Annotated in this window: 46 protein-coding genes and 1 pseudogene; 46 read left to right on the top strand and 1 reads right to left on the bottom strand. The window is 37.5% G+C overall.

Annotation, left to right across the window (positions count from 1 at the left end):
- Positions 1–518: 518 nt before the first annotated feature.
- The 42 genes and pseudogenes from rpmH (at position 519) to RB214_RS16825 (ending at position 35,791) form a co-directional block, all read left to right on the top strand.
- On the top strand, positions 519–653 hold the full coding sequence (rpmH, locus tag RB214_RS17020) for a 50S ribosomal protein L34 (protein ID WP_004335215.1): 135 nt from the start codon (positions 519–521) through the stop codon (positions 651–653).
- A gap of 7 nt (positions 654–660) precedes the next feature.
- A complete protein-coding gene (rnpA, locus tag RB214_RS17015; protein ID WP_004335217.1) occupies positions 661–1,083 on the top strand; it encodes a ribonuclease P protein component in 423 nt (140 codons plus the stop codon).
- Positions 1,084–1,212: 129 nt separating this feature from the next.
- Positions 1,213–1,488, top strand: coding sequence for a membrane protein insertion efficiency factor YidD (yidD, locus tag RB214_RS17010; protein WP_004335219.1), 276 nt, complete (start codon positions 1,213–1,215; stop codon positions 1,486–1,488).
- An 8-nt stretch (positions 1,489–1,496) separates the two neighbouring features.
- Positions 1,497–3,134, top strand: coding sequence for a membrane protein insertase YidC (yidC, locus tag RB214_RS17005; RefSeq protein ID WP_309167882.1), 1,638 nt, complete (start codon positions 1,497–1,499; stop codon positions 3,132–3,134).
- Between the two features lie 395 nt (positions 3,135–3,529).
- Positions 3,530–4,894 (top strand): tRNA uridine-5-carboxymethylaminomethyl(34) synthesis GTPase MnmE, encoded by a 1,365-nt coding sequence (mnmE, locus tag RB214_RS17000; protein ID WP_007584209.1) that lies wholly within the window; start codon positions 3,530–3,532, stop codon positions 4,892–4,894.
- Positions 4,895–5,956: 1,062 nt separating this feature from the next.
- A complete protein-coding gene (gene mioC / locus RB214_RS16995; RefSeq protein WP_309167881.1) occupies positions 5,957–6,406 on the top strand; it encodes an FMN-binding protein MioC in 450 nt (149 codons plus the stop codon).
- Positions 6,407–6,834: 428 nt separating this feature from the next.
- A complete protein-coding gene (mnmG, locus tag RB214_RS16990) occupies positions 6,835–8,724 on the top strand; it encodes a tRNA uridine-5-carboxymethylaminomethyl(34) synthesis enzyme MnmG (RefSeq protein ID WP_004335230.1) in 1,890 nt (629 codons plus the stop codon).
- A 15-nt stretch (positions 8,725–8,739) separates the two neighbouring features.
- Entirely contained in the window at positions 8,740–9,360 is a 621-nt protein-coding gene (gene rsmG, locus RB214_RS16985) for a 16S rRNA (guanine(527)-N(7))-methyltransferase RsmG (RefSeq protein WP_309167880.1), read from the top strand.
- 14 nt (positions 9,361–9,374) lie between these two features.
- A complete protein-coding gene (locus RB214_RS16980) occupies positions 9,375–10,160 on the top strand; it encodes a ParA family protein (RefSeq protein ID WP_004335235.1) in 786 nt (261 codons plus the stop codon).
- Positions 10,161–10,180: 20 nt separating this feature from the next.
- Positions 10,181–11,107, top strand: coding sequence for a ParB/RepB/Spo0J family partition protein (locus RB214_RS16975; RefSeq protein ID WP_309167879.1), 927 nt, complete (start codon positions 10,181–10,183; stop codon positions 11,105–11,107).
- Positions 11,108–11,249: 142 nt separating this feature from the next.
- Positions 11,250–11,630 (top strand): ATP synthase subunit I, encoded by a 381-nt coding sequence (locus tag RB214_RS16970; protein ID WP_149594800.1) that lies wholly within the window; start codon positions 11,250–11,252, stop codon positions 11,628–11,630.
- 14 nt (positions 11,631–11,644) lie between these two features.
- Positions 11,645–12,502: a F0F1 ATP synthase subunit A gene (atpB, locus tag RB214_RS16965; RefSeq protein ID WP_004335244.1), complete on the top strand. Its 858-nt coding sequence runs from the start codon at positions 11,645–11,647 to the stop codon at positions 12,500–12,502.
- A gap of 56 nt (positions 12,503–12,558) precedes the next feature.
- Positions 12,559–12,792, top strand: a complete 234-nt coding sequence (atpE, locus tag RB214_RS16960; RefSeq protein ID WP_004335261.1) for a F0F1 ATP synthase subunit C — start codon at positions 12,559–12,561, stop codon at positions 12,790–12,792.
- A gap of 41 nt (positions 12,793–12,833) precedes the next feature.
- Entirely contained in the window at positions 12,834–13,304 is a 471-nt protein-coding gene (gene atpF / locus RB214_RS16955; protein ID WP_004335264.1) for a F0F1 ATP synthase subunit B, read from the top strand.
- A gap of 16 nt (positions 13,305–13,320) precedes the next feature.
- Positions 13,321–13,854, top strand: a complete 534-nt coding sequence (gene atpH, locus RB214_RS16950) for a F0F1 ATP synthase subunit delta (protein WP_008134949.1) — start codon at positions 13,321–13,323, stop codon at positions 13,852–13,854.
- Between the two features lie 14 nt (positions 13,855–13,868).
- A complete protein-coding gene (gene atpA / locus RB214_RS16945) occupies positions 13,869–15,410 on the top strand; it encodes a F0F1 ATP synthase subunit alpha (RefSeq protein WP_004335270.1) in 1,542 nt (513 codons plus the stop codon).
- A 60-nt stretch (positions 15,411–15,470) separates the two neighbouring features.
- Positions 15,471–16,331 carry a F0F1 ATP synthase subunit gamma gene (gene atpG, locus RB214_RS16940; RefSeq protein WP_024597176.1) on the top strand — a complete coding sequence of 287 codons (861 nt, stop codon included), beginning with the start codon at positions 15,471–15,473 and terminating at the stop codon, positions 16,329–16,331.
- A gap of 33 nt (positions 16,332–16,364) precedes the next feature.
- Entirely contained in the window at positions 16,365–17,750 is a 1,386-nt protein-coding gene (gene atpD / locus RB214_RS16935; RefSeq protein ID WP_004335274.1) for a F0F1 ATP synthase subunit beta, read from the top strand.
- Between the two features lie 13 nt (positions 17,751–17,763).
- Positions 17,764–18,186, top strand: a complete 423-nt coding sequence (locus RB214_RS16930; RefSeq protein WP_004335277.1) for a F0F1 ATP synthase subunit epsilon — start codon at positions 17,764–17,766, stop codon at positions 18,184–18,186.
- 165 nt (positions 18,187–18,351) lie between these two features.
- The gene (locus RB214_RS16925; RefSeq protein ID WP_309167878.1) at positions 18,352–20,487 is read left to right on the top strand and encodes a winged helix-turn-helix domain-containing protein; all 2,136 of its coding nucleotides are present in this window, start codon (positions 18,352–18,354) and stop codon (positions 20,485–20,487) included.
- Between the two features lie 423 nt (positions 20,488–20,910).
- Positions 20,911–21,129, top strand: a pseudogene (locus RB214_RS16920) (IS3 family transposase); the annotation flags it as partial.
- Positions 21,130–21,634: 505 nt separating this feature from the next.
- Entirely contained in the window at positions 21,635–21,838 is a 204-nt protein-coding gene (locus RB214_RS16915) for a hypothetical protein (RefSeq protein ID WP_309167877.1), read from the top strand.
- An 8-nt stretch (positions 21,839–21,846) separates the two neighbouring features.
- Positions 21,847–22,347, top strand: a complete 501-nt coding sequence (locus RB214_RS16910) for a hypothetical protein (RefSeq protein ID WP_309167876.1) — start codon at positions 21,847–21,849, stop codon at positions 22,345–22,347.
- Between the two features lie 1,258 nt (positions 22,348–23,605).
- Positions 23,606–23,947 (top strand): hypothetical protein, encoded by a 342-nt coding sequence (locus tag RB214_RS16905; protein ID WP_166379278.1) that lies wholly within the window; start codon positions 23,606–23,608, stop codon positions 23,945–23,947.
- Between the two features lie 2 nt (positions 23,948–23,949).
- Positions 23,950–25,194, top strand: a complete 1,245-nt coding sequence (locus tag RB214_RS16900; RefSeq protein ID WP_309167875.1) for an HlyD family efflux transporter periplasmic adaptor subunit — start codon at positions 23,950–23,952, stop codon at positions 25,192–25,194.
- Complete coding sequence (locus RB214_RS16895; protein WP_309169044.1) at positions 25,194–27,407, top strand: peptidase domain-containing ABC transporter; 2,214 nt, start codon at positions 25,194–25,196, stop codon at positions 27,405–27,407. Before RB214_RS16900 ends, RB214_RS16895 begins: the two co-directional genes overlap by 1 nt.
- Positions 27,408–28,013: 606 nt before the next feature.
- Positions 28,014–28,124, top strand: coding sequence for a class IIb bacteriocin, lactobin A/cerein 7B family (locus tag RB214_RS16890; protein ID WP_309167874.1), 111 nt, complete (start codon positions 28,014–28,016; stop codon positions 28,122–28,124).
- Between the two features lie 277 nt (positions 28,125–28,401).
- The gene (locus RB214_RS16885; RefSeq protein WP_309167873.1) at positions 28,402–28,518 is read left to right on the top strand and encodes a class IIb bacteriocin, lactobin A/cerein 7B family; all 117 of its coding nucleotides are present in this window, start codon (positions 28,402–28,404) and stop codon (positions 28,516–28,518) included.
- Between the two features lie 144 nt (positions 28,519–28,662).
- Positions 28,663–28,776, top strand: a complete 114-nt coding sequence (locus tag RB214_RS16880) for a class IIb bacteriocin, lactobin A/cerein 7B family (protein ID WP_309167872.1) — start codon at positions 28,663–28,665, stop codon at positions 28,774–28,776.
- Positions 28,777–28,789: 13 nt separating this feature from the next.
- The gene (locus tag RB214_RS20495; RefSeq protein ID WP_375144331.1) at positions 28,790–28,900 is read left to right on the top strand and encodes a class IIb bacteriocin, lactobin A/cerein 7B family; all 111 of its coding nucleotides are present in this window, start codon (positions 28,790–28,792) and stop codon (positions 28,898–28,900) included.
- Positions 28,901–28,919: 19 nt separating this feature from the next.
- Positions 28,920–29,033 (top strand): class IIb bacteriocin, lactobin A/cerein 7B family, encoded by a 114-nt coding sequence (locus RB214_RS16875; protein WP_309167871.1) that lies wholly within the window; start codon positions 28,920–28,922, stop codon positions 29,031–29,033.
- A gap of 13 nt (positions 29,034–29,046) precedes the next feature.
- Complete coding sequence (locus tag RB214_RS20490; RefSeq protein WP_375144331.1) at positions 29,047–29,157, top strand: class IIb bacteriocin, lactobin A/cerein 7B family; 111 nt, start codon at positions 29,047–29,049, stop codon at positions 29,155–29,157.
- Positions 29,158–29,176: 19 nt separating this feature from the next.
- Complete coding sequence (locus tag RB214_RS16870; protein ID WP_138609695.1) at positions 29,177–29,290, top strand: class IIb bacteriocin, lactobin A/cerein 7B family; 114 nt, start codon at positions 29,177–29,179, stop codon at positions 29,288–29,290.
- 1,102 nt (positions 29,291–30,392) lie between these two features.
- Positions 30,393–31,667 carry a group II intron reverse transcriptase/maturase gene (ltrA, locus tag RB214_RS16865; protein WP_294118655.1) on the top strand — a complete coding sequence of 425 codons (1,275 nt, stop codon included), beginning with the start codon at positions 30,393–30,395 and terminating at the stop codon, positions 31,665–31,667.
- Positions 31,668–32,797: 1,130 nt separating this feature from the next.
- The gene (locus tag RB214_RS16860) at positions 32,798–32,971 is read left to right on the top strand and encodes a hypothetical protein (protein WP_171039663.1); all 174 of its coding nucleotides are present in this window, start codon (positions 32,798–32,800) and stop codon (positions 32,969–32,971) included.
- Between the two features lie 12 nt (positions 32,972–32,983).
- Positions 32,984–33,901, top strand: coding sequence for a hypothetical protein (locus tag RB214_RS16855; RefSeq protein ID WP_309167870.1), 918 nt, complete (start codon positions 32,984–32,986; stop codon positions 33,899–33,901).
- A gap of 252 nt (positions 33,902–34,153) precedes the next feature.
- Positions 34,154–34,339: a hypothetical protein gene (locus RB214_RS16850; RefSeq protein WP_309167869.1), complete on the top strand. Its 186-nt coding sequence runs from the start codon at positions 34,154–34,156 to the stop codon at positions 34,337–34,339.
- Between the two features lie 113 nt (positions 34,340–34,452).
- Positions 34,453–34,626: a hypothetical protein gene (locus RB214_RS16845; RefSeq protein ID WP_309167868.1), complete on the top strand. Its 174-nt coding sequence runs from the start codon at positions 34,453–34,455 to the stop codon at positions 34,624–34,626.
- Positions 34,627–34,738: 112 nt separating this feature from the next.
- Positions 34,739–34,912 carry a hypothetical protein gene (locus RB214_RS16840; RefSeq protein ID WP_171039665.1) on the top strand — a complete coding sequence of 58 codons (174 nt, stop codon included), beginning with the start codon at positions 34,739–34,741 and terminating at the stop codon, positions 34,910–34,912.
- Positions 34,913–34,995: 83 nt separating this feature from the next.
- Entirely contained in the window at positions 34,996–35,118 is a 123-nt protein-coding gene (locus RB214_RS16835; RefSeq protein WP_283235055.1) for a hypothetical protein, read from the top strand.
- A gap of 271 nt (positions 35,119–35,389) precedes the next feature.
- Positions 35,390–35,602 carry a Blp family class II bacteriocin gene (locus tag RB214_RS16830; RefSeq protein ID WP_309167867.1) on the top strand — a complete coding sequence of 71 codons (213 nt, stop codon included), beginning with the start codon at positions 35,390–35,392 and terminating at the stop codon, positions 35,600–35,602.
- A gap of 21 nt (positions 35,603–35,623) precedes the next feature.
- Positions 35,624–35,791, top strand: coding sequence for a hypothetical protein (locus RB214_RS16825; RefSeq protein ID WP_309167866.1), 168 nt, complete (start codon positions 35,624–35,626; stop codon positions 35,789–35,791).
- An 822-nt stretch (positions 35,792–36,613) separates the two neighbouring features.
- Here the strand turns inward: RB214_RS16825 and RB214_RS16820 are convergent.
- Positions 36,614–36,793, bottom strand: coding sequence for a hypothetical protein (locus tag RB214_RS16820; RefSeq protein WP_309167865.1), 180 nt, complete (start codon positions 36,791–36,793; stop codon positions 36,614–36,616).
- Positions 36,794–37,078: 285 nt separating this feature from the next.
- On the opposite strand from RB214_RS16820, the gene RB214_RS16815 reads away from it, so the two are divergent.
- From RB214_RS16815 to RB214_RS16800, 4 genes are all read left to right on the top strand, one after another.
- Positions 37,079–40,222: a lantibiotic dehydratase gene (locus tag RB214_RS16815; RefSeq protein ID WP_309167864.1), complete on the top strand. Its 3,144-nt coding sequence runs from the start codon at positions 37,079–37,081 to the stop codon at positions 40,220–40,222.
- Positions 40,223–40,442: 220 nt separating this feature from the next.
- Positions 40,443–41,801, top strand: a complete 1,359-nt coding sequence (glmU, locus tag RB214_RS16810; protein WP_309167863.1) for a bifunctional UDP-N-acetylglucosamine diphosphorylase/glucosamine-1-phosphate N-acetyltransferase GlmU — start codon at positions 40,443–40,445, stop codon at positions 41,799–41,801.
- A 48-nt stretch (positions 41,802–41,849) separates the two neighbouring features.
- Complete coding sequence (locus RB214_RS16805; RefSeq protein ID WP_309167862.1) at positions 41,850–42,461, top strand: hypothetical protein; 612 nt, start codon at positions 41,850–41,852, stop codon at positions 42,459–42,461.
- Between the two features lie 83 nt (positions 42,462–42,544).
- Entirely contained in the window at positions 42,545–44,338 is a 1,794-nt protein-coding gene (locus tag RB214_RS16800) for a choice-of-anchor I family protein (protein ID WP_309167861.1), read from the top strand.
- The last annotated feature ends 275 nt before the right edge of the window (positions 44,339–44,613 follow it).

The raw sequence follows: 44,613 nt of genomic DNA, 5'->3' as shown, positions 1-44,613 counted from the left end.
AGTTAAACTCCCAGAGATATAATTTTTATTCCCGCACATCATTAATGATTATAAATCATACATTTATTGCGTTCAAATAGTCCAATAAGCGACCCAAGACCGCGTATTATGAAGGCACTTTATCCACAAGTAAAAGATTGATTTTTATAAAATTGTTGATATCGATGTATAAAATCACTAACAACCTGATTTAAAACAGTTTTTATTTTAGATCCGAAGAGGAGATCATAACAAAATAACACCAAGATCGCGAACCAAATTTACGATCCAATTTTCTTTTCCCCCGCTTTTATTCACTTTTTATACAGGGGCTGTGGAAAACTTCTTATTTATGATGATCCTATCAGATCGCTCTACATGATCTCTTTATGAACCATAAGTAGGCTCTATACTGCGAACGTAATTATGATTGACTTTACGTTACTTACTCTATAATATCTCGCGCTCGCAATGGCACCTATGCCAGGATCGCGACCTGTATAGGATGTTTTAACTTTAACCGATCGGATGAGATTGTTATGAAAAGAACTTTTCAACCTAGCGTTTTAAAACGCAAACGTGCACACGGCTTCCGTGCTCGCATGGCAACTGTAAATGGCCGTAAAGTATTAGCACGTCGCCGCGCTAAAGGCCGCAAAGTTCTTTCTGCTTAATTTATAAGTGGAAGACTTTAGCTTTGGCAGGGAGTTACGTCTGTTAACTCCCTCGCATTACTCTCGCATATTTAATGAACCCGCTCGGGCTGCAACTCCTTTCTTTACTCTATTAGCTAAACCAAATGACCAAGAAAAACCTCGGTTAGGTCTTACTGTTGCTAAAAAACGCGTAAAAAAGGCATGCCAACGAAACCGTATTAAACGTCTCGCTCGCGAAAGTTTTCGTTTAAATCAACACAGCATCGATAATATTGATATTGTGCTTATGGTGAAAAGTGGTATTGATGAACAGTCTAATGAAGAATTAACCAAACAACTTACTAAATTATGGCGAAAAATTAACGAACGCTGTAAACCAGGTGCACCTAAACCGCCACCTTTTAAGAAACGCCCAAACAAATCAGCTAAATCTAATAAACAAACCTAATTGCAATAGAATTGCAGGGTTAATTAATGTATCTTTAGCTCACCTTTTAATCATGCATTTAAAATTTCTAATTGAGTCTTTAAATACATGATATCTATCTCACTAAACTTAAGTAGGGGCATAAACATCATGAGGTTAATTAAACCACTTGTTGCTTTTCCTAAGATTTGTTTAGTGTTATTTATCCGCGGTTATCAAAAGTGGATTAGCCCGCTGTTAGGTCCGCATTGTCGTTTTAATCCAAGCTGCTCACATTATGCAATTCAAGCAATTAATTTGCATGGATTTATAAAAGGTAGTTGGTTAGCTTTAAAACGCATATTAAAATGCCATCCTTTACATTCAGGTGGAGACGACCCCGTACCTGAAAAATTAACCCATATTAACCACCAACACGAGAAATAAGAGCTGTTATGGAATCGCAACGCACGTTTTTATTAATTGGCCTAATGCTAGTGTCGTTTTTATTGTTCCAAGAATGGGATAATGATTACAACAAGCCTAAAGTCGATCCAAGTGCCACAACACAAACACTACAAGCAAATTCACCAGAGTCGGATGATTATATTCCTTCATCGTCAGATTCAGGTTTACCCGCTTCAGCAACTTTAGCTAAACGTTCAGTTATTGAAATCACAACTGACGTTTTTAAAGTTAAAATTGACACCAAAGGCGGTGACATTGTTGAAACAGACCTTCTTCAATACGAAGAAACTAAAGGAAGTGAAACACCTTATATGCTTCTTGGTCAGCTTGATAGTGGCAAACAATACTTTTCACAAAGTGGCTTAATTGGCTTAAATGGCCCTGACGCGTCAGCTAACGGTCGCCCTACTTATAGTACCGAACAAAAATCATATACCTTAACGGGTGATGAGCTTCGCGTTCCACTTCAGTTTACTGATAGTAATGGTGTTAGTTTTACTAAAACATATGTATTCAAAAAAGGTCAGTATGACGTAGGCTTAGAATACAAAATTAACAACACTACCAGCGCACCTCTTCAAGTACAGCTGTACACGCAAATTAAGCGTACCGTACAAGAAAAAGGTAGCATGGTTGATCAAAACTATTTAGGTGCTGCATACGGTACTGACGAAGAACCATACGAAAAGTATAGTTTTTCAGATATGGCTGATAAAAACCTAAACAAAAACACGCAAGGTGGTTATGTTGCATTTATACAACATTACTTTGTAAGTGCTTGGGTTCCAATGCAGGATCAAACAAATACAATTTATAGCTTAATTACAAAAAGTAATGCCGCTATTATTGGTGCTAAAGATCCCGCTGTAAATATTCAAGCTGGTAGTGAGCAAACACTAACTGCTACTTATTATATGGGTCCGAAAGAGTCAGATATTCTTGAAGCAATTCACCCAGACTTAGACTTAACTGTAGATTACGGTTGGTTATGGTTTATTTCGCAACCTTTATTTGTATTGCTAAAATGGCTACATAGCATTTTAGGTAACTGGGGGGTAGCAATTATTGCCATCACTATTATCGTTAAATCGTTAATGTACCCACTTACTAAAGCGCAATACACTTCAATGGCAAAAATGCGTGCCCTACAGCCTAAAATGGCAGCTCTTAAAGAAAAGTTTGGTGACGACCGTCAAAAGTTCGGCCAAGCAACTATGGAAATGTACAAAAAAGAAAAAGTTAACCCAATGGGTGGCTGTTTCCCTATTTTGCTACAAATGCCAATTTTCTTAGCCTTGTTCTACGTATTCTTAGAGTCTACTGAACTTCGCCATGCTGAATTTATTTTTTGGTTAACTGACCTTTCTGCACAAGACCCGTACTACGTATTACCAATCTTATTTGGTGCGAGTATGTTTGTGACGCAAAAACTTCAGCCTATGACGGTAACTGATCCAATGCAGCAAAAAATGATGACCTTTATGCCGGTTATCTTCTCTGTATTCTTCTTATGGTTCCCATCGGGTTTAGTTCTTTACTGGTTAGTGTCTAACCTTATTTCTATTGTCCAGATGTTAATCATCTACCGTGGCATGGAAAAGAAAGGAATTAAAGTAAGAGGCTAGCGCCTATACCCAAGCCACATCAAGATGCAAAATTCAGCGTTTCACAGGGGCTTAAGATCAAGGCGTTACTTTGCAAGAATGGCAGTCCCTTTTAAAAAGTAACAACGATGAAATTAAGTACCTGTGAAACGCCCAAAGGGTTGGTTTAAAAGCGATTTATACTGCGTTATTGATTTTAACAATAGAACCACTATTATTCTCAATCAATGCCTTGCCTAAATAGCTTTTAACTCCAACTGAAACTCGCATCTTGAGATGGCTTGGGTATATTACTTATATAAAGGCGACTTCGGTCGCCTTTTTTATTGCCTGTTTTTCACCAGAGTATTCGCGAGTGTTTATTTCATAGGTTACAATACCGCCATAAAGTTACTCATCGTTGGCAAATTAATAGCATGATCAATCAAGATACAATTGCAGCACAAGCAACTGCCCCCGGACGTGGTGGTGTTGGTATTATTCGCGTTTCAGGTAGCCTTGCTAAAAGTGTCGCCGAAAAAGTAGTAGGTAAAATTCCTAAAGTTCGCTACGCCGATTACGTGCCATTTAAAAGCCTAGCTGGCGAGCAACTTGACCAAGGTATTGCCATTTACTTTGCAGGTCCTAACTCATTTACTGGTGAAGACGTACTTGAATTACAAGGCCACGGCGGTCCTGTAGTACTTGATATGCTACTTAAAGAAATTAGTAAAATAGAGGGCGTTCGTTTAGCAAAGCCTGGTGAGTTTTCTGAGCGCGCATTTATGAATGACAAGCTTGATTTAACACAAGCAGAGGCCATCGCCGACTTAATTAATGCTACGAGCGAACAAGCTGCCAAAAGCGCCCTACAGTCTCTCCAAGGTGAATTTTCTAAACACATAGAAACGCTTGTAGAAAAAGTAATTCACTTACGTATGTATGTAGAAGCGGCAATAGATTTTCCAGATGAAGAAATTGATTTTTTATCAGACGGTAAAGTATCAGGCGACTTAGACGCCATTATTACCCAGCTTAATACCGTAACCAACCAAGCAAAACAAGGTAGCATCATGCGCGAAGGTATGCGTGTTGTTATTGCTGGTCGCCCAAATGCCGGTAAATCAAGCCTACTAAACGCCCTAGCCGGTCGTGAAGCTGCAATCGTAACAGAAATAGCCGGTACCACTCGCGACGTACTACGAGAGCATATACATATAGATGGTATGCCACTGCATATTATAGATACAGCAGGCCTACGTGAGAGCCCAGATAGAGTAGAACAAATAGGTATTGAACGGGCGTGGGATGAAATAAACCAAGCCGATCGCGTTTTATTTATGCTTGATGGCACTGACACTATAGATACTGACCCGCATAAAATTTGGCCTGAATTTATGGCCAAATTACCAGAAGGTATGGGGGTTACGGTCATCAGAAATAAAGCTGATTTATCGGGTGATATAGTCGGAATGGAGCAAGAGCAACAATACCCGGTCATCAGCTTAAGTGCTAAAAATGCTGACGGTATTGAACTTGTTCGCGAGCATTTAAAAGCCTGTATAGGCTTTCAAGGCGCAACAGAGGGTGGCTTTATGGCGCGCCGTCGTCATTTGGATGCACTAGAGAGTGCTGCGTACCATTTAGAAACAGGTAAAACACAATTAGAAATGCACATTGCTGGTGAAATATTGGCTGAAGAACTACGTTTAACACAGCAGTATTTAAACGAAATAACCGGTGAGTTTACCTCAGACGACTTACTTGGCAAGATATTTAGCTCATTTTGTATTGGTAAATAAGCACCTTATTACAGATATATTTTTATTATAAGAGCACTTAGGTGCTCTTTTTTTATGTAAAATATTCACTATAAAATATGTATTTATACCGTCAATCCCAGCCAGTTCTGCCAATAAAATCATACCCAAAGCGATAATTATTACCAGCCAGATTATGTAGATTAGACAGTGAAAAGAGCCTTTAAGTAAAGTATTAATAGCGCAAGTAGCACCCATTTTAAGGTCAAAACCGATACATATTTCAAACAAAAATACGTTTTAAAATAATTATCCTCCACACAAAAGTTAGTTATAAATAGCTTTTTTATAATTACCTAGCTCATAAAAACTGATGTTATTTGCTCAATTTAAGAGCTAAAACATGACGATCAGTACTCTAAAAAATCAACTTTATACAACATATGGACAGACGATCACTGCGGCTTTTTAATAAAAATGACTCGAGATTTGAGTGCATCAAACTTTTGATCTACCAATCCACCAGCAAAATACATAAAAAAAGCAGCTATAAATACGCATTAAATTAAATATATTGAGATCACTTATCCACAAAACCTAATTTTTAGCTCAAATAAATAGTAAATTGAGCCACCTCGCAGAGAAAAACCTAATGATCTACTAAAAATTATCTGTTTATAAGCTTATTTTTAATTAATTTCGTTAGATCAGCCCAATTAGATCATTTAATAAAATTATTTTCGATCTAAATTTAAGGTTATCAACAACCTTTATATCCACATTATGATCACATTGTGCTTTTTATGCCTAGATTTATAATTAAGTCTTTCACTAAATAGTAATATCAATAACTTAGCGATTATTAAACAACCTAAAAGGTGTGTTTAAACAGAGCTTTCCCCACCGTTATCAACAACTTGATCAGAAGATTACATTTAAAGATATTTTGTTAATTCTTATAATATCAACAACTTAAGGAGGCGCTTTCAAATAAGAGTAAAATTAGCACAAAAATAGTTATACAAAAAAGCACTCTTAACTTTACTGTTACTCACACTCAGTTATCATAGGCAGCAATTAAAACCAATGTGATCACTAATATTCATGAGTTCAGTAAATCTTATTGTTGGCAGCCAAATGGGATCAGCCGAGTATGTTGCAGAGCAACTAAGCGACGCGCTTAATAACCTTGGTATTACTACACAACTATATGATCAACCTGAATTTAGCGATATTGATCAGCAAAATACCATTTGGTTGATTTGCACATCTACTTATGGTGCAGGTGATTATCCTGAAAACTTTATTAGCTTTGTTGAAGATGTGACTCAAGCTAATGATTTATCAGAATTAAAATACTCAGTAATCGCTTTAGGTGATACCAGTTATGACACTTACAACCAAGCTGGACGTAATATAGATGCCTTATTATCTCAAAAAGGCGCTATAAAAGTAGCAGAACGCTTAGAGCTTAATATTCTCGATGAAGCACTACCAGAAGACACAGCATTATCATGGTTAGACTCTTGGATAACCAAAACAGGCTTAAAATAGATAGATCAAGTAAAAAGTTATATATAAAGTTACCCACAATTTACTAATAATTTAATAGATTTTGTGGATAAAGATTGAATAAACTGCTTTTTAAAGCATGCTTATCCATGGGATAAGATCCAACTGATTCAGCCCTGTGCATAAGGTGCCTTTTTGATCAGAGCTTATTTGCTGGATGATCCGATCATATTAACACCTTTAGATCTGATCTAATTTCATGTTTTAAATGAAGATCTAAACCTTATCAACAGAAAAGCTGATCAGTAGTAGTAATAGTAATAAAAGATCTCTTTAAAAGATCCTTTATATAATTAGAGATCACATACTTAGATCTTGCTCTTTGTTTAATCATTTATCTTCTGCCAATTTCTAGGTAGAATACGCTCCCTTTTGAAGTTTACCGGTTTGATTTAAGTAGGATCCCATTAATGATTTTTCACGAAAATTTTGACGTTATCGTAGTAGGTGGTGGACATGCTGGCACTGAAGCCGCATTAGCAGCTGCCCGTATGGGGATGAATACCCTGCTACTGACTCACAATATGGATACCCTTGGTCAAATGTCTTGTAACCCAGCGATTGGTGGGATTGGCAAAGGTCATTTGGTAAAAGAAATTGATGCGCTTGGCGGTGCAATGGCACAGGCCATTGACAAAGGCGGGATCCAATTTCGCACACTAAACTCTTCAAAAGGACCTGCTGTTCGTGCAACTCGAGCACAAGCAGATCGCGCTTTGTACAAAGCAGCTATTCAAACAACATTACAAAACCAAGATAACCTTAAGATTTTTCAACAATCATGTGATGATCTTATTGTTGAAAACGATCGTGTTACTGGCGTAGTAACTCAAATGGGTTTACGTTTTAGTGCTCCAAGTGTTGTTTTAACCGTGGGTACTTTTTTAGGTGGCCAAATACACATTGGTTTAGAAAATTACAAAGGCGGTCGTGCTGGTGATCCACCATCAATTGCATTGGCTGAACGTTTACGCGAACACCCTTTTAGAGTGGATCGCTTAAAAACAGGTACTCCGCCACGTATTGATGCACGTACTGTTGATTTTACAAAAATGGAAGCACAGCCTGGTGATATGCCAACACCTGTATTTTCATTTATGGGTAAACAATCAGATCACCCACAACAAATACCGTGTTACATCACTTACACCAACGAAAAAACACATGATGTTATTCGTAAAAACCTACATCGCTCACCTATGTACTCAGGTGTTATTGAAGGTATTGGTCCACGCTACTGCCCATCAATTGAAGATAAAATTGTACGTTTTGCGGATAAAGATAAGCACCAAATATTTGTTGAACCTGAAGGCTTAACATCATACGAATTATATCCAAATGGTATTTCTACTAGTTTACCGTTTGATGTACAACTTGAGATTGTGCAATCTATTTCTGGTTTTGAAAATGCACATATTTGTCGACCAGGCTATGCAATAGAATATGACTACTTTGATCCACGTGATTTAAAACAGTCTTTAGAAACAAAATTTATCGAAGGCTTATTTTTCGCGGGTCAAATTAACGGCACTACCGGTTATGAAGAAGCGGGTGCACAAGGCTTAATTGCAGGTATGAATGCTGCGTTAAAAGTGCAAGGTAAAGATTCTTGGACGCCACGTCGCGATGAAGCTTACGTGGGTGTATTAATCGACGACTTAGCAACACTGGGTACGAAAGAACCGTACCGCATGTTTACTAGCCGTGCCGAATACCGTTTACTACTTCGTGAAGATAATGCAGATATTCGCTTAACTGAAAAAGGCCGTGAGCTGGGTTTAGTTAATGACGAACGTTGGCAGGCATTTAACGAAAAAATGGAAGTAATTGAGAAAGAAAAACAACGCATTAAAGATACGTGGATTCATAAAGATCACGTCGTTGTTGATCAAGTAAATGCATTACTAAAAACACCATTAACTCGTGAAGCAAGTTTAGAAGAATTACTTCGTCGTCCAGAGATTCGTTATAACGATCTTATGGCTATTGACGGTTTAGGATCTGAATTTACAAACGTAGCAGCACTTGAACAAGTTGAGATCCATACTAAGTACGCAGGCTATATTGCGCGTCAACAGGATGAGATCAATAAGCAGCTTCGTCATGAGCAAACAATTTTACCAAAAGAGTTTGATTACAAAACTGTATCAGGTTTATCAAATGAGGTTGTTGCTAAGCTTATTGAGTCACGTCCAGACACTATTGGCCAAGCATCGCGTATTTCTGGTATCACCCCAGCGGCGATTTCGCTATTATTAGTGTATCTGAAGAAGCAAGGCTTATTACGCAAATCTGCGTAACGATAAGGGTACATAGTGTTACAGCAACAATTAACTACATTGTTAGCGCAAACTGATATTGCGCTAACACAAAAACAACAGCAACAGCTAGTTCGTTACGTCGAGTTATTAGATAAGTGGAATAAAGCTTATAATTTAACTTCGGTACGCTTACCTGAAGAAATGATGATTAAGCATATTATGGATAGTTTAGTTGTTGCACCTCACTTACCCGGTCATCATTATATTGATGTTGGCACAGGGCCTGGCCTTCCGGGCATTGTATTATCGATTGCATTACCTAACACACAATTTGTGTTACTAGATAGTCTAGGTAAACGCGTTCGCTTTTTAATGCATGTTAAACATGAGCTTGGCCTTGATAACGTAACACCTGTTCAGTCAAGAGTTGAAGAATATCAGCCAAGTGTTAAATTAGATGGCGTACTCAGTCGTGCATTTGCTTCATTACAAGATATGGTTGACTGGTGTTCACACTTAATTGATCATTCGGGTAAATTTATAGCGCTTAAAGGTGTGTTCCCTAGCGAAGAGCTAGAGTCATTACCTACTGGCGTTAAGTTTGAGCAAAAAATTGCATTAGAAGTACCTAAGTTAGATGCACAACGACATTTAATTATTCTTTCTAAAGACTAGGGATCAGAGACACCGTGGCAAAAGTCATCGCATTAGCAAATCAAAAAGGTGGAGTGGGTAAAACTACAACCGCTGTAAACCTCGCTGCGTCTATGGCTGCAACGAAACGTAAAGTGCTGTTAATTGATCTCGATCCGCAAGGCAATGCGACTATGGGAAGTGGCGTAGATAAGTACGGCGACGTACCAACTATTTACGACTTACTCATTGAAGATAAACCTATAGAAGACGTTATTATCAAAGAAACGTCTGGCGAATACCATATGATTGCTGCAAACGGTGATGTAACCGCTGCAGAAGTTAAATTGATGGAATTATTTGCCCGTGAAGTGCGTTTACGTAACGCACTTGAAAAAATTCAGGATCAGTACGAATTTATTTTTATCGACTGTCCACCCTCTTTAAATATGTTAACTGTTAACGCAATGGCCGCAGCTGATTCTATTTTAGTGCCAATGCAGTGTGAGTATTATGCACTTGAAGGTTTAACCGCATTAATGGATACGATTACGCAGCTTGCTAAGTTAGTAAACCCTAGCTTACAAATTGAAGGCATACTTCGTACTATGTACGATCCGCGTAACCGTTTAGCGAATGACGTATCAGAACAATTAAAACAACATTTTGGCGACAAAGTATACCGTACGGTGATCCCGCGTAATGTTCGTTTAGCAGAGGCACCTAGTTTTGGTACACCTGCTATGTATTATGACCGGGCATCAAGTGGCGCTAAAGCATATTTAGCACTCGCTGGTGAAATGTTACGTAGAAAAGAAAAAACAGCGTCCGTTGTCGCCTAACTTTGAGGTAAAAAAATAACATGTCTGCTAAAAAACGAGGTTTAGGCCGAGGACTCGATGCACTTTTAAGTTCGTCAAAGCCTACACCGAGCGCAAGCAAGGAACAAGACACATCAAACGTGACTGAAGCTGTAAAAAATGCGGCTGGGCCAAATAACAGTGAATTACAAAAACTCCCAATCGAGTTTTTACACTCTGGTAAATATCAACCTCGTAAAGACATGTCCGAAGAGGCACTAGAAGAGCTTGCTAGTTCTATTCGCTCACAAGGTATTATTCAACCTATAGTCGTGCGCCCTATTGCACAAAATAGTTTTGAAATTATCGCCGGTGAGCGTCGCTGGCGTGCAGCGCAAATAGCTAAGCTTGAAACAGTACCTTGTATTATTAAAGACGTACCAGATGAAGCTGCAGTTGCTATTGCGCTAATAGGAAATATTCAACGTGAAGATTTAAATGCTATGGAAGAAGCGGTTGCGTTAAATCGCTTACTTAATGAATTTGAACTAACACATCAACAAGTAGCAGATGCGGTTGGCAAATCACGCACTACAGTAACTAACTTACTTCGTTTAAATAATTTAAACAGTGATGTAAAAATTCTGTTAGAACATGGCGACATTGAAATGGGGCACGCTCGTTGTTTATTAGCCCTTGAGGGAGAAGCACAATCAGATGCTGCTCGTTTAGCTGTCGCTAAAGCACTAACTGTTCGTGAAACCGAAAAGTTAGTTCGTTCAATTTTAGAACCAGTGCCAGCTAAAGAAATAGCTGAAAAAGATCCAGATGTTAAACAGTTAGAGCAACAACTCGCTGAAAACCTAGGTGCCAAAGTAGAAATAAATTACAACAAAAAAGGCAAAGGTAAGCTTGTTATTTCTTATACTAATTTGGACGAACTTGACGGCATTTTAAATCGCATTAATCAAGACAATACCCACCATTAGTTTTCTACATGTCTAAAAAGGGACATTTGTAGCTATTTCGTGTTACAAAGCGTCTACTCAAGTTGCAAAACTGGCAGGATTAAGTATAATTTCGCCAGTTTTCACACCCTAACAATTAGAACGCAATAAAGGTTAACTAAACGTGACTGATAAGTTAGCGAGTCCATATCGACTTGCCGTATTAAAGTTAATTTGCCTTCAGGGTGTTGTAGCATTAGTTGCTGCTGTAATTATTTGTTTTAGTTCGGGAGTCAATGCCGCGCTTTCATCACTCGCTGGTGGAGTTGTCGCAGTACTTCCGCACTTTGTATTTGGTCTTTATGCATTCCGATATATGGGTGCAAGTCGAGCAAATCAAGCGTATGCCTCGTTGAAACGCGGCAACGGATTAAAATTTATGCTAACAATTGTATTGTTTGCGCTAGTACTGAAGCATTTTCCGGTAATTTTATTACCCTTTTTTAGTACTTATATACTGGCGCTCTTTACTGGATTGTTCGCACCCGTTTTTTTTAAACATTAACTTTGGGATATAACATGGCAGCAGAAGAAGTTACTCTATCTGGCCATATCCAGCACCATTTGACCAATGCTAAGATGTGTTCGACCGATACAGGTCTCGCCTTCAATAAAGCATGTACGGATAGTGGTTTCTGGACATGGCATATAGATACCCTCGCATGGTCTATCGGTTTAGGTCTTATATTTTTATGGATCTTTCGTAGTGCCGCTAAAAAATCAACACTAGGTGTACCTGGAAAATTTCAGTGTTTTATTGAAATAATCGTAGAATTTGTTGGCGACAACGTACGCGATACTTTCCATGGTAAAAGCAAACTTATTGCACCATTAGCCTTAACGATTTTCGTTTGGGTGTTCTTAATGAACTTAATGGATTTAATCCCAGTTGACTTTTTACCAGCATTTGCAGGTTTCGTTGGTGAAACAGCATTTGGTATGGATTCACATGATGTGTACATGAAAATTGTACCTACTACCGATATTAATATGACTTCAGCGCTAGCGCTGGGTGTATTTATACTAATGGTTGGCTTTTCAATCAAAATAAAAGGTATTGGCGGGTTTATTAAAGAGTTAACGCTTCATCCGTTCAGCTCAAATAACATGTTTGTTCAAATTATTTTGATACCATTTAACTTATTACTTGAACTGATTGCGCTGGTTTCTAAACCGTTTTCATTAGCACTACGTTTGTTTGGTAACTTATATGCTGGTGAGTTGATTTTCATCTTGATCGGCGCTATCGGTTTTATGCAACTACCGTTGCACTTTGTTTGGGCAGTATTCCATATTCTAGTTATTACATTACAAGCATTCTTATTCATGATGCTTACGATTGTATACCTAAGCATGGCAAGTTCAGATAATCACTAATTTTTACAACCTTTAATATTTAACTTTAATTTACAATTGAAACTTTGGAGAAAAAAATGGAACTAGTATTAGGTCTTAAGTATATCGCAGTAGCTTTACTAATCGGCTTTGGTGCAATCGGCACAGCAATCGGTTTTGGTAACATGGGCGGTAAATTCCTTGAAGCATGTGCGCGTCAACCTGAGCTTGCACCTTCGCTACAAGTTAAGATGTTTATTCTTGCTGGTCTAATCGATGCTGTAGCAATGATTGGTGTTGGTATCGCTATGGTATTGTTGTTCGTACTTTAATTTTATTTTTTGAACAGCTTACTATTTAAGGAGGAGCGGTTGTGAACTTAAACGCCACTCTTATCGGTGAATTGATTGCGTTTACGGTTTTCGTATTATTTTGTATGAAATACGTATGGCCACCACTAAACGGTGCAATTGAAGCTCGCCAGAAAAAAATCGAAGATGGTTTAGCTGCCTCTGATAGAGCCGAAAAAGACTTAGAACTTGCGCAAAAGAAAGCTGCTGAACAGCTTAAAGATGCAAAAGCTCAAGCGGCTGATATCATTGATCAAGCTAAAAAGCGTGCAGTGCTAATTGTTGACGAAGAAACACTTCGTGGTCAGCAAGAGCGTGAAAGTATCATTGCTCAAGGGCACTCTGAAGTTGAGTCTGAACGTAATCGCATAACAGAAGAGCTACGTAAGCAAGTAGCAACTCTGGCAGTGATTGGTGCAGAACGTATTTTAGAGCGTGAAATTAATCAAGCCGCACATAGTGACATCGTTGAAAAACTTGTCGCTGAGCTGTAATTAGGAGGGTATGAGCATGTCTAATTTGACTACTATCGCTCGCCCATACGCTAAAGCGGCTTTTGAACTTGCCGTTGAGAAAGGCACCCTAGAAAGCTGGAATGATATGTTGTTCTTTGCAGGCCACGTAGCCAGCAATGAACAAGCATCATCTGCTTTAGCAGGTATGCCTACAGCTACTGCACAAGCTGAATTATTTATTCAACTTTGTGCTGAGCAGCTCAACGAACAAGGTCAGAACCTAGTTAAGGTGATGGCTGAAAATGGACGTTTGACAGCTCTACCTGACGTTGCTGAGTTATTTGCTGAATTTAAAGCACAATACGATAAAGAAATCGAAGTAGATGTGATTTCTGCAACTCCTCTTGTTGCTGCGCAACAAGAGTCATTGGTAGCGGCACTTGAAAAACGTTTCGCACGCAAAGTTAAGCTGAATTGTAGTGAAGACGCGTCAGTGGTTGGTGGACTTATTATTAGGTCTGGCGACACTGTAATCGACGGTACTATTCGCGGTAAATTAAGCCGCTTAGCTACAACACTACAATCGTAATTGGGAAAAAGAGCATGCAACTTAATTCCACTGAAATTTCAGATCTGATCAAACAACGTATTGAGAAGTTCGAAGTTGTAAGTGAAGCTCGTAACGAAGGTACTATTGTATCTGTTACTGACGGTATCATCCGCATACACGGTCTTGCTGACTGTATGCAAGGTGAAATGATTGAGCTTCCTGGCAGCCGTTATGCTATCGCACTAAACCTTGAGCGCGACTCAATTGGTGCAGTAGTAATGGGTCCGTACGCTGACCTTACTGAAGGCGTAAAAGTATATACAACTGGTCGTATTTTAGAAGTGCCTGTTGGTCCTGGTCTACTTGGTCGTGTTGTAAACACACTAGGTGCTCCAATCGATGGTAAAGGCGCTTTAGATAACGACGGGTTTGAACCTGTAGAAAAAATTGCACCAGGTGTAATCGAGCGTAAATCAGTAGATGAGCCAGTTCAAACTGGTTATAAATCTATCGATGCGATGATTCCAGTTGGTCGTGGTCAACGTGAACTTATCATAGGTGACCGTCAAACAGGTAAAACTGCACTAGCAATCGATGCAATCATCAATCAAAAAGACACAGGCGTTAAGTGTGTGTACGTTGCGATTGGTCAAAAAGCATCTACTATTGCAAACGTAGTTCGTAAATTAGAAGAGCATGGTGCACTAGCAAATACTATCGTAGTTGTTGCATCTGCTTCTGAATCTGCGGCACTGCAGTACTTAGCACCGTTCGCGGGCTGTACTATGGGTGAATACTTCCGTGACCGTGGTGAAAACGCATTAATCGTATATGATGATTTGTCTAAGCAAGCAGTTGCTTACCGTCAAATTTCATTACTACTTAAGCGTCCACCAGGCCGTGAAGCATACCCAGGTGACGTATTCTACCTTCACTCTCGTCTTTTAGAGCGTGCATCGCGTGTAAACGCAGATTACGTTGAAAAGTTCACTAATGGTGAAGTGAAAGGTAAAACTGGTTCATTGACGGCATTGCCAATCATTGAAACTCAAGGTGGCGACGTTTCTGCGTTCGTACCGACTAACGTTATCTCTATCACCGATGGTCAGATCTTCTTAGAAACTGACTTATTCAACTCAGGTATCCGTCCGGCAGTAAATGCTGGTATCTCGGTATCGCGTGTTGGTGGTGCTGCACAAACTAAAATCGTTAAGAAACTAGGTGGCGGTATTCGTCTAGCCCTAGCTCAGTACCGTGAATTAGCTGCGTTCTCGCAGTTCGCGTCTGACCTTGATGATGCTACTCGTGCTCAACTTGAGCATGGTGAGCGTGTAACAGAGCTAATGAAGCAGAAACAGTACGCGCCAATGTCTGTTGCTGAAATGTCTTTGTCGTTATTTGCTGCTGAAAAAGGCTTCCTTCAAGACATCGAAATCGCGAAAATCGGTGACTTTGAAGCAGCTTTACTTTCGTATGCAACTAGCACATACGCAGAGCTTGTGGCTCAAATCAATGAAACTGGTAACTTGAATGCCGAGATCGAAGCGCAGCTTAAAGAACTTCTTACGAAGTTCAAGTCTACGCAAACTTGGTAATTTAGTTATTAATGGTGCGCTTTAGGAAACTAAAGTACACCTTGATTCGGAGAGAGAGTCATGGCCAGCGGAAAAGAGATTAAAAGCAAGATCGGGAGTATTAAAAATACTCAAAAGATCACTAGCGCAATGGAAATGGTTGCTGCGTCTAAAATGAAAAGGGCGCAAGAACGCGTTGCTTCAAGCCGTCCATACGCTAATAAATTACGTGAAGTAATTGGTCGTGTTGCTCAAGCAAATCTTGATTTTACTCACCCGTTCTTAAAAGAACGTGAAGTGAAACGAGTTGGTTATATTGTTATCTCTACAGACCGTGGTCTGTGTGGCGGTTTAAACTCAAACGAGTTTAAGAAAGTTGCACTTGATGTTAAAGCGTGGAAAGAGAAAGGTGTTGATGCTGAATTTGCTACTTTAGGTAGTAAGGCAGCAGGCTTCTTTCAACGTTTTGGTGGTCAACTACTCGCTAAAAAAGCGGGCCTAGGAGATAAACCTTCAGTACAAGACGTTATTGGTCCTGTAAAAATTATGCTTGATGCATTTTCTGAAGGCAAAATAGACCGTTTATTCTTGGTATATAACAAATTCGTTAATACCATGAAGCAAGAGCCAATTATAGATCAGTTACTCCCTTTGCCAAAAGCTGAAGAAGAAGTATCTGCTCACACATGGGATTACTTATACGAGCCAAACCCAGAGGCTATTTTAGAGTCTTTGTTAGTACGCTTTATTGAGTCTCAAGCATACCAAGGTGTGGTAGAAAATGCTGCCTCAGAACAGGCTGCTCGTATGGTTGCAATGAAAGCTGCAACTGATAACGCAGGTGACCTTATGGACGAGCTACAGCTTGTTTATAACAAGGCTCGCCAAGCAGCAATCACACAAGAAATTAGTGAGATTTGTTCTGGCTCAGCAGCAGTTTAATGCTTCGGGTAAAGATTAACGAGAGGAATAGACATGAGTTTAGGTAAGGTCGTCCAAATTATCGGCGCCGTTGTGGATATTGAATTTCCACAAGATAGCGTGCCAGCGGTATACCACGCACTAAGAGTAACAGATGGCGATTTAGCTGGTTTGACTTTAGAAGTTCAACAACAGCTAGGTGGCGGTGTAGTGCGTACTATCGCTATGGGTACTACTGATGGTTTACGTCGTAGTGCTTTAGTTATGAATACAGGTGAATCGATTCAAGTTCCAGTTGGTAAAGCAACACTTGGTCGTATCATGAACGTACTTGGTGAGCCAATCGATGAAGCGGGTCCAATCGGCGAAGAAGACCGTATGTCTATTCACCGTGCAGCGCCTTCATACGAAGAGCAATCAAGTTCAGTTGAGCTTTTAGAAACTGGTATTAAGGTTATCGACCTTGTATGTCCGTTTGCTAAAGGTGGTAAAGTTGGTTTATTCGGTGGTGCCGGTGTTGGTAAAACTGTAAACATGATGGAACTTATCCGTAACATCGCAATCGAGCACAGCGGCTACTCAGTATTCGCAGGTGTTGGTGAGCGTACACGTGAGGGTAACGATTTCTACCATGAGATGAACGATTCAAACGTACTTGATAAAGTATCGCTTGTATACGGTCAGATGAACGAGCCTCCAGGTAACCGTTTACGCGTAGCGTTAACAGGTCTTACTATGGCTGAAAAGTTCCGTGATGAAGGTCGCGATGTACTTTTCTTCGTAGATAATATCTACCGTTATACACTTGCTGGTACTGAAGTATCTGCACTTCTTGGTCGTATGCCATCAGCGGTAGGTTACCAGCCTACACTTGCTGAAGAAATGGGTGTGCTTCAAGAGCGTATCGCTTCAACTAAGACTGGTTCAATTACATCAATCCAAGCGGTATACGTACCTGCGGATGATTTAACAGATCCATCTCCAGCAACTACCTTTGCTCACTTAGACGCAACAGTAGTACTTTCACGTGATATCGCATCACTTGGTATCTACCCAGCGGTAGACCCACTTGATTCATCTTCACGTCAACTTGACCCACAAGTAATTGGTCAAGAGCACTACGATACAGCACGTGGCGTTCAAACAGTTCTTCAGCGTTACAAAGAACTTAAAGACATCATTGCAATCCTAGGTATGGACGAGCTTTCTGACGAAGATAAGCAACTTGTATCTCGTGCACGTAAAATCCAACGTTTCCTATCTCAGCCATTCTTCGTGGCAGAGGTGTTTACAGGCGCGTCTGGTAAATACGTATCACTGAAAGATACAATTGCTGGCTTCAAAGGCATTTTAAACGGCGAGTTTGATGAGCTTCCAGAGCAAGCGTTTTACATGGTTGGCTCTATCGAAGAAGCTCAAGAAAAAGCCAAAGGCATGTAACTAGGAGGGTAGTATGACAGCTATGACTGTACATCTTGACGTAGTAAGCGCAGAGCAGAGCCTGTTCTCTGGTCTTGTTGAATCGATTCAAGTATCTGGTAGTGAAGGCGAGCTGGGTGTAAACCTAGGTCATGCTCCACTACTAACTGCCCTTAAACCTGGTATGGTACGTTTAGTTAAGCAATATGGTCACGAAGATGTGTTATATGTTGCTGGCGGTACATTAGAAGTTCAACCAAATCACATCACGATTCTTGCAGATACTGCGGTTCGTGGTGAAGATTTAGATGAAGATTCTGTACAAAAAGCTAAACGTGAAGCTGAAGAACATATGGCGAATTCGTCAGCGGTTGAATTTGATTATCAACAAGCGGCTACGCGACTGGCAGAAGCAGTTGCTCAGTTACGCGTAATTCAGCAATTACGTCACAAGTAAGCCTATCCGGTTTTTAAAAAGCCCACTTTGAGTGGGCTTTTTTGTGCCTGTTCAGATGACATTACCTTACATAGCTGTTAACCTCTCGTTAATGTTTTCGCATTTGAAACAATTTAAACATTTTTTATTCTCAAGTTGTGATATGGATGTTGGGTTATAACAATTATGAAAGAAGCAAATTTTCCCCGTAGTGTTAAAGAAGTCAAGTTCGGTGCGTGGAGCCTTAATCCAAAACTTCAAATAATTTCTGATGGTGAAGTTGAAAGAGAACTAGAACCACTTCTTTTTAAAGTACTTTCTTATTTGATTATTAACAAAGACGAGATCATTACCCGTCAAGACTTAATTGATGATGTTTGGTGTCAACACTATGTTGATGACAACGCAATTAACCGAGCAATGTCAGAACTTAGAAAAGTACTGAAGTCAGAAATACAACGTGGTTTAGTGGTAAAAACACATTACAGGAAGGGTTATAGCTTTTTCTTGGAGCCTGAGATTATTTATTATGAAGAAGAGCCTTCGACTTCGGGGCAGGTTAATATATTAAAAGAAACCCCTAATAAAATGCAAAAAAAGGTAATAGGATTTATAGTAATATTAGTTTTAGGGGTTATTGGTAGTATCTACATATTTCAGAGCCTACTAAATAAAAATGACTATAAACAAAAGGATACGCTATCAAAGGTAGGAACAAAAAGCCCAAACATTGTAGAGAAAAAATTTAACGAAGAAACACTCTCTTGGCTACAGGGGGTATATAGTCAAATGATACTTTCCCCAAATAACTCAACCGTTGCGCTTTCATTCATTGGAGAAGAACAATTAGATTCAGTGCTTTTATTAAAAAACTTAAATACTGGGCAAGAAATAAAAATTTCAGAAGCTAACGCTAATATTTCCCCGGCAGGTTGGTCAATTGATAGTGAACGTGCAATTTATAGTGTAGAAAGTAAAGGCAAATGTGAGCTGTGGGAAGTAGGTTTAACAAGTAATGCGGATAGTAAGTTTTTATTTAATTGTGAGTCTTCATACCCAATAAATGCGATTAATATTGATAATAATTCTCTTATTTATTCAAAGTATGGTTATAGAAACCGCTCTGAATTATCAGTTCTTGTTAATCGAAACTTAAGTACAGGTGAGGAGTTTCAAATAAGTTCACCAAACCTAAATTCATATGGTGATAAGTTTTTATATTTTATAAAAAACAAGAATAAAATTATATTTGAAAGACATCAATTTAATTCTAGTGAATTATACATGACTGATTTAGAAGGTGGCGCGCAGATAAAACTATTTGAGACCAAAAATAGAATATGGTCAATTAACTATCAAAAAGAAACCGACTCATTGTTATGGTATGACAATACAGAAGAAATTTTTTACCAATATTCGTTAAATAATAACCGTATAAAAAGTAAAACAAAAGTTCATAGTAGAAGTCGCTACTCGGCAACTTATCCTATTAACAATAACAATGTTCTAGGGTTGATATATCCTTTTTTTCATAATGTCTACAGATTAGATCTAACTTCTAAAAACTTTGAACGTGTATCAAAATACGATAGCAGGTTTGCAAGTTCTATTGGAGAAAACCTTGTGTTTTTAAGTAATGATGGGGAATCAATTAAATTAAATACGGTATTCAAAGATGGTAAGGTCAAATCAAAAAAAGTTAGCTTCAGCTATCGAGACTTTAAAATATCTTCTGATTCCCAAGAGGCTTTTGGTGTTAATGAAAGTGAAATAGAAATACTTAATTATGAAAATTTATCCGTTAGGGAAGTTATTACCCCAAAAGGTAATTTGATTTCAGCTAGTTATTTACTAGATAAAAACATTGGTTATATTGTGCAAGATGAATCTGGTGCAAGTACTCACTCTTACATTTTTAATAGGGTTAACTCTAAAAGTATATTATTACCTGTAAATAATGCATTGTGGTTTGGCCAGTTACAAAATAATAAAATAGTATTTTTGAATAATCTAGGTATGTTAATATTTTTTGATTTATCTACAGGGGTGCAAACAACTGGCTTAGAAGTTAAACAATCAACTTATAAGCACTCTTTATCGATAAATAAAAATAAAGTTTATCATTCGACTGGTAAAGCAATTTACGAATATGATTTTGCTGAGAGTGTTGATATATTGCCTAAAAAAGTATTTGAAGTTAGCAATGCAGAAGATGTTATTCTAAATGTAAATTCTTCGAGTTCAGATAGCACTCTAACCTTAGAAATAGTTGAATTGCTAAACAATGAGCTTGTGAGATTATCGCTAGAGAAAAGTGATTAACTAGTATTTTTTGAAATTATCAATATAGTTATCAAAACTTTTATGCCTTAATTTAAGTAGTTTATACGAAGACTTTCTGCATGTAATAACTTATAAACGATAAATTTATGCGCGCTCTTTCATGCGATCGCTTTTAATCAACAGTGTTAGATATAGTAACTAGCTTGATTTTTAATTTAATGTGGTCTGCATTACTAAGTAAAACTAAGTTTGATATTATAACTTCTCAGCTAATCCAATTCATCTTTGTTACCCCCCTGTGTCAGGATAGTTGTCGCCTCTAACTTTTAATAGAGGCAGATAAAATGAGACGTCGATTTACACACGAATTTAAAGTTTAAGCTGTTGAAAAAGCATTATCTCAATGTGATGATGTTCGCCTAGAAGATATTGCGCTTGATTTAGACATCGGTTATTCAACTTTACAACGATGGATCGCACTTGCACAGCGGTATTAAATTTGTCACGCCAAACCAGCGCCATTTAGGATTAGATAAAGCGATACTAGCGAAACGTCATCGGGTAAATGAAATGGCGAAATTACAGAATCCAAGCCGTTGGTCAGGAAAGTCGCGAGATTGGACAATGATCAATGAAGTAAATTTAAATCCAGAGAAAAAAGAAGAAGTGCGGGCGGCATAAAATTTAACTTGATGCGACAACTAACTTGAAAAACTCCGTTACTTAATTTTATAAATTTAAAAGTAAACTTGCGCCTTATAAGTTTCTTCAAATCGGATGCAATATTTTTGTATTTAACTTAAGGGCTTAATAGTGAAAAGTGTTATTTTCAATGCTGGCGTCACTTTGTTGTACTTAAAACAATTATATGTATTTTAGGACTTACTTATTTGACTTTGTATATATATATGCCCAAAGTATGGCGGTACTTTGGGCTACATATGCGAGAAATGCAAATGCAATAAGGAAACTAAATTTTACAGCCGTTCCAAAAATAAGACAAGTTTTTTATTATTCTAATATTTTCGATTGCTAATATTGTTAAGCTATTTAATTTCAGTAGTTTAGGTCTAATTATTATATGATTTAATAATGATTGATAATTACATTTTTTTATATTTTTAGGATAAATTAATTGTGTTCACTAAGAAACTATAACAAACAATTATCTATAGGATTAAGATTCATGAAATTTTCATTAAAGAAAAAAAACCTAAAAGTTCTTAAATCAGAAGGCTTAAATACTAATAATATCCTAGCGCCAGAACAAACGAAAATGATAAACGGTGCGGCAAAAACTGTGACGATTAGAACAAGCTGGTGTAATCCGGAAGACCCTGATGTTCAAATTCCAGGTTCAGTTACAATATTTACTGAAGTCACTAAATAGGGGGCTTTTTGTTAGTAATCAATTTATATACTGCAATTTCATTCTCTGCTGTTTTGAATATAAATACACCTGAACTTCAGGAGTATTTATATTCCAGAGAATCTGGGAATATTAGTGATGTTTTTGTTAAGAACGGTGATTTAGTTAATAAAAATGATTTATTAATGGCGTATGATAATTATGAGTCAAGAAAGTATGTTTACTCTACTTTAAAGGGAAATGTCGTATATGGGCCAAGGTTAGAAAAAGGTGGTTTTTTTTATAAGGGAGAGCTACTTTTTAAAATCAAAAACGAAGAGTTTTATGGCGTACTTTCTTTTAATAATAAGGAGCTAGATAACATTGCCTCTATAAAGCTAGAGGGTTACTTATGTTCAGACGCATATGACTTTCGTTTTAAAGTGGTCAAGGTAGACCATTCATCTATTTTAGTATCAATTAAGAATTTAGATGAGGATTTGAGCATGAAAAATAAGGGGGTTAATGAAGTTTTTTATAATTGCAATTAGTTTCGCAGGTACTATCTGCTTTGCAAACTAGTAAGTATTTTTATCAAATTTTACATTATATTACGATGGTTTAGATTTATTAAGCGGCCATAATCGCCATTTAAGCTTATTTAGTTCTATTAAATGGAAATTTTTATTTAAGAATTTTTACACTCTTCACCATTCTAACCTCTATTCTCCAAATATAGTCATGCTTTATATAAGTGGCCGTATACTTTGTCATAAACAATCTGGCTTAGTACTAAATAAATTACCGAAAAAGCGTTTATTAGCAGTATATATCTACATTCCTTTCTTTTCTTAAGTTGTGTTATATTTAACAACCGCTGGAGAAATAGCTGGCAATAATTTTAACCACTTTCCCGCCCAGGGCCACAGAAAATAACAGGCTTATATCAAAAGCATACCAATTAAATCTGTAGTTACTCATCTATCTGTAGTTACTCATCTACTTGTTTTCTAAATTATATTTACCTTGTTATCCCAAACTACTTACCCTTCTTAGTTTTAAATAGACACCAAACACGCGTATTAAATTTTAAAGTATAGGCTGATAACACTACTCGGTATTTAAGTTAGCCATTATTTATTCCCATCATGTAACAAATTAATTTTAAAGGTGATTCAGGAACACTAGTTTTTATGCTCATAATCATTACTTTTTTTAGTGGAAAAGGAGTTAGCCTTGGTTAGTATTACTTTTCGAACTTTTTATTTAGTGCTTTTTACTCAGTTATTACGGCATACGCTTTTTAGACTCATCCGAAGTCTCTGCTGCGTTTTAGCTATTTCTTTATATTTTCACCTTTAAAGTTAACCGTTATACACACAAACTTAGCAATTTTTGCAATACTGTAGCCTTGCTCGTTAGTCAATAAAATAGCGCTATATTTAACAGCTTGTGGGGGCTTTTGAGTTGTTTTTAGCTCATCTTTCTTCCTTAATTTATTGGTATTAATGTCAATAAATTAAGCGTTCAGCTAAATTAGACCCGAGCAACCATCGGGATGATACTTCTTATGTATTCCCTTCGCAAATCCATATCTATAAATATGTTTACCATATTAGCAAAGCAAATCTAATCACTATTACTAGCTTATTTACAAATAACTTTTTAGCTTAAGTGACTGAAAAAAAATAATTTTATTAATTATCCTCACATTTGCTAAATGAATAATTATCTGTGAATATAAATTCCATCGAATCAGAGGGGGCCAATAAAACCCTCTTTTAAAAGTTAAATAATTTGGAGCTTACTATGACGCTTAATGAATATTTTAGCCGTTACTATGCATTAATCTGCGATGGTAGCTTAGATGATTTAGAAGATTATTTCTGTTCTGGCTCCCCTTTATTTAATGCGACCAAGCAACAGTTTGAAACACTAAGAAAGCAATTTGACTTTAAGTTTACTTTGCAAAATGTGGCACTAATTGCAAAGCAAGACGACTTATTAGTTGTAAGAGATGTAGTTAATTTTAAAGCAGAGATAGATGGCAAAGATATAGATAAAGTGTCGAGTAATTTACATTCGTTAGTAAAAGAGTCAGGTGAATGGAAATTGCATTGTAGTACACCACTACCTGAGGCAATGGTGTAAATATGTCAGGTTTATTTCGCAAAGAAGCTATTGACCATCAAGGACAAAAACTTGATGGTGAGGTAACAATAGCAACTCATATGTCGTTTACATGGATATTAGGGTTGATTTTAGGGATTGTTATTATTGGCTTCACATACCTTATTTTAGGTGAATATCACCGAAAAGAAGTTGTTTCTGGTTATTTACGACCAACAACCGGTTTATCTAAGGTTTATCCTTTAACAACAGGTGTTGTTGAAGAGATTTTTGTAGAAGAAGGTGAACATGTCATTAAAGGTCAATTGCTAGCGCGGATACGGATGGAAAGGTTACTTTCTTCTGGTAACGATATTAATGATGTAATCGTGAGTGAGTTAACTAAGCAAAAGCAATTCTTAAATGAAAACTTACAAAATCAAAAATTATTAGCTGAAGTGAGTGTTGAAAAATTAGAATCTCAAATAGCGAGCACGACTTTTCAAGTGGAGCAGGCCCAAAAACAGCTGACATTATTAGATAAACGAGTTGTTTTAAGTAAAAAAAGAGTTACTGACACTGAATCGCTTATAGAAAAGCAATTTGCTTCTAACGCCGATTTAGAAACGGTAAAAGATAATTACTTTTCTATTCAGCAACAAGCAGAAGATTTAGAAGCCCAGTTACTTTCACAAAAAGAATTACTAAGTCAGTATCGATTTGAATTAATACAAATGCCGATGAACCAGCAAGAAGTTGAATCGCAAATACGCTCTCAATTAGCTGACATAAATCAGCAAATTAGCCAGGCTGAATCACAAGGAAGTTATGATGTGAGAAGTCAGCGTAGCGGTCGCATCAGTAACTTATTAGTTAAACCTGGGATGATGGCGCAATCAAATTATCCATTAATGGCAGTGTTACCAGAAGACACAAAATTAGAAGCTGTTCTTTTTGTTCCCACAAGAGCATACGGGTTTGTACAAAAAGGACAAAGTACACGCATTCGTTATCAGGCATTTCCGTATCAACGCTTTGGTATTTATGACGGAGTGATAAAAAGTGTTTCTAAATCAATACTTTTACCAAACGAAACGACTTTACCAGTGTCGCTTCAAGAGCCAATGTATCAAGTAGTAGTAGAGTTAACCAATCAAAATGCAAAAGCTTACGGAGCTTCTGTGCCTTTACAAGCAGGCATGTTACTCGAAGCAGACATTATGGTAGACAGTCGCTCTCTGTTCGAGTGGTTATTTGAGCCAATATATAGCATTAAGGGAGCAGTATGATGGAAAACCCAATGCACTTATTAAAATTTAGCGGAGCAAAACGTCTCCCTGTAATTTTACAAACAGAAGCTGCGGAGTGTGGGTTAGCAAGTATAGCAATGGTTGCCGCTTACTATGGTTACAAAACAGACTTAACTAGTTTACGTCAAGAGCATGAAATATCTTTGAAGGGTGCAAACCTTGAAGAGCTAATGCAAATTGCAGATAAATTAAAGTTAAGCACACGAGCACTAAGGTTAGATTTAGAACATTTATCACAGCTTAAAACACCCTGTATTTTACATTGGGATATGAATCACTTTGTGGTTCTGAAAAAGGTAACTAAAAAGTCAATAGAGATACATGATCCAGGTTTAGGCGAGCGAAAATACACAATGGAGGAGTTCTCTAAACATTTTACAGGTGTTGCGTTAGAGCTTAGTCCAACTGAAGAGTTTAAATCTGAAGATTCGCGGGTGAACTTAAAATTATCTGACTTTTGGAGCAAAGTAACCGGCTTAAAGTCAACGCTAGGTAAAGTATTTGTTTTATCACTATTACTGCAAGCATTTGCAATAGCGAGTCCTTATTACATGCAGCTAGTAGTTGATGAGGTTATTTTAAGCTATGACCGAAACTTACTCGCTATTTTAGCTATTGGCTTTGGATTGTTGATGGCAATAGAGATGGTTACAGGAGCTGTACGGAGTGTTTTATTACTGCATTTTGGTAATTTAATGAGTATACAGCTCGGGGCAAACTTATTTCATCATTTAGTCAGACTACCTTTGCAGTATTTTGAAAAGCGACATATTGGTGATGTTGTATCTCGGTTCGGTTCACTGCAACAAGTAAAAGAGCTATTGACTAAAGGTGTGATTGAAGCGGTTATTGATGGTGTTATGGCTATTGCAACGCTCATTATGATTTTTTTATATAGCCCCAAGCTGAGCGTTATTGTGTTAATTGCAATAGCTATTTATGCCGTATTCAGAATTGCAATGTACCGTCCACTTCGCCAAATGTCAGAAGAGGTGATTGTTAATCAGGCAAAAGAGCAATCTAACTTTATGGAAACAGTGAGAGGTATTCAAACCATTAAGCTTTTTGGTCGAGAAGTGCAAAGGCAAAGTGTATGGCACAACAAATACGCGGATAGTTTGAACTCAGGCATACGTGTAGGTCACTTAAACATAGGCTACGAAGCGTTTAATAAAGTTATTTTTGGCCTTGAAAATGTTCTAGTTATTTACTTTGCAGCCATGCTGGTCATGGAAGGTGATTTAACGGTCGGTATGTTGTTTGCCTTTATGGCTTATAAACGCCAATTTGTAGAAAAAATGGCGAGCTTAATCGAAAAAATAATCGAATTTAAAATGCTCAGTCTTCATTTTAACCGCTTAGCAGATATCTCTTTAACAGAGAAAGAGCAAGATATTCAGGGGAAAATGAGCGGTAAAAAAATCAGTGGCGATATAGAGCTTAAAGGCATTAATTACCGATATAACAAAAAAGAAGCACCGGTATTTAAACACCTAGACCTATCAATTAAAGCCGGAGAGTCAGTCGCCATTATTGGCCCGTCGGGTTGCGGTAAAACCACACTTGCAAAGTTAATGCTTGGATTGTTTGAACCCGACGAAGGAAAGATTGAGGTAGACGGTGTTGATATTAGACAGCTAGGACTTGGTCAATATAGAACGCAGATTGCAGCTGTAATGCAGGATGACCAGCTTCTATCAGGGTCAATAGCAGACAATATATCGTTTTTTGACCCAGAGCTCGATATGCAACAAGTTGAATGGGCAGCCAAAATTGCGGCTATAGATAAAGATATTTTACAAATGACAATGGGCTACAACACACTCGTTGGTGACATGGGGGCTGCATTATCGGGCGGACAAATACAGCGTTTATTACTAGCAAGAGCTTTGTACAGAAAACCTAAAATTCTATTTATGGATGAAGCAACAAGTAACTTAGACACAAAGCTAGAGTTTTCAGTAAACGAAGCCGTTAAAAATTTAGATGTGACACGCATTATTATTGCACACAGACCTGAAACAATAGCCAGTGCAGATAGGGTTATAGAGCTGAGGTATGGTGAAGCTGTAGAAGTAGATAAGCCAGATTTAGGTTCAAGAACTAAAAAAATGAAGAAAGCAAGTAGCTTAGACGTTGAAAATGAAGAGTTTATAGATACAAGTTCAGACGGAAGTTTTTTAATAAGTTAATTAATAAAAAAGGAGAAATAAATGAAAGAGTTAAACCTAAATGAAATGATAAATATAAACGGCGGCCGCTTTATTGGCCTTTTTGAAGGGATTTTCCCATTACCAGGAGACAAGTACAAAATATTGCCTTAATAACTCTAAATTTAGGGTTATTAAGTGAAGCGGCATGTCTAAAGCCTTACTTAGATTCAAGAGTTATCGGTGAATATTTTATAAGACAGGAGAGATTAAATGAATGTGCTAAACCATCACGAAGTCATTGAAGTAAATGGTGGCCTTGTACCACTGGTGTATTTCGCAGCGGGTGCTCTATACGGTTACGCAATAGCAAAACATGCATAAGGATAAATTGATAATGACACAGTTAAATAAAGAACAAGTAAACGCAGTAAACGGTGGCCTTGTACCACTGGTGTATTTCGCAGCGGGTTATGCCGTGGGTTTCTACTTAGGTCAAAAATAATTAAAAAGGATATAAAAATGAAAGATTTAAATGACAGTGAAGTACAGGTGGTTAATGGTGGGGTCTTACCTATTCTATTTGTTACTGTGTGGATCGGTGCAGGTTATTACGTAGCTACAAAATAATGTTAAAGGAAGAATAAAATGATTGAATTAAAAAAACATGAATTAGAGCAAGTAGATGGTGGTCTTGTACCACTGGTGTATTTCGCAGCGGGTGCTCTATACGGTTACGCAATAGCAAAACATGCATAAGGATAAATTGATAATGACACAGTTAAATAAAGAACAAGTAAACGCAGTAAACGGTGGCCTTGTACCACTGGTGTATTTCGCAGCGGGTGCTCTATACGGTTACGCAATAGCAAAACATGCATAAGGATAAATTGATAATGACAAAGTTAAATAAAGAACAAGTAAACGCAGTAAATGGTGGCGTCGTAAATGGTGGCTGTATTATCGGGCCTAAAGTTCCAACGATTCCAAAAGTTTTTAAATAGTAGCTACAAAATAATTTTAAAGGAAGAATAAAATGATTGAATTAAAAAACCATGAATTAGAGCAAGTGGATGGCGGTATTGTAGCAGCATTAGTTGTTGGTGCCGGTTTCGGGGTAGGCATGGCATTAGCTTACATGACACGCAAATAATTAGGGAAAAATTATGAATGTATTAAATCAGCACGAAATCAATGAAGTAAATGGTGGCCTAGTAGGTTTGTTCCTAGGAGGTGTTGCGATCGGTCTCACAGTTGGCTCTCGGATCTGGGCTTAATAAAATAAAGGAAGAATAAAATGATTGAATTAAAAAACCATGAATTAGAGCAAGTAGATGGCGGTCTTGTACCTTTAGTTGTAGGTGCTGGCTTCGCGGTAGGCATGGCTCTGGCTTACATTACACGTAAATAAGAAGGAAAAAATTATGAATGTATTAAATCAGCATGAAATCAATGAAGTAAACGGTGGGCTAGTACCTTTGTTCCTAGCAGGTGTTGCGATAGGTGTCACTGTTGGTTCTCGAATCTGGCCTTAATAGTTTAAAGGAAAATAGAATGATTGAATTAAAAAAACATGAATTAGAGCAAGTAGATGGCGGTCTTGTACCTTTAGTTGTAGGTGCTGGCTTCGCTGTAGGCATGGCTCTGGCTTACATTACACGTAAATAAGAAGGAAAAAATTATGAATGTATTAAATCAGCATGAAATCAATGAAGTAAACGGTGGGCTAGTACCTTTGTTCCTAGCAGGTGTTGCGATAGGTGTCACTGTTGGTTCTCGAATCTGGCCTTAATAGTTTAAAGGAAAATAGAATGATTGAATTAAAAAAACATGAATTAGAGCAAGTAGATGGTGGTCTTGTACCTTTAGTTGTAGGTGCTGGCTTCGCTGTAGGTATGGCATTAGCTTACATGACACGTAAATAGTTTAGGCGAAGGGCTATGGTTAAATATTACAATAAACATTATATGATAATTAATTTTTTACTCGCTCTTTATGTAGGGTTTCAGATTGGTTCAAGAATTTGGCCAAATGTATGATATATAATTTGCTGGCTTTTAAAAGGTGCAGCACAAAATAACACTTGAAGGAAAGATAAGATGACAGAAATAAACAACGATGTAAGAGAGCAAGTTGCTGGTGGGGTTGCTTTATTAGTAATTGGTGGCCCTTTGGTAGGCAGTATAGTTCATTATGTAGTTCAAAAATAATATTAACTCTCTTGGCGGAGAAGTAATATTAATTTATTGCGAGAAATAAGATGAATAAGGAGCAGATATGCTCCTTTTTTTTGTTTGCCCAGCGAAGCTGGCAAACCCGATAGGCTGAAAGATGCCTTATCACCCTGACTAAGGGGAAGATAATCTGAATGGCAAGGGCGTCACTGGCCAACGGTGGGGTCTGAAGGAAGCCATAAGAAGTTAGAGGTACACAACTAACCGTAACCTGTTTCGGCAGTATTGGTGGGTCAGCGTGCAAAATAGCGCAACGCCCTATACTTAGTCAGACCAATACTGTGCTTGAGGGTGGGATTTCTAACAGGGAGCCAGTGCAGTAACTGGGGAAGCCTGGCATCTAAACTTAATGAGAGTAAGTGGCCTAAATACAAGGTGAAAGCCAAGATTTAGTGTCGGTGTGAGGTGGCAGATGAACCCGTAGTAGTGAGTAAGGCTAGGCCGATGAAAGCCAGTAATGGTGTGGAGGGGAAAACCAAGCCGACTATCAACAGAATGTTTGATAGGGTCAATTTTAATCAAAAGTTTTAATTGATTGCGAAGGGGGGAAGTATTCTTTAAGTGTATGAAAATCAGGAGTATCGACGTATAGGCTCACATGTATTTCGACGGAAATAGGCAAGAGATGACGGCTAAGCAGGAATGTGGACGCTGAGAACTGAAGGCCGAGCATGGGAGTAATGAGCGACCACTTAGGCAGATTGCCATTCGGCTAGCACACCTAATGTCCTCATGAAGAACACCACTATACATCAATGTGAAACGACAGACATACCGTAAGCAAAGGCAATTGATGACAGTTTACTACAGCTTGTATGGGCAATTATTAGATATTAATAACCTGTACAAGGGATTCAAAAAAGTGAAAGCAGCGAAAGGAGCGGCCGGAATAGATAGGCAGTCCATAGCCGCGTTCGCCTTGAATTTAGAAGAAAACTTGAAACAACTGCAAGGTGAACTGCAAAGCAAGCAGTATCGCGCACAGCCAGTCAAACGGATAGAAATACCGAAAGATGATGGTGGTGTGAGACTGCTGGGAATTCCAACAGTTCGCGACCGCATAGTACAACAAACACTATTGAACATTCTCCAACCGCTCTTCGACATCGACTTTCACCCATCAAGTTATGGGTACAGGCCGAAACGAAGTTGTCATGACGCCATCAGCAAAGCCACGGTATTTATTCGTAAATATCACCGTGAGTGGGTGGTTGATATGGATCTGTCGAAGTGTTTTGACCTACTCGATCACGACTTGATCATAAGCAGCGTCAAACGCAAAGTGACAGACGGTAGCATCTTAAAACTGCTCAAACAGTTTTTAAAAAGCGGAGTAATGATAGGCAATAATTGGGAAGCGAGTGAGCTAGGAAGTCCACAAGGTGGTGTTATCAGTCCATTGTTGGCGAATATCTACCTAGATGCATTTGATCAAGAAATGAAAAAGCGAAATCACAGAATAGTGAGGTACGCCGACGACATATTGATCTTATGCTGCACAGAAAAAGCAGCCAAGAATGCACTCACAGTAGCGACTCAGATACTCGAAAAAGGCTTAAAGTTAACAGTCAACCAAAAGAAAACGCACATAGCGCATAGTAGTGAAGGCGTAAAATTTTTGGGAGTGGAGATAGGCAGTAATTGGACGCGTATCCAAGCCACAAAACTCAAAGGCTTTAAACAAAGAGTAAAACGATTAACAAAGCGAAATAGTGGCATGAACTTAATTGAAGTAATAAAAAGACTCAATCCAGTGGTGCGCGGCTTTGTAAATTATTTCAGTATAGCCAATTGTAAACGAGTGCTAAATTTGTTGGCAAGGTGGGTGAGACGACGATTAAGGGCAATTCAGTTAAGGTTGTGGAAAAACCCAGCGAGGTTGCATAAGCGACTAAAACAATTAGGGAAAAAGCCGCCATTTAAGTTCATCAAAATGAACTCATGGCGAAACTCTCTAAGTCCATTATCGAATGTAGCGATGCCAAACCAATGGTTTGAGGAGCAAGGTTTATATTCAATGGAAAACGTAAGTACAGGATGGCTTGCTCAATCGGCGTTTAGAAAATAAGCCGAAGGGATAGAAGAATACAGGAGCCGTATACGAGGCCCGTACGTACGGTTCTGTGAGAGGGATGAGGCAAAAGCCTCACCCTACTCGATGCTTTAAAAGATGTACTAGCTCAAACAAAAATTAAAACATCGGCTTGAAAAAGTGAGTTCTGAACGCCCTCCTATTATTAGCAGCCAAGCTCATTTCCTTTAGCTGTAGAGTTAGTACTTAACTGCTTCAAACTTAGTCGGTGAAATATTTACGAATAACTCTTAAGGTTATAAATAATTTATATCAAAGTAGATTTTTCAGCGGTTTAACTTTTTATCATTACTGTTTTCAGCTAGGGTGGTGATTGACTGTTTAGTCTCGGTAATTAGTAGAAGGCAGTTTACTTTTCAATATCGATTAGTTCAGCTTAAAGTTATAGTTGGTGAGTGGCCATGATGCCGTGAGTCTAGACTTATTATGATGTGTTGTTTATTAGCTTATTCATTAATTAATAAAAGCACTAAAAATAGCCACGGAACACAATTAGATATAAAAAGTCCCATATATTACTTTTAGTAAATACCGCTCTCCCATTGCGAAAAACTACAATTAGCATTGGAGTAGTAAGTGGATAAATCAAAATCACCTCTATTGCTAGATCACTTGTTTCACTTTGCACTGAGTTGTTTATTTTCGCTTTAAAGAAAAGTGTTTATTGATAACTTTGCGATCTACTCAAAGATTAAACCTCATTACTAACTTTTTCTATGTCTACTTAATTTATAAATAAAAGGTGTCTATATTATTCAGGAAGAGTCTAGTTCCTAAGTTCCTGCAATTACTACCTATAGTCGAAACCACCTTATTATTTCACCAGCTAATTAAAACAATATACAGCGCTTACAAACCGCGTTATTTCATATTTAGAGCATAAAATGAAATTATAATAAAATAACATTTCAACACAATCTCTTGATTTGTATTGGTTTGTTGTTTTTTTTAGGCTTTTGCAATCTTTAAAAAATAAACTCATTATTAATCCCGTCGAAAACATAGAGCGACATGAATTTGAATTATAAACGAGTAATTGGCTGGTTTAATATGCATATTTAAAAGCGTAGTTGTACAGCCAAAGATAACAAAATAGGAATAATAAAATGGCTAAGTACTTCCAATCAGAATATGAATTAGAGCGTTTTTTAGATAAACAAATGGCAGCAGACTGTATTGACAGCTATTTAGATTCAGACGGTGTTATAAGTAATAGCTGTCAAATATTTAATATCGCGGAAAGCGACATAAGTAATTTAGATTATTACACACTTAATTAATAGGATTTATAAATGGCTTATATTGTTATTGGGCAGTTACATGATGAGCATGCCTTGAAAATACTAAATAAATTAAAAGCGAGAAATGTAGATGCATATCTACTGCAAACACATGACTTTCCAAAAAAAATAATGTTTAGTTTTTCACCTAATGATGGCAATGGCAGCTTAACTTTAAGTTGTGGCACGCTTATCAATTTAAGTGATATTAAAGCCGTGTTCTGGCGTAGCTTCTCGGGCGTGTCTGATGAAGAGACTCGAGCCACTTTTATGACTGAGCAGGGTATTGCTGCAAAGGATAGTATGGCCTGCTTAAGGACTTGGTTTTACTTAAAAAATGGCACTAAGTGGGTTAATGGTTGGGAGGCTTTTCAGCATCATCAAGAAAAACCGTATCAGTTACAAAAAATAAAAAATTTGGGCGTTAAAATTCCTCAAACCTATGTTGGTAACAACATAGAAGATATAAAGCTTGCATATAAAAATTTAGAGCAAAGTATTTTTAAACCCGTTTTTGGTGGCGCGCATACTGAAATTTTAACAGAGTCTCACTTAGAGGCTGGAAGAGTTGAAGCAGCGTTGGCTAAATCCCCAATTACAGTACAAGAGTTTATATCCGGCACTAATATACGGACTTATGTAATAGGTGAGCGTGTTATATCAATAGAGCTTAAAAGTGAGTTGGCTGATTTTAGAGTAGATGATGATGCAAAACTGGTAGTGATTGATACACCTGAGCTAATAAAAAACCAAGCTATAGAAATAACAAAAGAGTTATACCTTAATTGGACCGCTATAGACTGGCGTCGGGATAAAGGCGGTGAGTATTATTTTTTAGAGGCAAATCCTTCACCCATGTTTATTGGTTTTGAAAAACAATCAGGCATTTCAATGTCTGATTATATTGTTGATTACATGTTAGAGCATTAATAATTAATAAAACGGAGAACATATATGAAAGAGTTAGGTGTTGTTGAGATGGAAGCCATTACTGGTGGATTAGGTTGGGACGAAAATGGTAATTGGGTAGATTGCTTGCAAGCTATCCGTAAATTTTTCCCTTAATTTTTAAGTAGCTAAACACAAATATTAGTTTTTACTGTTACGTGAATTCTTGGCGGAGTATCACGTAATAAATACGGCAATAATGCCATTAATGAGAGAGTAAATAAGGAAAATAAAATGCATCCATTTTCATTAGAAAAAACACAAGAAGAGCAAGTTGTAGGTGGCGTAGCCTCTAAAGTTACTTATTTTGGCGGTTGTACAGAGGATGGCGGTGGTATCAATCCTACAGACCCAATTACAATGGCAATCCCAGAGGATGGTAACGATCCTCGTCCATTCCCACCAGAAGACTGGATGTAATTAAAAAATTATAGTTTGAGATAGCTTTTAACGTTACGTGAATTCTTGGCGGAGTATCACGTAATAAACACGGCAATAAAGCCATTCACGAGAAAGTAAATAAGGAAAAGAAAATGCATCCATTTTCATTAGAAAAAACACAAAATGAGCAAGTTGTTGGCGGTAAAGGCGACTTCAATGTAACCCTCGCTTTAAAAGAAACCGGTGGCCCATTTGATCCGATCACTATGGCAATCCCAGAGGATGGTAACGATCCTCGCCCATTCCCACCAGAAGTCTGGAAGTAATTAAAAAATATAGTTTGAGATAGCTTTTAACGTTACGTGAATTCTTGGCGGAGTATCACGTAATAAACACGGCAATAATGCCATTAACGAGAAAAGTAAATAAGGAAAAGAAATGCACCCATTTTCATTAGAAAAAACACAAAATGAACAAGTTGTTGGTGGTAAAGGTGACTTCAATGTAACCCTCGCTTTAAAAGAGACCGGTGGCCCATTTGATCCGATCACTATGGCAATCCCAGAGGATGGTAACGATCCTCGTCCATTCCCACCAGAAGACTGGATGTAATCCTCTTTAGGTGCGGGGTCGCATTGCCCCGCAGTATAAGTAAAAGCAAAGATTTACTTTAATAAGCAATTTAAGGCAAAAAAATGATTCAGTTAAAAAATAAAGAAACAATATCTGCTATTTCAGGTGGTGTACGTATGGACGAAAATGGTAATGGTTGTATTCCTCCATTTATTAATTTCCCTCCATTTATTACTAAGCGATAGTATTAAAATCTATAGAGATAGAAAAAGTAGATAATATTTTTGGTGGTGTAAAAATGGTGAAGGTTGTATTTGCATTGTACCTATTATCGTTATTGGCACATCACCACTTTAGGTAATGTGATTAAGTCATAAAATTAGACTGGCTAGCTTTAGTTAACTTTAGAAGGGATAGCAAAAGCCGGCCTATTAACCGCTCTCACTAATAGTGTTGTGTGAGCATGTAACAACTCGATGACTTAACAAAAAAGCAACGAATAAGGAAAATAATAACATGAAAAATTTAAACGTAAATGAAATTCAAGAAGTGAACGGTGGATATTCAACAAAAGAATTAGGTGCAGCCGTTTTCGGGGGAGCATTAGCTGGTGGCGCTTTTGGGGCTGTTGCAGGTGGTGTTGGTGCTGGTCCTGGTGCTCTAGCTGGAGGTCTTTCTGGTGGTATCGGTTATTTGGGTAGAGAAGTATACTTATACTATACAAAATAACTATAACTAGGAAATTGCATAATGACTACTAAAAAAACTGCATGGCTTTTTCTAATAGTAATAACGTTTATTATTGGGATTTCTGCTTCTATTTTAAGTTTTTTAGAAGTAATTATTTTATCTATTTTATTAGGTGGAATGGGAGCTTTTATTTTTCGTATATTCTGGTCCACTAAAAAAGATACATAGTTATTAGATACTTTAAATAGAGCATAAATTTTATGCTCTATTTATTAATATGAGATTAAATATGCATTTCAAAAAAGCAGATGAAAGCTATTATTGCGCTATTGTTGGCTCATCTTAAGCAGATACTGTAGTTGTATAGTTAATTTGGCGACTCATAAAGAGAGAAATGTAAGTTATGTCACTCACCCACCCATGGTTGATTCGGCGCAGCTGGGTTAAATTGACGCGCTAATAAGTTATCCGCAATCCGCGATGTCTAACCGCTTTTAATATGGCTACGCTTGTACCCTATTTGCGCTTTAAGCTTATGTTGTCGCATGATCTTAGCAACACGATTTACGCTGCATTACTCACTGGCTTTACGCAAGTCTGCATGTATCCAAGGACTATCATACGTGCCGCCACTGGCTACACAAAACGCTTTAATGAGCTTCAACAAGTGATTATCTTCAAGCGTTCTATCGCTTATAGGCTTTTTTAACCACGCATAAAAACCACTTCAATGCAGTTTAAAAAGGCGGCACATCCCCGAATAGAAAACTCATCTTGGTGATCTCGAATGAAGCCGTACTTTACTCGGGGTTGCTGGCAAAGTACCTTGCGGCCTTTTTTAAAATGTCCAGTTCCTCCGTGACTCGTTTCAATTGTGCCTCTAATTTAGCGATTTTCAATTTTTCATCGGATGATTGAACGGCTTTAGGTTTACCTGATAATTGGCTCCGCCAGTGATATAACGTTTGCCTTTGCTCATAAAACCCCCCTTATTAGAATTTACAATGTAACTCAATGGTGTCTAGCAAACTATGAGAAGCCCGCTCTGTTTTAATAAGTAACATAAAAAAATGTTTTTATATTTTTATCTATTTTCAAATTATTGTTTTCATCAATCGACTTTTGCTTTTTTACGCAATGTCCTCCTCCGGCTATTAGTGGTGTTATCTCATTCGGTATAAGCTTCATGCCCGACGATAACTTTTTAATTTTCTTTTTATTTAGTTTCATTTTCATCACTTATTTCAATAGAACATGCCTAACTCATTTAATCCTCATAGAAACCATTTTACAACCCCTAGATGTTAATGTTTGTGGCTTTGCGTAAGCGTTCTGTATATTTTGTTTTTTAAGCATTTAAAAATGATGGGTTATTTGTTAACTCTTGGCTTTCTTATGCAGTATCATCATGATAAAAGGCATTCTAATAAAAAATAATAGTAATGGGTTATAGTCTGCAGAGGGTTTGGTTGTTCTGATTGCTTGTTTGTTACTTAAAAATGAAAGGATGTAGTAGTGTCTGAAAAAATAAAAAGTGCTCCGTTTTTTGTTATACGTGTACCACGGTTAAGTAATGAGCTGCTATTACAATTTAATGATGTAAATGCAAATACTAACAAAATACTAGAAAGCTGGTTAGGTATGTACGGTGTTCAAGAGGCGCTTTATCTTGCAAGCCCTTCTTTATTAGAACGCATAAGTCAATGGCGTGAAAAGCCAAACACCAAGCAAGGGAAAAAGATTTCACATGCCTTAATAAAATATATGGTTCGAATGTGCTCAAGGCCAACGCCATTTGGTTTGTTTTCTGGTGTAAACAAAGGTGATATTACTTCGTCTACGGATTTAATTGTTGGAAATTATAAAGAAGATAGCCGTAAAACGCGTTTAGACATGTTTTATTTAAACGCACTAAAAGATTACTTTATTAAAAGTACCCCTCGCTCAAATTCACTCATATATAAGCCAAACCCCTCACATTATTTTATTGCGGATCAATGCCGGTATATAGAAAGTTACCTCTTAGATAATAGTATGCAATATCGATTGAGTGCCATTGAAAGTGATGAGTATTTTAGGTTTGCTCTAAATCGATCTAGCGCCGGTATTAGCTTTAATAGTTTATGTGAGGCCTTTTTTATACAATACAAAGATGCAAATAAAGAGGATGTTGAGTCCTATATTCAAGATTTAATTAATGAAGGGGCGCTAGTAGCCGACATTCCGTTACCGTTAACAGGAGATTCTCCTGACTATGCTTTATTAAAATCAATTCAAAACCTTAATGAAAATTATATTTCAGACAATTTAGCAACTACATTAGTGAAAATAGAGTCTTTAGATGAAGATAAAAAAGGGACTATTGCTCCCTATAAGCAATTACTTTCACATTTAGAAGAACTGCCAATAAAAGTGCAAGAAAACAAGCTGTTTCAAGCTGATGTTTACCGTAATTACAATGCTTGCTATTTAAGTGAAATAGAAGTTAATCGTGTGCAAAAGCAGCTTGAACTGCTGTCTGGTTTAAGTGCGAACGAAACAAGTAACTCTTTATCTCAGTTCATCAATCAATTTCATAATCGTTTTGAAGGACAGTTTGTACCACTAGATGTAATTTTAGATGATGAGACTGGGATTGGGATTTCAAATGAAACTAGCTATGAAACACCTTTGTTAGCAGGGTTGCACCTTGCTCGCGCAGGAAGCATTTTAAATTCAACCGCAAGCATTAGTTTAATAGACTCAATTATTGAAGACGCTATCAGCCTTCCTGCTAATCGTCATAAAAATTGTATCGTACTAACAAGTAAAGAATTGAAAAGTAAAATAGCGAATAAAGATGCTATCAAAAGTTATCCTAGTTCTTTTGCTGCTATGTTAAGTCTTTATGAAGATGATAAAAAAAATCCAGTCTTTAAGTTTAATGGTTGTTATGGGCCATCATCGGCAAATTTATTAGGTCGCTTTTGTCACTTAGATGAAAATTTAAAAAATGCAGTGATAGAGGAGTTAAAACAAGAGCAAGCGCACTCACCCGATGTTATTTTTGCTGAAGTTGTACATATGCCAGAAGGGCGGCCAGGTAATGTTATTGCTCGCCCGCATTTACGAGAATATGAAATCGTATTTATGGCAGATAGCAGCCTAAATAAGGAGTATCAAATACATTTAAGCGATTTATATGTATGGGTTGAAGGCCAGCACGTTAAGCTTTGGAGTAAGAGACTAAATAAACAAATTATTCCGCGTTTGTCATGCGCGCACAACTATTCATCGCATAGCCTTAGTGCTTATAAGTTTTTATGTATGTTACAACACCAAGACGGACGCCCTATTAACTTTTCTATGCCGCAAAGTACATCTAGGCATAGTTTTGTTCCACGAATAATGTTAGATAATTTAGTGCTGAGTGAAAAAACATGGCGCGTTGATAGAAAACACCTACAAGAAGTTTTTATTGATGGCCAACTAGATTTAGATAAGCTTAATACTCTCCTCACTACCTACCAGTTAGATACACAAGTTTGCTATGCAATGTTTGATAATATTTTGCAGTTAGATTTGCGAAACTCTGATATGTTTGAAATTTTACTCGCAGAGACTAAGGGGCAAACTAAGGTTGAGTTGAAGGAGGTTTTATCTTCTAGTTTTTCGTCTCGCGTAAGAGATGAGTTTGGACATCATTATAATAATGAAATAATAGTGCCTTTTAGAAATACGCAAGCAAAAGTACATAAACACTTTGTAGATGAGCCTCTTGCAAATATATCAGCGTTGCCAATTAAACGACGATTTAGTGCAGGCTCTGAGTGGCTTAGTTTAAAAATTTATAGTGGTAACTCTTTAGTTGAGCAACTTTTGAGTGAGAAATTACTTCCACTTATTGAGTCGAATAAAAACTTGTTTAACAAGTGGTTTTTTATTAGATATTCAGATCCAGATTGGCATATTAGAGTTCGTTTTCACGGAGAGCCAAATATATTATGTGGCGAATTATTACCTTTATTAAATAACTTACTTGATCAAATGATCGAAAGCGGAGAGTTACATAAAGTAGAGTTAATGACCTATGAGCGAGAAGTTGAACGCTATGGAGGCCCTGAATCTATAGGTTTAGTTGAATCTTTATTTATGTATGACAGCTCGTTAGTTGCAAAAGCGTGTTTATTAGTAGATGACTACGGTGAAGATATACGTTGGCGTATAGCTCTAAACTATACACATAAGTTGCTTAATCTATTTGATTACAGCGACGCTGAGCGGTTAAATCTAATCAGCCATTTACGAGATGGTTTTGGTAATGAGTTTAATGAAAACAGTATTTTACGTAAGCAATTAGGTAACCGTTTTCGAGAGTACCAAGCGCAGTTAGATGATGATTTCAATAAACTAAACATTGCTGCTACAGATGAACTGGACGAAATTCAAACGTTTATTTCTAAGTTATTTAAAGAATGGATGAGTGATGCTGAGCCAGTAGTTAAAGTTTTAGTTAAGCTCATTAAAGAAAATAAACTTAACTGCACTCGAGATTCACTTTTAAGCTCTCTTTTACATATGCACAATAACCGAATGTTTAAAGCATATGGTAGAGAGCAAGAGTTTGTAATACATGACTTGTTAAGGCGAAAATACTTTTCGATGAGTAAAGTTAAATAAAAAGGCGCGTTTAAAGAATTAATACCTTTAAACGCGCTTATATATTCCTTAAATCCCCGCTACAATAACCCTATTCTATTAGGTGTTACTTTGCTTAAGTTAGGATTCAGTAGTCATTGCTTAGCCTACTGAGTATTTGCACATGATGTGACTTACGTAATCTACTTTGCAGCACACTTATTCTATTAAGCTAAAACAACGGAAAAAGGAAATTGTTTTAATGGCTCTAACAACGGTTATTCTTGCAGCGGGTAAAGGTACCCGTATGCGTTCTGCTCTTCCTAAGGTACTGCATAAAGTGGCAGGTAAACCTATGGTGCAACATGTTATCGATAATGCCAATGCGCTAGGTGCAACCTCTACTAACTTAGTTTATGGTCACGGCGGCGAACTATTACAACAACAATTAGCCGATAATAACGTAAACTGGGTGCTGCAAGCTGAACAGCTAGGTACAGGCCACGCAGTGGCACAAGCTAACCCACATATAAATGACGACGACACCGTACTGGTTTTATACGGTGACGTACCTTTAACAAAGCAATCTACACTTGAACGCTTATTAGCAGCGACACCTAAAAATGGTTTAGCAGTATTAACCGTTAATTTAGCAAATCCAAATGGTTATGGGCGTATGCTACGTGTTGATGGCAAGCTAGTGGGTATTGTTGAACAAAAAGATGCCAATGCAGAGCAGTTACTTATTAACGAAGTAAACACCGGTATTATGGCGCTTAATGGCAAGCTTTTAAAAACATGGTTAGGTAATTTATCTAACAATAATGCTCAAGGCGAATACTACCTAACAGATATAGTCGCTATGGCGCACAGTGAAGGCGTAGAAATTACATCAGCACAGCCTGATCATCCAATGGAAGTTGAAGGTGCAAATAACCGCGTACAACTTGCAGGATTAGAGCGTGCTTACCAAGCATGGCAAGCAGAAGACTTGATGTTAAATGGAGCCACCCTTGCTGACCCTGCACGTATTGACGTACGTGGCGATGTTAAAACAGGTGAAGACGTCCTTATCGATATCAACGTTATTTTTGAAGGTACAGTAACCTTAGGTAATAACGTACAAATTGGCCCTAACTGCGTACTTAAAAACTGTAGCATCGGCGATAACGTTATTATTAAAGCTAATACACTAATTGAAGATGCATCAGTTGCAGCTCAATGTACACTCGGTCCATACGCCCGCCTTCGCCCAGGCGCTGTAATGGAAGAAGACTCACACATTGGTAACTTTGTTGAGATGAAAAAAACCCGTTTAGGTAAAGGCTCTAAAGCCAACCACTTAAGTTATTTAGGTGATGCTGAAATTGGCGAAAAAGTGAATATTGGCGCTGGCACTATTACCTGTAACTACGATGGTGTTAACAAAGCAAAAACTATTATTGGCGATAATGCCTTTATTGGTTCTAATTCATCACTCGTTGCTCCAGTAAATATAGGTGCAACTGCAACAATTGGTGCAGGCTCTGTGATCACCAGTACCGTTGAAGATGATCAATTAGCAATAGCACGCTCTAAACAGCGTAATTTAACAGGTTGGAAACGCCCAGTTAAAAAATAACAATAGAGGCTACTTAGGTAGCCTTTTTTATTTTAGCTGAAGTTTAAATTGCTCACTATTGCCATACTATTTACAAGCTATTACTTAACTGGCGATTCAATTAGAGAGACTAACGGCTTAATACTGCTACTCGCAGGATACATATTTGCTAAAAACACTTACTTTTGGAACTGCTTAAATAAAAAATTAGTATTACTAGCTTTGAGTTTTGCGGTTTTGTTTGTACTTATAATATTGAGTTATCAGAAGGTGTTTACTCTTCCTCATTTTATTTTAAGCGCTAGCTACAATATTCAACGTGTTGTAGGTGTATTTTTTGTACTTGCGCTCGCTCACCGATTTTTAAATTTTAATACTTACTATTTAAAACAGCTCAATGTATGGGTGTTTCCCTTTTATTTATTGCATCAAAGCATTTTGATTATTTTGTGTTTTTTACTACAGCCTTTAAGTTTAGGGCCTGTTGCTGAACCATTCATCATTATTACAGGGACTTGGTCTTTTTGCGGTGTTATTACATGGGGTATTACACGTATTGATGTACTTAGACCTTTGCTAGGGGTTGCAATTAAACGAGATTATTCCCCGACTGTAAAAATACTTGGCTATACGGCCGCTTTAATTTTAATAACTCCGCTAGCGTATAAGCTAATTACTTAGGCTAAGGGGCTGTATTAAAATTGCCATAATCTTGTCATGCCTGTGTGTTGATATTTAGAAAATACAATACTAAGGAAAATCACATGTTTAAAAAATCAATTATTGCGCTGTCACTTATATCTGTTCTTACTGGTTGCTCACTTGATGGTGACGATGGCCAAAACGGCTTTCAAGGATTACAGGGAGAACAAGGCACAACTGGAACTAATGGGATAAATGGTGTAAATGCTAATTCAGTATTAAATATTAGCCTCGTAGGAAGAGGAGTATTAAATGCACAAAGTCCAGAAGGTGCCGCTGAAATAGTTGCTTACCAAGCATCTAAAAAATGGATTTACGCTATTAACAGTTCAGGCGATGACGTTGTTATTAATATTTTACCCGCCGATACCTTTGATACTGCCGCACTCGTTAAAGATAACGAAGGGGTTATCAGCGCCACAAATTTAACGTCCGTTATTACGTTGTCTTTAAAAGAGCATACCCAAGGCGATGCAAACAGCATTGCTATTGATGAAAATAACAACCTACTTGCAGTGGCAATGGCTGCTGAAAGCACGGGTGATGCAGGTCAAATTGCTTTTTACGATATAAGCGGCGACTTACCTGTATTTATTAAAAATGTTACAGTCGGATTTTTACCAGACATGGTGACGTTCACCCATGATGGCGCAAAGGCAGTGGTTGCTAACGAAGGTGAACCAAGTGGCGACTACAGCGTAGATCCTGAAGGTTCTATTAGTATTATCGATATAACAAATAATGTAATAGCCGATACAGCAATAAATATTGATTTTAAAGCCTATAACAACAAACAAGCCGAACTAGAAGCGCAAGGGGTCGTTTTTGCAAACCCAAATGGTCGTACTATTAACGGTAATCTAATAAATACTACAGTAGCTATGGATTTAGAACCCGAGTACGTTAGCATTTCTAAAGATAACAAATATGCTTATGTATCTATTCAAGAAAACAATGCACTTGCAATAGTTAACCTACAAGACAACAGCCTTGAGCTAAAGGGCTTAGGCTTTAAAGATTGGTCAAGCTTACAACTTGATGCCTCAGATAAAGATGGCGGCGTTAATTTTAAATCATACCCAGGGCTCTATGGTATGTACCAGCCCGATACTATCTCAAGCTTTAGTTGGAAAGGCGCTAACTTTATAGTCACTGCCAACGAAGGTGACGCAAGAGAATACTTTTTTGATACAACGGATGAATCAGACTGTATAGCAAAGGGCGGTCTTGATTACGATAAAGACGATGGCTGCTTAGCTTATATAGATGAAAGCCGCGTTGAAGACTTAACGCTTGCAGCTAATTTTGATTACTTAAATAATGACGATGATGATATTGGTCGCTTAAAAGTAACAACAATAAAAGGCGATACTAATAACGATGGCCAATACGAATCGCTTTATGCTTATGGTGCACGTTCGTTTACCATTTGGGACAGCAATGGGCTGGTGGTGTTTGATTCAGGCGATGATATAGGTCGTATTACTGCATCGGTTCATGGTGAAGCATTTAACAACAATGAAGATGAAAACAAAGGTGACTCACGTTCAGATGATAAAGGCGCAGAGCCAGAAGCGCTGACTATTGGTAAAATTGACGATCGTACATTTGCTTTTATAGGTTTAGAACGTATGGGCGGTATTATGGTTTACGACATTACTAATCCATACAATGTGCAGTTTGAAGACTACTTCTACAATAGAGGCTTAATTAAAGGAGCTACTATTACAGGCGATTTAGCACCTGAAGGAATGGTATTCGTTCCAGCAGAGCAAAGTGCGACAGGAAACCCACTCTTAATCGTTGGAAATGAAATATCAGGCTCCATTGCCGTATGGGAAATAGCATCTAAATAAACCTTTAATTTAAAATAAAGCTGTGTGTTGTTTGTTTAACATACAGCTTAGTTTAAACCTTACTATACATCATCAATAGATACATATGTTGTGCGTGTTTTTTAAACTAAAAGTATCCTGTAGCCCTTTATTTGTATAGCTTTCATACTAAATTCATTTAATTGTCAAAAAGCTGAAATAAAACATTGACCCCCGCTCGAATCTCCCTATAATGCGACCCCACTGAGACGGGATATGGCGACGCGCAGCGGACGAAGCATAGCGAGGCACGAACT

It is taken from the genome of Pseudoalteromonas sp. HL-AS1, from assembly GCF_031198785.1.
Lineage (GTDB): Bacteria > Pseudomonadota > Gammaproteobacteria > Enterobacterales > Alteromonadaceae > Pseudoalteromonas > Pseudoalteromonas distincta.
Note: the sequence above shows the minus strand (reverse complement) of the source record. Positions and strands in the feature narration are given on the sequence as shown.

Bases quoted from the DNA above. Each gene is read 5' to 3' on its own strand.
- RB214_RS16930 (WP_004335277.1), top strand. From the start codon at position 17,764: ATGACAGCTATGACTGTACATCTTGACGTAGTAAGCGCAGAGCAGAGC.
- RB214_RS16835 (WP_283235055.1), top strand. From the start codon at position 34,996: ATGATTCAGTTAAAAAATAAAGAAACAATATCTGCTATTTCAGGTGGT.
- RB214_RS16875 (WP_309167871.1), top strand. From the start codon at position 28,920: ATGATTGAATTAAAAAAACATGAATTAGAGCAAGTAGATGGCGGTCTT.
- atpB (WP_004335244.1), top strand. From the start codon at position 11,645: ATGGCAGCAGAAGAAGTTACTCTATCTGGCCATATCCAGCACCATTTG.
- RB214_RS16855 (WP_309167870.1), top strand. From the start codon at position 32,984: ATGGCTTATATTGTTATTGGGCAGTTACATGATGAGCATGCCTTGAAA.
- RB214_RS16840 (WP_171039665.1), top strand. From the start codon at position 34,739: ATGCACCCATTTTCATTAGAAAAAACACAAAATGAACAAGTTGTTGGT.
- mnmE (WP_007584209.1), top strand. From the start codon at position 3,530: ATGATCAATCAAGATACAATTGCAGCACAAGCAACTGCCCCCGGACGT.
- yidD (WP_004335219.1), top strand. From the start codon at position 1,213: ATGAGGTTAATTAAACCACTTGTTGCTTTTCCTAAGATTTGTTTAGTG.
- mnmG (WP_004335230.1), top strand. From the start codon at position 6,835: ATGATTTTTCACGAAAATTTTGACGTTATCGTAGTAGGTGGTGGACAT.
- RB214_RS16905 (WP_166379278.1), top strand. From the start codon at position 23,606: ATGACGCTTAATGAATATTTTAGCCGTTACTATGCATTAATCTGCGAT.
- RB214_RS16915 (WP_309167877.1), top strand. From the start codon at position 21,635: ATGAAATTTTCATTAAAGAAAAAAAACCTAAAAGTTCTTAAATCAGAA.
- atpH (WP_008134949.1), top strand. From the start codon at position 13,321: ATGTCTAATTTGACTACTATCGCTCGCCCATACGCTAAAGCGGCTTTT.
- RB214_RS16900 (WP_309167875.1), top strand. From the start codon at position 23,950: ATGTCAGGTTTATTTCGCAAAGAAGCTATTGACCATCAAGGACAAAAA.
- ltrA (WP_294118655.1), top strand. From the start codon at position 30,393: ATGACAGTTTACTACAGCTTGTATGGGCAATTATTAGATATTAATAAC.
- RB214_RS16860 (WP_171039663.1), top strand. From the start codon at position 32,798: ATGGCTAAGTACTTCCAATCAGAATATGAATTAGAGCGTTTTTTAGAT.
- RB214_RS16850 (WP_309167869.1), top strand. From the start codon at position 34,154: ATGCATCCATTTTCATTAGAAAAAACACAAGAAGAGCAAGTTGTAGGT.
- atpG (WP_024597176.1), top strand. From the start codon at position 15,471: ATGGCCAGCGGAAAAGAGATTAAAAGCAAGATCGGGAGTATTAAAAAT.
- glmU (WP_309167863.1), top strand. From the start codon at position 40,443: ATGGCTCTAACAACGGTTATTCTTGCAGCGGGTAAAGGTACCCGTATG.
- RB214_RS16975 (WP_309167879.1), top strand. From the start codon at position 10,181: ATGTCTGCTAAAAAACGAGGTTTAGGCCGAGGACTCGATGCACTTTTA.
- RB214_RS16800 (WP_309167861.1), top strand. From the start codon at position 42,545: ATGTTTAAAAAATCAATTATTGCGCTGTCACTTATATCTGTTCTTACT.
- atpD (WP_004335274.1), top strand. From the start codon at position 16,365: ATGAGTTTAGGTAAGGTCGTCCAAATTATCGGCGCCGTTGTGGATATT.
- mioC (WP_309167881.1), top strand. From the start codon at position 5,957: ATGAGTTCAGTAAATCTTATTGTTGGCAGCCAAATGGGATCAGCCGAG.
- RB214_RS16885 (WP_309167873.1), top strand. From the start codon at position 28,402: ATGATTGAATTAAAAAACCATGAATTAGAGCAAGTGGATGGCGGTATT.
- atpA (WP_004335270.1), top strand. From the start codon at position 13,869: ATGCAACTTAATTCCACTGAAATTTCAGATCTGATCAAACAACGTATT.
- RB214_RS16830 (WP_309167867.1), top strand. From the start codon at position 35,390: ATGAAAAATTTAAACGTAAATGAAATTCAAGAAGTGAACGGTGGATAT.
- RB214_RS16845 (WP_309167868.1), top strand. From the start codon at position 34,453: ATGCATCCATTTTCATTAGAAAAAACACAAAATGAGCAAGTTGTTGGC.
- RB214_RS20495 (WP_375144331.1), top strand. From the start codon at position 28,790: ATGAATGTATTAAATCAGCATGAAATCAATGAAGTAAACGGTGGGCTA.
- RB214_RS16870 (WP_138609695.1), top strand. From the start codon at position 29,177: ATGATTGAATTAAAAAAACATGAATTAGAGCAAGTAGATGGTGGTCTT.
- rpmH (WP_004335215.1), top strand. From the start codon at position 519: ATGAAAAGAACTTTTCAACCTAGCGTTTTAAAACGCAAACGTGCACAC.
- RB214_RS20490 (WP_375144331.1), top strand. From the start codon at position 29,047: ATGAATGTATTAAATCAGCATGAAATCAATGAAGTAAACGGTGGGCTA.
- RB214_RS16825 (WP_309167866.1), top strand. From the start codon at position 35,624: ATGACTACTAAAAAAACTGCATGGCTTTTTCTAATAGTAATAACGTTT.
- RB214_RS16820 (WP_309167865.1), bottom strand. From the start codon at position 36,793: ATGAAACTAAATAAAAAGAAAATTAAAAAGTTATCGTCGGGCATGAAG.
- atpE (WP_004335261.1), top strand. From the start codon at position 12,559: ATGGAACTAGTATTAGGTCTTAAGTATATCGCAGTAGCTTTACTAATC.
- RB214_RS16895 (WP_309169044.1), top strand. From the start codon at position 25,194: ATGGAAAACCCAATGCACTTATTAAAATTTAGCGGAGCAAAACGTCTC.
- yidC (WP_309167882.1), top strand. From the start codon at position 1,497: ATGGAATCGCAACGCACGTTTTTATTAATTGGCCTAATGCTAGTGTCG.
- RB214_RS16925 (WP_309167878.1), top strand. From the start codon at position 18,352: ATGAAAGAAGCAAATTTTCCCCGTAGTGTTAAAGAAGTCAAGTTCGGT.
- RB214_RS16890 (WP_309167874.1), top strand. From the start codon at position 28,014: ATGATTGAATTAAAAAAACATGAATTAGAGCAAGTAGATGGTGGTCTT.
- RB214_RS16880 (WP_309167872.1), top strand. From the start codon at position 28,663: ATGATTGAATTAAAAAACCATGAATTAGAGCAAGTAGATGGCGGTCTT.